The sequence below is a fragment of the Acinetobacter sp. YH12241 genome, from assembly GCF_013417535.1.
Lineage (GTDB): Bacteria > Pseudomonadota > Gammaproteobacteria > Pseudomonadales > Moraxellaceae > Acinetobacter.
On record NZ_VPDQ01000010.1, the window covers coordinates 1 to 57,671 of the forward strand.

The 57,671-nt window shown below is 43.3% G+C and carries 50 protein-coding genes and 1 pseudogene (1 of these 51 running past the window's edge); 23 read left to right on the plus strand and 28 right to left on the minus strand.

Annotation, left to right across the window (positions count from 1 at the left end; translation table 11 throughout):
- The coding region (locus tag FTV18_RS07600; RefSeq protein ID WP_075175639.1) for a transposase domain-containing protein at positions 1 to 96 on the plus strand (96 nt) is incomplete at its 5' end.
- Between the two features lie 55 nt (positions 97 to 151).
- Positions 152 to 463, plus strand: coding sequence for a hypothetical protein (locus tag FTV18_RS07605; RefSeq protein ID WP_159123600.1), 312 nt, complete (start codon positions 152 to 154; stop codon positions 461 to 463).
- 166 nt (positions 464 to 629) lie between these two features.
- On the opposite strand, the gene FTV18_RS07610 is transcribed toward FTV18_RS07605, so the two are convergent.
- From FTV18_RS07610 to FTV18_RS07630, 5 genes are all read right to left on the minus strand, one after another.
- Positions 630 to 1,304 carry a 3-oxoacid CoA-transferase subunit B gene (locus tag FTV18_RS07610; protein WP_179992558.1) on the minus strand — a complete coding sequence of 225 codons (675 nt, stop codon included), beginning with the start codon at positions 1,302 to 1,304 and terminating at the stop codon, positions 630 to 632.
- Positions 1,304 to 1,972, minus strand: coding sequence for a 3-oxoacid CoA-transferase subunit A (locus tag FTV18_RS07615; protein WP_179992559.1), 669 nt, complete (start codon positions 1,970 to 1,972; stop codon positions 1,304 to 1,306). The genes FTV18_RS07610 and FTV18_RS07615 overlap by 1 nt, the downstream gene beginning before the upstream one ends.
- Before the next feature lie 50 nt (positions 1,973 to 2,022).
- Positions 2,023 to 3,303, minus strand: coding sequence for an MFS transporter (locus tag FTV18_RS07620; protein WP_180017317.1), 1,281 nt, complete (start codon positions 3,301 to 3,303; stop codon positions 2,023 to 2,025).
- 210 nt (positions 3,304 to 3,513) lie between these two features.
- The gene (locus tag FTV18_RS07625) at positions 3,514 to 4,713 is read right to left on the minus strand and encodes an acyl-CoA dehydrogenase (protein ID WP_005235711.1); all 1,200 of its coding nucleotides are present in this window, start codon (positions 4,711 to 4,713) and stop codon (positions 3,514 to 3,516) included.
- A gap of 33 nt (positions 4,714 to 4,746) precedes the next feature.
- A complete protein-coding gene (locus tag FTV18_RS07630) occupies positions 4,747 to 5,901 on the minus strand; it encodes an acyl-CoA dehydrogenase family protein (RefSeq protein WP_034171043.1) in 1,155 nt (384 codons plus the stop codon).
- Between the two features lie 568 nt (positions 5,902 to 6,469).
- Here FTV18_RS07630 and FTV18_RS07635 point away from each other — a divergent pair.
- The gene (locus tag FTV18_RS07635; RefSeq protein WP_004785687.1) at positions 6,470 to 7,306 is read left to right on the plus strand and encodes an IclR family transcriptional regulator; all 837 of its coding nucleotides are present in this window, start codon (positions 6,470 to 6,472) and stop codon (positions 7,304 to 7,306) included.
- A 162-nt stretch (positions 7,307 to 7,468) separates the two neighbouring features.
- On the opposite strand, the gene FTV18_RS07640 is transcribed toward FTV18_RS07635, so the two are convergent.
- The 5 genes from FTV18_RS07640 to betI form a co-directional block, all read right to left on the minus strand.
- Positions 7,469 to 9,667 carry an OsmC domain/YcaO domain-containing protein gene (locus FTV18_RS07640; protein ID WP_180017319.1) on the minus strand — a complete coding sequence of 733 codons (2,199 nt, stop codon included), beginning with the start codon at positions 9,665 to 9,667 and terminating at the stop codon, positions 7,469 to 7,471.
- Between the two features lie 355 nt (positions 9,668 to 10,022).
- Positions 10,023 to 10,793, minus strand: a complete 771-nt coding sequence (locus tag FTV18_RS07645) for a hypothetical protein (RefSeq protein ID WP_180017321.1) — start codon at positions 10,791 to 10,793, stop codon at positions 10,023 to 10,025.
- Positions 10,794 to 10,920: 127 nt separating this feature from the next.
- Complete coding sequence (betA, locus tag FTV18_RS07650; RefSeq protein WP_180017323.1) at positions 10,921 to 12,576, minus strand: choline dehydrogenase; 1,656 nt, start codon at positions 12,574 to 12,576, stop codon at positions 10,921 to 10,923.
- A gap of 10 nt (positions 12,577 to 12,586) precedes the next feature.
- Positions 12,587 to 14,062, minus strand: a complete 1,476-nt coding sequence (gene betB / locus FTV18_RS07655) for a betaine-aldehyde dehydrogenase (protein ID WP_179992564.1) — start codon at positions 14,060 to 14,062, stop codon at positions 12,587 to 12,589.
- 21 nt (positions 14,063 to 14,083) lie between these two features.
- On the minus strand, positions 14,084 to 14,662 hold the full coding sequence (gene betI / locus FTV18_RS07660; RefSeq protein WP_005235723.1) for a transcriptional regulator BetI: 579 nt from the start codon (positions 14,660 to 14,662) through the stop codon (positions 14,084 to 14,086).
- A gap of 271 nt (positions 14,663 to 14,933) precedes the next feature.
- Here betI and FTV18_RS07665 point away from each other — a divergent pair, with 271 nt between their 5' ends.
- Both FTV18_RS07665 and FTV18_RS07670 read left to right on the plus strand, forming a co-directional pair.
- Complete coding sequence (locus tag FTV18_RS07665) at positions 14,934 to 16,970, plus strand: choline transporter (protein ID WP_159122945.1); 2,037 nt, start codon at positions 14,934 to 14,936, stop codon at positions 16,968 to 16,970.
- Positions 16,971 to 16,998: 28 nt separating this feature from the next.
- On the plus strand, positions 16,999 to 17,607 hold the full coding sequence (locus FTV18_RS07670; protein WP_180017325.1) for a MarC family protein: 609 nt from the start codon (positions 16,999 to 17,001) through the stop codon (positions 17,605 to 17,607).
- A 65-nt stretch (positions 17,608 to 17,672) separates the two neighbouring features.
- Here the strand turns inward: FTV18_RS07670 and FTV18_RS07675 are convergent, their stop codons facing one another.
- Positions 17,673 to 19,838, minus strand: a complete 2,166-nt coding sequence (locus FTV18_RS07675) for a TonB-dependent receptor domain-containing protein (RefSeq protein ID WP_180017327.1) — start codon at positions 19,836 to 19,838, stop codon at positions 17,673 to 17,675.
- A 485-nt stretch (positions 19,839 to 20,323) separates the two neighbouring features.
- Positions 20,324 to 20,476 carry a hypothetical protein gene (locus FTV18_RS07680; protein ID WP_180002021.1) on the minus strand — a complete coding sequence of 51 codons (153 nt, stop codon included), beginning with the start codon at positions 20,474 to 20,476 and terminating at the stop codon, positions 20,324 to 20,326.
- 393 nt (positions 20,477 to 20,869) lie between these two features.
- On the opposite strand from FTV18_RS07680, the gene FTV18_RS07685 reads away from it, so the two are divergent.
- Together FTV18_RS07685 and FTV18_RS07690 are read left to right on the plus strand one after the other, a co-directional pair.
- Entirely contained in the window at positions 20,870 to 21,448 is a 579-nt protein-coding gene (locus tag FTV18_RS07685) for an ANTAR domain-containing response regulator (protein ID WP_004785667.1), read from the plus strand.
- Positions 21,449 to 21,458: 10 nt separating this feature from the next.
- Positions 21,459 to 22,463 carry an ABC transporter substrate-binding protein gene (locus FTV18_RS07690; protein WP_180017329.1) on the plus strand — a complete coding sequence of 335 codons (1,005 nt, stop codon included), beginning with the start codon at positions 21,459 to 21,461 and terminating at the stop codon, positions 22,461 to 22,463.
- 71 nt (positions 22,464 to 22,534) lie between these two features.
- Here FTV18_RS07690 and mtlD read toward each other — a convergent pair whose 3' ends face one another.
- A complete protein-coding gene (gene mtlD, locus FTV18_RS07695) occupies positions 22,535 to 24,661 on the minus strand; it encodes a bifunctional mannitol-1-phosphate dehydrogenase/phosphatase (protein WP_180017332.1) in 2,127 nt (708 codons plus the stop codon).
- Between the two features lie 405 nt (positions 24,662 to 25,066).
- Between mtlD and FTV18_RS07700 the strand changes: the two are divergent.
- Positions 25,067 to 25,777 (plus strand): annotated as a pseudogene (locus FTV18_RS07700) (HAD family hydrolase).
- Positions 25,778 to 25,846: 69 nt separating this feature from the next.
- Here FTV18_RS07700 and FTV18_RS07705 read toward each other — a convergent pair.
- The 5 genes from FTV18_RS07705 to FTV18_RS07725 form a co-directional block, all read right to left on the minus strand.
- Positions 25,847 to 26,197 carry a hypothetical protein gene (locus tag FTV18_RS07705; protein ID WP_180017333.1) on the minus strand — a complete coding sequence of 117 codons (351 nt, stop codon included), beginning with the start codon at positions 26,195 to 26,197 and terminating at the stop codon, positions 25,847 to 25,849.
- A 251-nt stretch (positions 26,198 to 26,448) separates the two neighbouring features.
- Positions 26,449 to 27,615, minus strand: a complete 1,167-nt coding sequence (locus tag FTV18_RS07710) for an acyl-CoA desaturase (RefSeq protein WP_180017335.1) — start codon at positions 27,613 to 27,615, stop codon at positions 26,449 to 26,451.
- Positions 27,616 to 27,655: 40 nt separating this feature from the next.
- Complete coding sequence (locus tag FTV18_RS07715) at positions 27,656 to 28,678, minus strand: flavin reductase family protein (RefSeq protein ID WP_180002026.1); 1,023 nt, start codon at positions 28,676 to 28,678, stop codon at positions 27,656 to 27,658.
- A 318-nt stretch (positions 28,679 to 28,996) separates the two neighbouring features.
- The gene (locus FTV18_RS07720) at positions 28,997 to 30,634 is read right to left on the minus strand and encodes a long-chain-fatty-acid--CoA ligase (RefSeq protein WP_180017337.1); all 1,638 of its coding nucleotides are present in this window, start codon (positions 30,632 to 30,634) and stop codon (positions 28,997 to 28,999) included.
- A gap of 259 nt (positions 30,635 to 30,893) precedes the next feature.
- Positions 30,894 to 31,055: a hypothetical protein gene (locus FTV18_RS07725; protein WP_166138668.1), complete on the minus strand. Its 162-nt coding sequence runs from the start codon at positions 31,053 to 31,055 to the stop codon at positions 30,894 to 30,896.
- 189 nt (positions 31,056 to 31,244) lie between these two features.
- Between FTV18_RS07725 and FTV18_RS07730 the strand changes: the two genes are divergently transcribed.
- Positions 31,245 to 32,666: a PLP-dependent aminotransferase family protein gene (locus tag FTV18_RS07730; protein WP_180017339.1), complete on the plus strand. Its 1,422-nt coding sequence runs from the start codon at positions 31,245 to 31,247 to the stop codon at positions 32,664 to 32,666.
- A 40-nt stretch (positions 32,667 to 32,706) separates the two neighbouring features.
- Here the strand turns inward: FTV18_RS07730 and FTV18_RS07735 are convergent, their stop codons facing one another.
- From FTV18_RS07735 to FTV18_RS07745, 3 genes are all read right to left on the minus strand, one after another.
- Positions 32,707 to 34,050: a DcaP family trimeric outer membrane transporter gene (locus FTV18_RS07735; protein ID WP_180017341.1), complete on the minus strand. Its 1,344-nt coding sequence runs from the start codon at positions 34,048 to 34,050 to the stop codon at positions 32,707 to 32,709.
- Between the two features lie 112 nt (positions 34,051 to 34,162).
- On the minus strand, positions 34,163 to 35,533 hold the full coding sequence (locus FTV18_RS07740; protein ID WP_180017343.1) for an MFS transporter: 1,371 nt from the start codon (positions 35,531 to 35,533) through the stop codon (positions 34,163 to 34,165).
- A 229-nt stretch (positions 35,534 to 35,762) separates the two neighbouring features.
- Complete coding sequence (locus FTV18_RS07745) at positions 35,763 to 36,674, minus strand: LysR family transcriptional regulator (RefSeq protein ID WP_166138516.1); 912 nt, start codon at positions 36,672 to 36,674, stop codon at positions 35,763 to 35,765.
- Positions 36,675 to 36,789: 115 nt separating this feature from the next.
- Between FTV18_RS07745 and FTV18_RS07750 the strand changes: the two genes are divergently transcribed.
- The 12 genes from FTV18_RS07750 (at position 36,790) to pcaD (ending at position 48,012) form a co-directional block, all read left to right on the plus strand.
- A complete protein-coding gene (locus FTV18_RS07750; protein ID WP_180017345.1) occupies positions 36,790 to 37,899 on the plus strand; it encodes a muconate/chloromuconate family cycloisomerase in 1,110 nt (369 codons plus the stop codon).
- A 15-nt stretch (positions 37,900 to 37,914) separates the two neighbouring features.
- Positions 37,915 to 38,205, plus strand: a complete 291-nt coding sequence (gene catC / locus FTV18_RS07755; RefSeq protein WP_180002032.1) for a muconolactone Delta-isomerase — start codon at positions 37,915 to 37,917, stop codon at positions 38,203 to 38,205.
- Between the two features lie 155 nt (positions 38,206 to 38,360).
- Positions 38,361 to 39,281, plus strand: a complete 921-nt coding sequence (gene catA / locus FTV18_RS07760) for a catechol 1,2-dioxygenase (RefSeq protein ID WP_180017347.1) — start codon at positions 38,361 to 38,363, stop codon at positions 39,279 to 39,281.
- 75 nt (positions 39,282 to 39,356) lie between these two features.
- Positions 39,357 to 40,745, plus strand: a complete 1,389-nt coding sequence (gene benA / locus FTV18_RS07765) for a benzoate 1,2-dioxygenase large subunit (protein WP_180017349.1) — start codon at positions 39,357 to 39,359, stop codon at positions 40,743 to 40,745.
- A complete protein-coding gene (gene benB / locus FTV18_RS07770; RefSeq protein WP_180017351.1) occupies positions 40,742 to 41,233 on the plus strand; it encodes a benzoate 1,2-dioxygenase small subunit in 492 nt (163 codons plus the stop codon). The genes benA and benB overlap by 4 nt, the downstream gene beginning before the upstream one ends.
- 88 nt (positions 41,234 to 41,321) lie before the next feature.
- A complete protein-coding gene (benC, locus tag FTV18_RS07775) occupies positions 41,322 to 42,338 on the plus strand; it encodes a benzoate 1,2-dioxygenase electron transfer component BenC (RefSeq protein WP_180017352.1) in 1,017 nt (338 codons plus the stop codon).
- A 21-nt stretch (positions 42,339 to 42,359) separates the two neighbouring features.
- Entirely contained in the window at positions 42,360 to 43,145 is a 786-nt protein-coding gene (gene benD, locus FTV18_RS07780) for a benzoate diol dehydrogenase BenD (protein WP_180017354.1), read from the plus strand.
- A gap of 44 nt (positions 43,146 to 43,189) precedes the next feature.
- Complete coding sequence (gene benE, locus FTV18_RS07785) at positions 43,190 to 44,410, plus strand: benzoate/H(+) symporter BenE (protein ID WP_180017357.1); 1,221 nt, start codon at positions 43,190 to 43,192, stop codon at positions 44,408 to 44,410.
- A 37-nt stretch (positions 44,411 to 44,447) separates the two neighbouring features.
- Entirely contained in the window at positions 44,448 to 45,119 is a 672-nt protein-coding gene (locus FTV18_RS07790) for a 3-oxoacid CoA-transferase subunit A (RefSeq protein WP_086044785.1), read from the plus strand.
- A 21-nt stretch (positions 45,120 to 45,140) separates the two neighbouring features.
- Positions 45,141 to 45,797: a 3-oxoacid CoA-transferase subunit B gene (locus tag FTV18_RS07795; RefSeq protein WP_180017359.1), complete on the plus strand. Its 657-nt coding sequence runs from the start codon at positions 45,141 to 45,143 to the stop codon at positions 45,795 to 45,797.
- Positions 45,798 to 45,930: 133 nt separating this feature from the next.
- Positions 45,931 to 47,136 (plus strand): 3-oxoadipyl-CoA thiolase, encoded by a 1,206-nt coding sequence (gene pcaF, locus FTV18_RS07800; RefSeq protein ID WP_180017361.1) that lies wholly within the window; start codon positions 45,931 to 45,933, stop codon positions 47,134 to 47,136.
- A gap of 96 nt (positions 47,137 to 47,232) precedes the next feature.
- Positions 47,233 to 48,012, plus strand: coding sequence for a 3-oxoadipate enol-lactonase (gene pcaD, locus FTV18_RS07805; protein ID WP_180017363.1), 780 nt, complete (start codon positions 47,233 to 47,235; stop codon positions 48,010 to 48,012).
- A 58-nt stretch (positions 48,013 to 48,070) separates the two neighbouring features.
- On the opposite strand, the gene FTV18_RS07810 is transcribed toward pcaD, so the two are convergent.
- Together FTV18_RS07810 and FTV18_RS07815 are read right to left on the minus strand one after the other, a co-directional pair.
- A complete protein-coding gene (locus FTV18_RS07810; RefSeq protein ID WP_180017365.1) occupies positions 48,071 to 48,958 on the minus strand; it encodes a DMT family transporter in 888 nt (295 codons plus the stop codon).
- Positions 48,959 to 49,191: 233 nt separating this feature from the next.
- A complete protein-coding gene (locus FTV18_RS07815) occupies positions 49,192 to 49,650 on the minus strand; it encodes a GNAT family N-acetyltransferase (RefSeq protein ID WP_180017455.1) in 459 nt (152 codons plus the stop codon).
- Positions 49,651 to 50,107: 457 nt separating this feature from the next.
- On the opposite strand from FTV18_RS07815, the gene FTV18_RS07820 reads away from it, so the two are divergent.
- A complete protein-coding gene (locus FTV18_RS07820; RefSeq protein WP_180017367.1) occupies positions 50,108 to 51,196 on the plus strand; it encodes a putative zinc-binding metallopeptidase in 1,089 nt (362 codons plus the stop codon).
- 73 nt (positions 51,197 to 51,269) lie between these two features.
- On the opposite strand, the gene FTV18_RS07825 is transcribed toward FTV18_RS07820, so the two are convergent.
- The 3 genes from FTV18_RS07825 to FTV18_RS07835 all read right to left on the minus strand — a co-directional run bounded on the left by FTV18_RS07825 (position 51,270) and on the right by FTV18_RS07835 (position 55,927).
- Positions 51,270 to 52,766 carry a succinate CoA transferase gene (locus FTV18_RS07825; RefSeq protein ID WP_180017369.1) on the minus strand — a complete coding sequence of 499 codons (1,497 nt, stop codon included), beginning with the start codon at positions 52,764 to 52,766 and terminating at the stop codon, positions 51,270 to 51,272.
- Positions 52,767 to 52,891: 125 nt separating this feature from the next.
- A complete protein-coding gene (locus FTV18_RS07830; protein ID WP_180017458.1) occupies positions 52,892 to 54,067 on the minus strand; it encodes a thiolase family protein in 1,176 nt (391 codons plus the stop codon).
- Positions 54,068 to 54,145: 78 nt separating this feature from the next.
- Positions 54,146 to 55,927 carry an acyl-CoA dehydrogenase C-terminal domain-containing protein gene (locus FTV18_RS07835; RefSeq protein ID WP_180017372.1) on the minus strand — a complete coding sequence of 594 codons (1,782 nt, stop codon included), beginning with the start codon at positions 55,925 to 55,927 and terminating at the stop codon, positions 54,146 to 54,148.
- 563 nt (positions 55,928 to 56,490) lie between these two features.
- Here FTV18_RS07835 and FTV18_RS07840 point away from each other — a divergent pair.
- Positions 56,491 to 57,099, plus strand: coding sequence for a TetR/AcrR family transcriptional regulator (locus FTV18_RS07840; RefSeq protein ID WP_005235816.1), 609 nt, complete (start codon positions 56,491 to 56,493; stop codon positions 57,097 to 57,099).
- Between the two features lie 53 nt (positions 57,100 to 57,152).
- On the opposite strand, the gene FTV18_RS07845 is transcribed toward FTV18_RS07840, so the two are convergent.
- Both FTV18_RS07845 and cueR read right to left on the minus strand, forming a co-directional pair.
- Positions 57,153 to 57,350, minus strand: coding sequence for a heavy-metal-associated domain-containing protein (locus FTV18_RS07845; RefSeq protein WP_125278609.1), 198 nt, complete (start codon positions 57,348 to 57,350; stop codon positions 57,153 to 57,155).
- Positions 57,351 to 57,404: 54 nt separating this feature from the next.
- On the minus strand, positions 57,405 to 57,671 hold the 3' portion of the coding sequence (gene cueR, locus FTV18_RS07850) for a Cu(I)-responsive transcriptional regulator (protein WP_180017374.1). 168 nt of this gene lie beyond the right edge of the window; the window shows 267 of its 435 coding nt (coding positions 169-435); its start codon lies beyond the right edge, outside the window; its stop codon occupies positions 57,405 to 57,407.

Consider the following 57,671-nt stretch of genomic DNA (forward strand, 5'->3'; position numbering starts at 1 on the left):
GCCTATTTAAGTGATGTGCTGAAAAGGTTGCCGACACATAAAGTGACTCAGATTGAAGAATTGCTACCACACCGCTGGAAACCTGAACCGAATTAAAAAATAGGCATGGGGTTCAGCGGACGCTTACACTTAATCTTTTGAATAAAACCGAATGAAGATGCAATCATATTTCAAGTATTTCTGTTTTGGATTTGCAGCATTCTCTTTATTCCAAATTTATTCGGATATTGTAGATGGTAAAACAGAAATTAGTGCATATTTAGGAAATATCGGGTTATTTCTAGTATGTATTGAAATGGGCGTTCTAATGACTTATGAACAACTCACAGCTGAAGTAACGTTAAGAAATTTCTTTTCCAAAGATAAATCTCTATCTCTCTCACCAGTTGGGATCTTTGCTCATACACTAGGGAAAATTGGATGTATCTTATTAATTATTGATTTTGTAATAAGCTTTGCCTAAAAATTTCTAGCTCATTTAACATAATGGCGATTATGCAAAATTTAGTTGCAATCTAAAAATAGAAATGTCCACTTTTAGAATACGTAACTAAACGCATAAAAATACAGCGTAAAAAAAATCGCAGCCTAAGCTGCGATTTTTAACCATATTTAAATGATTTAGCTTATTATACGGATGCTTTTAACTGTGCAGCTGCACGGCCATCGAGCAACTTGCAACCTGTCTGTTGCTGAAGTTCCTCAAAACTCAAGCCATCGACCATTTCTAGCACCCAAGCCTGATTATCTTTGAGTTCAATAATACACAAATCGGTATAAATGCGGTCAACGCAGTTTTTACCGGTAATCGGATAAGTCAGCTCTTCCACAATCCGTGGTTCGCCATTTTTAGTGACATGTTCCATGCAAACATAGACACAACGAGCACCAACCGCCAGATCCATCGCCCCACCCACCGCTGGAACCGCATCCAGTGCACCGGTATGCCAGTTAGCGAGATCACCGTTCACAGCAACCTGAAAGGCGCCCATAATACAGAAATCTAAATGGCCGCCACGCATAATATCGAAGGAATCTGCAGAGTTCATAAAACTGCCGCCATCCAGCATGCTGACTAGTTCTTTACCGGCATTAATCAGATCATCATCAGCTTGATCAGGATCAGTTAAAGCGGTAAAACCCAGAACGCCATTTTCGGAATGCAGGATAATATCCTGTTCAGGCTTTAAATAACCGGCAACGCGTGTTGGTAAGCCAATGCCTAAATTCACATAAGAACCGGTCGGAATATCCTGTGCAACTTTTTCTACAATCTGTTCGCGTGTACGTTTTTGAATTGTCATTATTTGATATCTCCTACCTTCACCACATGCTGCACAAAAATACCCGGCGTTACGATAATCTCTGGATCAAGCTCGCCTAGCTCTACAATTTCATGCACTTGGGCAATTGTTGTTCTGGCTGCTTTTGCCATTAACGGGCCAAAGTTTCGGGCTGCTTTACGGTAGGTTAAATTGCCCCATTGATCAGCCTGATTGCCATAAACCAAGGCATAGTCTGCATGAATTGGATATTCCAACACATAGTCCTTGCCATTGATATGACGGGTTTCTTTGCCTTCAGCAATCTTGGTGCCGTAACCTGTGGGTGTAAAAATAGCGCCCAAGCCTGCACCCGCTGCCTGAATACGGCAAGCCAAGTTGCCTTGTGGCACCAGTTCTAACTCTACTTTTCCAGCTTTATACAGCTCTTCAAACACCTTTGAGTTATTGGCACGAGGAAATGAACAGATCATTTTTTTCACCAGTCCTGACAATAACAGGTTGGTTAGGCCACGGTCACCAGAAGCAGCATTGTTGTTGATGATGGTCAAATCTTTAGGACCAATATCAATCAGGGCTTCAATCAGTTCGATTGGCTGTCCTGCCAGACCGAAGCCACTGGTCATAATATGCGCACCATCTGGAATCTGCTTGAGTATGGTTTCGATATCCTGTGTGATTTTATTCATTTAATTGCTTCCTAGCATCTTCCTGTCTTTATAAATGTTTGATCAATTAATTAGTCAGCTTTTTGTGGGTCAAATAAACGGTTTTTAATGAAAATCGCCGGGATCAGGCCACAAATAAAATAAGCCACACTCATGATGAGTAGACCTGTACCAATTGAGCCACCTTGCGCAAAATAACCGATGGTTAAAGGTGCCAATACTGCGCCTAGACGGCCAATGTTATAAGCGCCACCTGTTGCTGTACCACGGACTTTGGTAGAGAAACTTTCAGTCATATAAGTCGCATTAATGCCATATGGAATACCGTAAAGGAATCCGAAAAACAGCATTAGCCATAAGATATTGTCCGGTGTGTTACCAAAGACAATGATAGGAATAAAGATTGCGGTGCCCATGGTACCGAAAGCAAATACTGCACGACGACCAATTTTATCCGCAATAATGCCTGCGATCACTTTGGTACACATCATGATCAGGAAGGTCCCAATCATATAGGTGGTCATTTCTTTAAATTTAATACCTAAGTCTGATTCCAGATAAGCCGGTAACCAGTTACTTACGCCGTAATAACCAAACTGTAAGAATGCGGTGCTGAACGACCAGAGGATGAACATGCGACGGCTTAAAGCATCGGCAAAGATCATTTTGAAGGTATTCTTCGGCTTTTCCTGCACTATGCCGCTGGCTTTGGCTGCCAATCTTTCTTGACGTGCCTTTAACCAGGCTTGTGGTTCTGGTACCAGGAAGAACATGCCAATCGCAAGAACAATCGGAACAATGGCAATATAGTAAAGATAACGCCAGCCTAGCTCTGGAAGCAGCCATCCTGCAAGTACAGTGGCAACGACTGAACCAAGTGTCCAACCTGTCATTAAGGCAGCAAGTACTGTAGAACGATATTTTGTTGGCACATATTCTGCCATTAGAGTATTACAGGCAATATAGAGGGCACCCAAGCCAATTGCTGACAAGAATCGCAACCACTTAAATTCTTCATAGCTTTGAGTAAAGCCTAGCCAGAAGGTTAATGAAGAGAATAAAGCGATCGCAATCACAATCACCCGAACTCGTCCAAAGCGGTCACAAGCCCAGCCACCAAAAAAGCCACCAATGGCCATACCAGCAAGTGTCCAGCTACCGAGTGCACTTGCCTGAATACTACTTAAAGAAAATTCTTGTTTGAGGCTGGTTAGACTGTAGGCTAATAGTGCAAGATCTGCACCATCTACCAATAATGCTAAAAATGAAAAGATAAAAGCCAGAATCCAGACCTTTTTCTTAGGCATATTTTCTTCTGGTAGAAGGTTTTGTTGTGAATTAAGCGTATTCATAATGTCCTTTACACTTTGCTGGCACTCCTGTGCCCTTTAGAAGTTTATGTTTCACCTAATTAATTAAATGAAACATAGAATGTTGAATTGATCTTTAATTCTGAATCTGACTAGATTTTTAAAATCTATCCCAGAACTGGATTGGCTGACTTTAATTAAAGTCAGCCAAAACAAACTAGCCAGCAATGCTGGCTAGAAGTTGATCTGCATTTAGTTGGAAAATGCAGCAATACCTGTTTGAGCACGTCCTAGAATTAAGGCGTGTACATCATGGGTACCTTCATAAGTGTTGACCACTTCCAGGTTCACCAGATGACGTGCCACACCGAATTCATCAGAAATGCCGTTACCGCCCATCATGTCTCGCGCTAAACGGGCAATATCTAAGGCTTTACCACAGTTATTACGCTTGATCAGTGAAGTACCTTCTACTGAAGCAATGCCTTCGTCTTTCATACGGCCAAAACGTAATGCTACTTGCAGACCCAACGCAATTTCAGTTTGCATGTCTGCCAGTTTTTTCTGGATCAGCTGATTCGCAGCCAATGGACGACCGAACTGTTTACGGTCCATGGTGTATTGATGCGCTGTATGCCAGCAGAATTCAGCTGCACCCATCGCACCCCAGGCAATGCCATAACGCGCACTGTTCAGACAGGTAAATGGACCTTTTAGACCACGAATTTCCGGGAACGCGTTTTCTTCTGGAACAAAAACATTGTCCATCACGATTTCACCGGTAATCGAAGCACGCAGGCCAACCTTACCGTGAATCGCTGGTGCAGAAAGCCCTTCCCAGCCTTTTTCTAGAATAAAGCCACGAATATCACCGACATTGCCTTCAGGAGACACTTCTTTTGCCCAAACCACAAAGACATCAGCAATCGGACTGTTGGTAATCCACATTTTCGCGCCCGTCAGACGGTAACCACCATCGACTTTTTTGGCACGAGTAATCATGCTGCCCGGATCAGAACCATGATCTGGTTCAGTCAGACCGAAACAACCGATATATTCACCGGTCGCCAATTTCGGCAAATATTTCTGTTTCTGTTCTTCAGAACCAAATTCATTGATTGGCACCATCACCAGAGAACTTTGCACACTGGCCATAGAACGGTAACCTGAATCCACACGTTCTACTTCACGGGCAATCAGACCATAGCTGACATAATTTAAGCCGGCACCGCCGTATTGCTCAGGAATGGTTGGACCCAACAGACCGAGTTCACCCATTTCACGGAAAATGGTTGGATCAGTTTTTTCATGACGGAACTGTTCTAGTACACGTGGCATCAGCTTGTCCTGACAGTATGCATGTGCGCTGTCACGGATCATGCGCTCTTCTTCAGTCAGTTGCTGTTCCAGTAAAAATGGATCTTGCCAGTCAAATCTAATTCTTGTGCTCATTTTAATATTTCCAATATTCTAAAAATCTGCTGCTTAAGCAGTCGCTTGTTTAATCATTTCACGTGCGATGATGATTTGCTGGATTTGAGTAGTACCTTCATACAGACGGAACAAACGCACATCACGATAGAAACGTTCAATTGAATATTCACTGATATAGCCCGCGCCACCATGAATTTGCAGACAGCGATCCGCTACACGGCCACACATTTCAGTCGCAAACATTTTCGCGCATGAAGATTCAGTGGTTACATTCTTGCCTTCGTCACGCAGACGAGCAGCATCTAGAACCATACATTTCGCCGCATAAATCTCAGCTTTAGAGTCTGCCAGCATGCCTTGGATGAGCTGGAAATTCGCAATCGGTTGACCGAACTGCTTACGTTCCACTGCATAATTTAAAGCATCTTCCAGCATACGCTCTGCCATACCTACGCTATAGCCAGCAATGTGCAGACGGCCTTTATCCAGGACACGCATTGCAGTTTTAAAGCCAATGCCTTCAACACCACCGATCAACTGATCTTTATGAACTTTACAGTTGTCAAAAATCACGTCACAAGTGTATGAACCGTGTTGACCCATTTTTTTATCAATTTTGCCCAGACTTAGGCCCGGTGTATTCGCTTCTACCAGGAATGCAGAAATGCCGCTTGCACCTTTGATATCAGGATTGGTACGCGCCATCACCGTAAATGTTGTTGCACGCGGTGCATTGGTAATAAAACGTTTGGTACCGTTTAAAATATAGTAATCGCCATCTTTAACCGCGCTGGTTTTTAAAGATGCTGCATCTGAACCTGAATCTGGCTCAGTTAAACAGAATGAACCAATGATTTCACCAGTCGCATAACGTGGCAGGTATTTCTGTTTTTGCTCTTCTGTACCGTCAATCACGATCCCGCTTGAACCGATCCCGTTATTGGTCCCGATCAAAGAACGGAATGCAGCCGATGTACGGCCTAATTCCATTGCGACCAGAATTTCCTCTTCCATGGTGATACCTAAACCGCCGTATTCCTCTGGAATGGTTAGGCCAAACAGACCCAATTCTTTCATCTGCTCGACAATACGCTCAGGAATCGCGTTGCTTTCTTCAACTTCATGTTCTAAAGGGACTAGTTCATTTTTGACAAAGTTACGAATAGTCGAAAGAAGTTGCTCAAGCATTTCCGGATCGCGAATCATAGGGATCTCCATGTTATTTAGTTCATCTGGGTAAATTCCTTTACCCTTTAATTTTAGTTTCGTAATACGAAATAAATAATCATAAAAATTCATTTTGAGCAAGAAAAATTATTAAAAATTTTATTTTTTAAGCAAAAAAGCAAATTTTTCTAGCTTTAATTAAAAATTATAGTTAGAATTTTATTTCACAATGCGAAATTTTTAGATTGTTAGTAGATTTAGAAAAGAGTTAGATGATCTGAATCAGATCATAATTGATTCTATAAAAGCGCAGCGAGATAAGAATGTTTCAATTAAATCGTGCTGATGATTCTCGTTTTGATTGGCTCCATTTTCCTGAAATTTTATCTGGCGAACTTTAAATTTTCTAAAGATACTTAAAGATCATTACAGGTCTCAAAAACCTGTAAATTCTGCATCGTTTTTAGCTGAATAGCGCTAATTGACTTAAATACAGATAAAATGAGCACTTTTTTATTTATTTTTATCATTAATAGAAGTGTTTTATTTTGTATCGTGAAATTTAATTGCTATCATATTTATTAATTTACCTTTAATTGCTCTGACCATGACAAAAAATAAAACTGGCGAAATACCTAATTTTGATGAGATCCGTTTAGATCCGATTTCACATATTCATAGAGAAAATAACCCGCAATTTATCGCGTCTATTGCACGTGGTTTAGAAATCCTCAGATGTTTTTCCGCAACGAATCAATTACTGGGCAATCAGGAAATTGCACAACTCACTAATCTGCCAAAACCGACTGTTGCCCGGATCACCAGCACGTTGGTTTCTTTAGGTTATCTAAAACAGTTACCGAATACGACCAAATACCTGTTGGACGTTGGTGTATTGGCTCTGGGTTATGCGGCGCTCAGCAATATTTCGGCACGTACACAGGCTTATCCATTTATGGAAGAAATGTCACGTTATGCGCAAGCGCCTGTCGCCATGGCAACACGTGATCGTCTGAGCATGATTTATTTGGAAGTCGTTCACACAGAGTCTACTTTGACCATGCGTCGTCCAGTTGGCTCTACCCTGCCTATTCATAGTAGTGCGATGGGTCGTGCCTGCCTGGCTGCGATGGAAGTTAAAGAACGTGAGTATCTGTTTGATGCGATCAAGAAAAGAAATGAAGATCAATGGCCAACCATAAAGCGTAATTTAGAACGTGCCATCCGTGATTATCAGGATTATGGCTATTGCTTATCTCTCGGTGATTGGGCCAAAGATGTAAACTCTGTCGCTGTGCCATTGATTCATCCTAAACATGGTATTTTGACCTTTAACTGCGGCGCGCCAACTTACCTGCTCAATCAGGAAAAACTGGAAAATGAAATCGGTCCTCGTCTGATTCATATGGTTAATAACATTTCCCTGACTTTAAATAATATTTAAGCTGTTATTTAAGATTTAAATGGGCGGCAATGATCGCCCTTTATTTTTTCTTTTTTAAATTACTTCTAAAATTTTAGAGCAATAGAAAAATAGCCCATTCTAAGATGGGCTATTTTTTTAAAGATTTAAAGACTAGCAAAGTCAGCTAATCATCTTCACTTACTACGCTGCTACAAACTTGACACGCGCTGCATGGAGTTTCTTGTAACTATCAATTAAACGTAGATGACGATCCAGACCTTCAAGCTGCATATTGGTTTCAGCTAAACCGTAGAAACGTACTGTGCCTTCTACTGAACCTAGGACTGCATCCATACGGGCATCGCCAAACATACGACGGAAGTTGTGTTCATAGTCTTCCAGTTCCATTTCATCATCCAGAATGACTTCAAGCACTACATTCATGCACTGATAGAACAGGCCACGTTCAACCGTGTTGGTATTGTATTGCAGGAACTGCTCAACCAGATCTTTAGCTTCTTCAAATTGCTGTAACGCCAGATAGATCAGCAGTTTTAGTTCCAGAATGGTTAACTGACCCCATTCGGTATTTTCGTCAAATTCAATCCCGATCAGGGTACGGATCTCGGTGTAATCATCTTCATCTGCTTCTTCCAGACGTTCAACCAGAGCTTCCAGCTGTTCATCATCCAGACGATGCAGGTTCAGGATATCTTCACGATATAACAACGCCTTGTTGGTATTGTCCCAAACCAGATCTTCCATCAGATAAATCTCAGAATAACCTGGAACTAGAATACGACAAGCGGTTGCACCTAAATGCTGATAGACCGCCATATAAACTTCGTGGCCCATCTCTTCCAGAATGGTAAACAATTCCTGCGCTTCATCGGCATTTGAGTTTTGGCCATTATTGGTAAAATCCCACTCGACAAAATCATAATCAGATTTTGCACTGAAGAAACGCCAAGACACCACACCACTTGAGTCAATAAAGTGCTCAACAAAGTTATTCGGTTCAGTGACTGCATTTGAGCTAAAGGTGGGTTTTGGCAGATCATTCAGGCCTTCAAAACTACGGCCTTGTAACAGTTCAGTCAGACTGCGCTCTAAAGCCACTTCAAAGTTTGGATGTGCACCGAATGAGGCAAAGACACCACCCGTACGCGGGTTCATCAAGGTCACGCACATCACCGGGAACTGACCGCCTAAAGAAGCATCTTTGACCAGTACTGGAAAGCCTTGCTCTTCTAAGCCTTTAATGCCTTCAACAATTTTCGGATATTTTGCCAGTACGTGTTCAGGTACATCCGGCAGTGCCAGTTCACCTTCCAGAATTTCACGCTTAACCGCACGTTCGAAAATTTCAGACAGACATTGCACTTGAGCTTCAGCCAAAGTATTGCCCGCGCTCATACCATTACTGAGGTATAGATTTTCAATCAGATTCGATGGGAAATATACAGTTTCACCATCAGACTGACGTACAAATGGCAATGAACAGATACCGCGTGCTTTATTACCTGAGTTAGTATCATAAAGATGAGTGCCTAGTAATTCATCTTCAGGATCATAAATTTCACGGGTATGTTCGTCTAAAACTTCTTCTGGCAATTCACCATTTGGACCTGGCTGGAACCATTTTTCATCCGGATAATGCACAAATTCTGCATTGGCAATATCTTCACCCCAGAACTGATCGTTATAGAAGAAGTTACAGTTCAGACGCTCGATGAATTCACCCAGTGCAGATGCCAGCGCACTTTCCTTGGTTGAACCTTTACCATTGGTAAAGCACATCGGTGACTGAGCATCACGAATATGCAGTGACCAGACATTCGGTACAATGTTACGCCAAGACGCAATTTCAATTTTCATGCCGAGGCCTGCCAGAATCGCAGACATATTGGCAATAGTTTCTTCGAGTGGTAAGTCTTTACCCGGAATACAGGTCTGGCTGTCTGAAGCCAGATTTGGCATCAACAAAGCCTGCGCATCGGCATCAATGCTTTCAACTTCTTCAATAACAAATTCAGGACCGGTTTGAATGACTTTTTTGACGGTACAACGGTCGATCGAACGCAAAATCCCCTGACGGTCTTTTTCAGAGATATCAGCCGGTAGCTCGACCTGAATTTTAAAAATCTGTTTGTAGCGGTTTTCAGGATCGACGATATTGTTTTGAGACAGACGGATATTGTCGGTTGGAATGTCACGCGCTGCACAATAAACTTTAACAAAATAAGCTGCACACAACGCAGAAGATGCCAGAAAATAATCAAATGGACCTGGCGCAGAACCATCACCTTTATAGCGAATCGGCTGATCGGCGATTACCGTGAAGTCATCGAACTTGGCTTCCTGACGAAGATTATCGAGATAATTGACCTTAATTTCCATGTGGATACCTAAATATTCTTATGTGCCACCATGGACAGATAAGATGCTAAATCTGAATATACAAGCCGAATCACGGAGGAGAATTTGACTCAAAAATAAAAATAACCCGGGTTAAACCTTCAACCAGTTAGTTTCAGGATAAGCTCGAGTAAGAATGGGCGCTATTATAGAATCATTTTATGAAATTGATAATGTTTGCTCGAATTTCCTGCAGATTTATCAAAATATCTGTTAATTAAATATTCAGAAAATCTGGCTTTAAGCCGGGAACAGACTGTTTTTATTAATACTTGCTGTTCCCGACTGGATTTTATGGACTGCGAAATGCGTCTTTTAAATCAGATCAAGATCTAACTTAAAAGTCATAGCCAATACCAAACACAGCGAGATCGCGCTGTTTATCACCAAAACGGTCGTAACCACCGAAGATATAATCACCAGACAAGGTCAATTTCGGCGCAACTTCATAACTCAATCCGGCAGTTGCATAACGGAAAGCATGCTGTTTTGTGGTATTACCTAGCTCATTACCTTCATATTTGCCTTCATCATTAAAATAACCACCTGCTGCACCGACATGCGCACCCAGCTTATCATTAATCTGATGGGTTAAATCCAAGGTATAAAAAGTATCACCTTGATTGGCATAGGCGACATCATATAAATAGGTCGATACACCCGCTGTGACGCTGGTCTTGTCATTCAGTGCACGACTTACATTCAAACCTAATTCATTTGAAGTGGTATGGCTGCCACCCGGATAATAGTAGGTCGCATCCCAAAAATTCCAGTCGTAGTTTTCACTGCTATAGGTATAGCCCACGATAAAATCATGTTCGACTTTATCGCGACGATGTGACTTCTTGCCTTCCAGTTCCGGATAGGAATAACCTAAGGTTGAGCCCCAGTAACCGACATAAAAATTACCATAAGCCAGATTCAGCGCTGCCTGTAAGGCAACGTCATCATTTTCTGGCGCATTGGTCAGACCACGGGAGATGTATTTAGAAACTACACTGATGTTTCCACTGGTTTCAATTTTTTTTGCTTCTGCATCATCTGCAAAACAATAAACACTAGAAACAGCAGCACAGCCGAAAAGGACTGTTTGTTTGAAAATTCTCATAAAATATAAATTATATTAAGCAAAGAATGGATAACACTGAAACCGACTACAGTTTTATCCAGCTTTGGGTAAAAATAAATTCCGCTATATTCCTTGATGCAACAAACAACAGGAATATAGCCATGACTTAAGCGCGTGGGGCCCGGTAGAAAGGCGCTGTAGAAGCAGGTAATGCCTGCTTGCCACGGATATGATCTGCAAGCTTTTCAGCCATCATGATCGTGGTTGCATTGAGGTTGCCTGTAATAATAAGCGGCATAATTGAAGCATCGATGACACGCAGACCTTGCATCTCATGCACACGCCCATAACCATCGACAACTGCCATATCATCCTCACCCATTTTACAGCTACAGGACGGATGATACGCTGTTTCTGCATGATTACGAACAAATTCATCAATTTCTGCATCAGTTTGCAGATTTTTGCCCGGACTAATTTCTTCACCACGATATGGATCCAGGGCTGGCTGATGCATAATTTCACGGGTAATACGGATAGCATCACGGAATTCGCGCCAATCCTGTTCGGTACTCATATAGTTGAACAGAATGCTTGGATGTTCAAACGGATCCTTGGATTTTAGGCGAACCCGACCACGAGATGGTGAACGCATGGAACCGACATGAGCCTGGAAGCCGTGTTCATGAATAGCATTGGTCCCATTATAGTTAATCGCCACTGGCAGGAAGTGATACTGGATGTTTGGCCATTCAAACTCATCCGAAGAACGGATAAAGCCACCCGCTTCAAACTGGTTACTGGCACCAATGCCTTTACCCAGGAATAACCATTCTGCGCCAATCATGGGCTGGTTATACCATTTCAATGCCGGATATAAGCTGACCGGTTTTTTGCACTTATATTGTAAGTACATTTCCAGATGGTCTTGCAGGTTTTCACCCACACCCGGCAGATCCTGAACCACTGGAATATCCAGACTTTTTAATAACTCAGCCGGACCTACACCAGAGCGTTGCAGAATTTGTGGAGATGCAATTGCACCTGCACATAGTAGAACTTCACGATCCGCAAAGACCTGAATCGGCTGCAAGGTATTTTGACCTTCAAAATATTCTACGCCAATCGCCTGATTGCGATTAAACAGAATTCGGTTGGTCATGGCATGGGTAATAATGGTGAGATTATCCCGGCCTTTGGCCATATCCAGATAACCACGTGCCGTACTGGAGCGACGACCTTGTGGTGTCACAGTACGATCCATTGGCCCGAAGCCTTCCTGTTGGTAGCCATTCAAGTCATCGGTACGTGGATAACCGGCTTGAACCCCAGCTTCGACCATGGCATGAAACAGCTCATTATTACCATTCTTAGGCGTTGCGACTGAAACCGGGCCTGAATCGCCATGATAGTCATTGCCTCCAATATCGCGGGTTTCAGCTTTTTTGTAATAGGGTAGACACTGCGCATAGTTCCAGTGTTCCAGACCTTTAAGGCTGGCCCACTGTTCCAGATCCATAGCATTACCACGGATATAGCACATGCCATTAATCAGTGAAGATCCGCCCAGACCTTTACCACGGCCGCATTCCATACGGCGATTGTTCATGTGGGGTTCTGGATCGGTCAGATAGGCCCAGTTATAACGGCGTCCTTGTAAAGGATAAGCTAAAGCAGCCGGCATCTGGGTTCTAAAATCCAGACGATAGTCCGGGCCACCTGCCTCAAGTAATAGCACCTTAGTATTTGGATCTTCAGTTAAACGCGCTGCCAGAACATTACCCGCAGAGCCCGCACCGATAATAATATAGTCGTAATTCATCAAATCCCCCTTATGCGCTAAATACAGACTGGAAAGGACTGAGTTCGACCTGAACCGATTTGGTCTGAGTGTAGTGCTGTAAGGTCACAAGCCCATTTTCACGTCCGACACCGGAATGTTTATAACCACCGACCGGCATTTCTGCTGGCGATTCACCCCAGGTATTGATCCAGCAGATACCTGCTTCGACCTGATGAATAATTCGGTGTGCACGGGCCAAGTCTGGTGTGACGACACCTGCAGCCAGACCATAATCGGTGTCATTGGCACGACGAATGGCTTCTTGCTCGGTGTCATAACTCAGGATACTCATGACAGGACCGAAGATTTCTTCACGCACAATGGTCATGTCATCGCGGCAGTCGGTAAATACGGTTGGCAGGACATAAGCCCCTTGGGCAAACTGTTCATCTTCGGCACGGCCGCCGCCACACAATAAGCGCGCCCCTTCTATCTTGCCTTTTTCGATATAGCCCAGCACTTTTTCCATATGCTCAAAGCTGGACACTGGGCCGAAATTGGTTTCAGGATCGAGAGGATCACCCATACGGATATGTTCAACACGCTGCAAAATCTTTTCTTCAAATGCTGCTTTCAATGCCAAAGGTACAAAAACACGAGTACCGTTGGTACAGACCTGACCAGAGCTATAGAAGTTGGCCATCATGGCAATATCAGCCGCTAGATCCAGATCGGCATCTTCACAGATAATCAGCGGAGACTTACCGCCCAGCTCCATAGTGACTTCTTTCAAACTAGAATTGGCAGCTTGCGCCATAACTTTTTTGCCGGTAGAAACGCCACCAGTGAATGACACTTTGGCAATATCGGGATGCGAAGTCAGATAACCACCAATTTCACCACTACCAGTCACCACATTAAATACACCATGCGGTACACCGGCTTCAGTATAAATTTCTGCCAGTTTCAACGCAGTTAAAGGTGTGACTTCACTGGCTTTGAAAATCATGGCATTGCCTGCAGCGAGTGCCGGTGCAGATTTCCATAAAGCGATCTGAATTGGATAATTCCATGCGCCAATTCCAGCGACGACACCCAAAGGTTCACGGCGGGTATAGACAAAGGAACTGCTTCTCAGCGGGATTTGCTGGCCTTCAAGAACCGGTAGAATCCCCGCATAATATTCGAGTACATCTGCACCTGTCGTAATATCAACAGTCGATGTTTCACTAAAGGCTTTACCGCTGTCCAGACTTTCTAATTTTGCCAGCTCATCGTTGCGCTCGCGTAAAATGGCGACTGCCTTGTTCAAGATGCGCGAACGTTGAATCGCGGTCATTTCTGCCCAGACTTTTTGCCCTTGTTGTGCAGATTCAACCGCACGATCGATATCATTTTTTGAACATACCTGCACTTCAGCCAGGACTTCGCCTGTTGCAGGGTTAATAGTTTGAAACGTGCTATTGGACGTTGCATCGACATATTGTCCATGGATATAAGGACGTTGCAGTTTGAATGTTGTCAATGGAATTCCCTCGCAGATTGGTTATTTGAGTTGTTGCCGGATATATTCACTACACAGTTCAATCGGCAGTTCTGGATCAATTTCGCCACTTACTAAAGCACCTCTTAGCCAGAATCCATCAATGAGTGCAGCCAGACCTTGTGCTGCCTTCTCAGCTTGATCCTTACTCAGCTTTTTCATGAATTCATATTTAAGATTGGAATGTAAGCGGTAATGGTTTATTTGCTGTAAACGATGTAAATCAGGCTGGTGCAGACTGCTGGCCCAAAAAGCCAACCACACCTTCATGGCCGCTTTATCCGTTTGTGGAGCAGTAAAATTGCCACGCACAATCGCCAGTAAGCGTTGTTCAGGGGCGTCATTCACCTGTGACTTGATTTCAGCAACAGATTTACCTAATTGCTGCAATAAGTAACGCATTGTGGCTTCAATTAACCCATTTTTACCTTGAAAATAATGACTTATGATGCCGGTTGAGACACCTGCCCTCTGAGCAATCTGACTAATTGAAGCTTCTGCAAAACCTAGCTCATTCACTGCAGCTAAGGTGGCATCGATCAGTTGCTGACGACGGATCGGTTGCATACCAACTTTTGGCATAGGACTAACCTGAATAACGGATGTAGCAATAAAAAATCATTCTGCTAAAGCAAATAGCTGAATGATGTAACAATTCATAAACGCTTTTTTAATTGAACGTTCAATTAATAAAAATTATAGTGCCAGCTCACCCTTGATGTACAGCGCAGTTTGTTTTGGATTTGCAAAAGTTTGTAATTCACGAAAACAAGGAAGCTTTAGGGCCAGCTTTTGCTTTTAAATCACACTGCACTGTAGATCATCCGGCAACAAAAACGATGGTCAGAGATTTATGCAAAAGAAAAACGAAGAGGTGCAAGATAGTCTGAATAAGGTAGTCTTTTATTGTTCGGCGACGCTTATTCTGCTGTTTTCTATCATCACGATTTTATTTAATGAACAAGCCAATCTAGTCATTATTAATATTTTAAACTGGGTCAGTAGTACCTTTAGCTGGTATTACCTGCTGGCGGCAACGCTGTATCTGGTTTTTATAGTCTTTATCGCCTGCTCACGTTATGGCGAAATCAAGCTTGGTCCCAAACATTCTAAACCCGAATTCAGCCTGCTGAGCTGGTCGGCCATGCTGTTCTCAGCCGGGATCGGGATTGACTTGATGTTCTTCTCGGTCGCTGAACCCCTGTCGCACTATATGAGTCCACCAGTCGGTGAAGCTGAAACCTTTGAAGCTGCACGCCAGTCCATGGTCTGGACCCTGTTTCACTATGGCCTGACCGGCTGGAGCATGTATGCGCTGATTGGGGTTGCGTTGGGATATTTCAGTTATCGCTATAATTTACCACTGACAATTCGCTCTGCGCTTTATCCTATATTTGGAAAAAGAATTAATGGCCCGATCGGCCATACGGTGGATACTGCTGCGGTACTCGGTACGATTTTCGGTATTGCCACAACCTGCGGTATTGGTGTGGTTCAGCTAAATTACGGTCTGCATGTCCTGTTTGGCTTGCCGGAAAATATCTGGATTCAAACTGCATTAATTGGTGTTGCAGTCATTATTACTATTATTTCCGTCACTGCGGGTGTCAATAAAGGTATTCGGGTTCTGTCTGAAATTAATATCTATGTATCAATCGGGTTGCTGCTCTTTATTCTCTTTATGGGAAATACAGAGTTTTTATTAGCGGCTCTAATTCAGAATTTTGGTGATTATCTCAGCCAGTTCCCGAAACTCTCTTTAAGCAGTTTTCCTTTTGAGCAGCCTAAAGAATGGATGAATAGCTGGACCCTGTTCTTCTGGGCATGGTGGATTGCTTGGTCGCCGTTTGTAGGTCTGTTCCTGGCACGTATTTCCCGTGGTCGTACCATTCGTGAATTTGTCACCGGGACTTTAGTTATTCCTCTGTTATTTACCCTCACGTGGTTGTCTATTTTCGGTAACAGTGCTTTATACAGCGTGATTTTTGATGGTAATACTCAGCTTGCGACAACTGTTTTAGAAAATCCGGCACATGGTTTTTATGACCTGCTGGCACAATATCCAGGTTTCACATTTCTCGCAGGTGTCGCCACCATTACAGGTTTGCTGTTCTATGTGACTTCAGCGGATTCAGGGGCATTGGTATTGGGGAACTTCACTACTAAATTCACTAATATTGAGCATGATTCACCGCGCTGGCTCAGTGTGTTCTGGGCGATTGCGATCGGTTTGCTGACTTTGGCAATGCTCATGGCGAATGGCGTGACTGCATTACAGAACACTACCATTATTATGGGGCTGCCTTTTAGTTTCGTGATTTTCTTTGTGATGGCCGGTTTGTATAAATCCTTGCGGCTTGAGGATTTCCGTCAGGCCAGTACCAGTCTGAATGCTGCACCAGTCGTCGGTAATGTTGACATCTTTAACTGGAAGAAACGTCTGAGCCGGGTGATGTTGCATCCAAGCCTTTCACAGACTCGCGCCATGCTGGATGACGTCTGCAAGCCGGCCATTGAGGCAGTTGCGACTGAGTTAACCGATAAGGGTATTCAAGTGAATATTCAGGAAAAACCGCTTGAGGAAGAACCTGAACTGTATCATCTGGATCTCACCATTCAGCTGGATGAAGAAGAAAACTTTGTCTATCAAATCTGGCCAGTACGTTATGCCACACCGAACTTTAGTTCACGGGGTAAACGGACTAAACGCTATTACTATCGTCTGGAAAGTTACCTGTTTGAAGGATCTCAGGGCAATGATCTGGTCGGTTACAGCAAGGAACAAGTTATTAACGACATTCTGGATAAATATGAACGTCATATGATGTATCTGCACATCAACCGGATCAGTCCGGGTAAACGTCCACTTTTCCCGGATCGTGAAATCTAGGATCACTCAACTACGGAAGGATTGAATGATGTCAGCAAGTTTAAATGCCTTTGCCCTGTTTTTTTCGTTACTCAATCCATTTTTGATGAGTATCTATATGCTCGGAATTATTCGTAATTCCGAAGCAAAGGTCTTCAATATGGCATTGATTCAGGGCAGCCTGATCAGCTTTATTGTTTTCATCATTTTTGCGAAAACTGGCGAAGCCTTCTTCAATGAAGTGCTACATGCTCGCTTTGAATCCTTCCAGATTTTTGGTGGTCTGATTTTTCTGGTGATTGGTTATCGCTATGTCTTTGAAGGTGCGGATACCATTGGGGTGATGCGGGGTGCGCCGAATCATCTGGCGGGTACGATTGCCATGCCTTTTATGATCGGTCCCGGCACCATTTCGGCTTCCGTGATTACCGGGATTCAGCTCAGTTTAATGCAAACCATTCTGGTGATTTTCTTTACCCTGTTTCTGACCTGTAGCTTGCTAATTCTGATGAAATACCTGCATGATCATTTACAGCATAAATATTCCAATTATATTGACCTTTATGTCGATATTGTTGGTCGTGTCGCAGCACTATTAATCGGTACAATTGCGATTGATATGATTGTGACAGGTGTCAATGGAATTTTGGAAGGCTAGTTTTATACAAGCTGACAGGATAAAAAAGCGGGTAAAATGCCCGCTTTTTTTATGAAGTGATGATTTTAAAATTTAAACGACACGCCTGCATAGGTCGAAAAGCCTTCACCCGGTGAAGATCGTGCTTCATCTTTCCCATTATCATTAAGACCTGGAATCACCACTGCTGCATATTTTTCATCGGTGATGTTCTTGAAGTTAACCCAGGCACTCCATGACTGATCTTCTGGCGCATATCCCAGATCAATACCCCAAATCTGATAATCATCACTAAAGCGGCTATTGGCATAATCATGCGCCATCTTCGATGCATATTCTGTATTTAGACCCACATAAAGACCGTTATTCAAGGCATAACTGAGCTGTGCCTGATAAAGGTGTTTTGGAATTCCCGGTAACTGGTTTTTGCCAAATAAAGGATCGTTTTTATACTGGAAATCACTCAAGGTATAAGCCTGTCGTAGGCGAAGTTCACCCTGCTGTGATGCATACAATGGTGTATCCAGACTGAGTTCTACACCTTGATGAAGGGTGGGAGTTGCATTGGATTCTACAGCAATTGGTTCAGAAGGTCGTTCCGATCCATCCTCATAGGTTTTGATCAACTCTGAGGTTAATAACTCGTTTTTAACTTTGGAATAATAGTAGCTCAGTGCCCAATCACCCCAGGCTGACTGACCCCGGCCACCCAGTTCTAAAGTATTTGCAGTTTGCGTGTCCAGATAAATAGGTTCACGTACCCGCCCTGAAGCGACACCAGTGTCAAAATAGTATGGCGAAGACCATGCCATCGCCCATGGATGTGCCGGTTCAATACTACGGCTTAAATTGGCAAACCATTGTAGTGTTTCATTTGGCTGATAAGTCAGGCCAATACGCGGGGCGAAATTCCATTCATAGCGGCTAACTTCAGGACTAGCCACAGGATAAGTCACTTCACTCTCACGGTGGGTATAGGCTGCTGCCAATCCTAGATCAAGCTTAAACTGATCATTCAACTGAGTTTCCTGATCAAATTGCAGCACATTGTCTGAACCACGATAAGTATAACGGCGTGTTACGGTATCTGCCGGATAAAGCGTGCCATCAATTGTAGTATCGCGTCGAATTGTTTCGGTTACACCACTATTCGGACGGTGCGTGGTACTTCGAAAAGCAACTTTTCCTTGATGTTCAAGACCGAATAACTGATAAGGTTTCTCATACTGAACCCGCGCACTAATATCCTCATAATCGACATTGGTACGATAACTACTTTCACGTAGATCCAATGGATAATGGTGATAAGCCAGACTACCGGTCAGTTTGGCATCATCCTGCAAGTTCCAAGTGGTAGTATTTGCCAGCCAGGTACTGCCCGGTTGAATCCGCTTGGCATCTACAGCCAGATTAAAATCATTGGCTGCTTCAGGATTATTCTTGAGCTGTTCCTGGGTAATGCGCCCTGGCGTTAAATGTTTGCTTTCACGGTAACGGGCATAAAAGCGGGTCTCAATATCTGGACTGATCTGATAACCCAGATTAAAAGCTAGACCTTTACCATCACCTTCGGCATGATCCTGAATCCCATCAAACTGTGAACCCGTTACTGTCAGATAATAATCTAACTTATCGAGTTGTCGGCCAGTACTAAACTGGTATTTCTGATAGCCATGGCTACCCGTTTCATATTTTAATTCAGAGCCATTCTGCTCTGCACCAGTCTTACTTTTATAATTAACTGTTCCACCTAAGGACAATCCGCCCTGTTTTAAACCATTGGCACCACGGTACACCTCAACATGATCAATCCACCATGGTTCAAGCAGTTCATAAGCTGTACCACCCGGTCCGGTAAAGGGAATATCATCGATCATGACATAAGTTCCGGATGCATGTGCACCAGAAGTACGGTTAATGCCAGAACCACGGATAGAAATTTTGGCTCCTTCATTGCCCGGCGATTGGGCATAAATGCCGGGCTGGAGACGGAAGACGTCAGCAATGGTTCCCAGACGCTGATGTTCGAGCTGCTGATCTGAAATAAAATTGGTTCCTCCCGAAACGCTGGCAAGTTCGGCCGCAGTCTGTTGCTGGGAATTTGTATTTTGCTCAGTGGTCACCACAATAGTTTCCAGTTGCTGAACACTATCCTGTGCTAGCGTAGTTTCAGCATAAAGATGGCCTGAAAATGCCGACAGTATCATCAGGCTAAGCGGATTTTTCTTGAGAGGGATTTTTGTCATATTCATGGCGAATTTATACAATCCTGTATAAGTGATCCTGATCTGCTTTAGGACTTGGCTTAAAAATTTAAGCTGTAGCATAAATGAAGCATGTAAAATTAAGCAGATATTTTCTGCCAAAATATCTGACTGGTGCGGCAATATTTTTAATTTTTTCTATACAAAAAATCTGTCAGTACTTTACAAGATCACAGACAGATTCATACAAGTTCTGACATCTAATTTATTAAGTATTTGTAATTTATAGATATGTATTTTTTTCTTGTAACCATCTAATTCGAGTTGGCAAAAAGTGATTTAAATTAAAAATTTTGAAGATATAAACAATATTCTGATTCATCAAGATCAGTTTAATAGACAGGTTTCTAGACCAAAATCTTAGTCATAACTAGAAAATAGAATTCTTATTTTTTGAACTATGGCTTATAGATTTCAGCCCAAAAAAGAAACCCTCCTGCTGGAGAGTTTCTTCATGTATTCTGGCTATTATTTTATTTAGAGGCATTTTCGATTACTTGTGCTTGTAATGGTACAGCTTGCTGGGTTTCAGCTGATTTTTTCTTGGTTTTCATTTCTGCCACTTTGGCCAGAGTTTTCTCGGTAAAACGTAAACCACCATCTTCTGCCATCACATTACCCGCCATCAAAAGACTGCTTATTACTAGCAGTGATGGTATAAGTTTTAATTTCATGTCTATTCCACCTTTTTATTTATAGTGGATTAAAAATAAGCAATTATTATTCCAATATTTTTATCTATATTTGATTTTTTTATTTTTCCCGATCATCTTGATGAAATTAAAATTGATCTAAGCGGTAATTTTTATATTCTTTATTGCCTTAAAACTCCTTATTTTAGTGCGATTATTTCAACAACGCCTTATTTTAGTCAGGTTAATTCGGCCTTTTAAGTTCCTCTGCACTATTTTTATGACACTTTTAACCTGATCTCCTGATTTTTTGCACCAAATTGCATGGTATGTTTTTTGCATAAGTCCTCATAGAATATTCCCCGATGTACTAGTTAAAAATCTTGCATGTCTAAATTACGAATTGCCCTGATTGATGATGATCCAGAACGCGCTGAATTTATTCAGGCTTCTTTACTTGCGCATGATTTTCATGTGGTGGCTTGTGTCATTCTGAATGACCTCAACATTGTTGATATCAAAAGCCTGCATGCCGATGTCATTCTGTTAAATATGGATCATCCTCATCGCGATATTATCGAAAGCTGCGTGAGTCAGTATGAATTACCTACGGTTCTATTTACCCAAAATTCCAACAAGGACACCATCAGAAATGCCATTGATGCCGGAGTCACGGCATATATTGTGGACGGGATTGATCCAACCAAACTGGAAAATATTCTGGAAATATCGATTGAACAATTCCAGAAACATAAAAAACTGTTACACGACCTGAAGGAAACTCAGGAAAAATTAAGTGATCGCAGGGATATTGATAAAGCCAAAGTCCTGCTGATCCAGCTACATGGACTGAGCGAAGAAGAAGCATTTGCCCTGTTGCGCAAAAATGCCATGAGTCACCGGATTACCATTGGCGATATGGCAAGGCGCTTACTTGATGCACAAAAACTGTTATCCGGCCAATAAGGAGCATTCAATGACAACATTAGAAAAAACAGAACTCAATATTGGCTATATTCCACTGCTTGATTGTGTTGCCATTCTTTGGGCGGAGCGACAAGGTTATTTTACTGAACAGGGTTTAAAGGTAAATCTGATCCGTGAAGCATCCTGGTCCAGCTTACGCGACCGTCTGGCCTATGGCTTTCTGGATGCAGCCCATTGCCTGTCTGCCATGCTTCCCGCAGCTGCTTTGGGCGCAGACCAGTTACAAGTCGCTTTGCAGACTCCATTAGTACTCAGTATCAATCAGGCATTTATCAGCTTAAGACAGGATTTGTGTTATGAACTGGGCATTCATCCTGAAGATAATGAACAGATCACGTCACAAAAGCTGGTCAGTGCCTTAAAGCAGCAACATAAAGTAGGTCTGGCTCATGTTTATAAATACTCCATTCATCATTACTGTTTAAGAGAATGGTTGGCTTTAACTGATGCGCAATATGCTAAAAATATATTGCTCAAGACCTCACCTCCCCCTTTGATGGTCAAAGGGATTGCAGCACAGATTTTTGATGGTTTTTGTGTGGGTGAGCCATGGAATATTCAGGCCAAGCTTGAAGGTTATAGCCTGATTGTTGCAGCCAGTCAGAATGTCATTCCTAAAGTGGCAGACAAAGTGCTGGCAATAACTCAGGAATGGGGCGAGTTGCATCCACTGACTGTAGAGGCCTTAGTCGCAGCTGTAAATAAAGCCCAGATGGATTTAAAGCATGCTACGGATCTTTCTGAAGTTTGGAATATGCTGGTGGATTATCAGATTATCCAGTTTGAATGTTCAGCTTCTCGACACGTTTATGACTTCCATAAGATTCAGAATATTATCCGTAACCTTGCAGGTGAAAATGTTGAGCCTCAATTCACCGATTTTATCTGGTTATTGGGGCAGATGGAAAAATGGGAAAATATTGATCTGTCCGCAGATGATCAGCGACAGATTGCCCAATCCTGTATTTATCAGCAAGAATCCACGACTGTATAAATTATAAATTTATAAACTTCCATAAAAAAAGACCCAGAATCGTTCTGGGTCTTTTTATTTACTGCTGATATTTAGCTGAGCGCTTGCTGCAAATCCAGTTGCATGAATTTTTGCAAGGATAATTTTCCAGCAATAATCTGATTGATGAATTGTGACATTTCATCATACAAGGTCTCATATAGCTGCGGTTCTAATGCCATATGTTTTAACTGGATCTGTAAATGCATCAACAGTTCCTGCTGCTCGCATTCACCCTGTTCCAGAGCATAGATATAACCCAACACTGCGCCTTTTAAAACCACATCAAATGGCAAGCTATATTTAAGCAAGGTCGATAATGACCCCATAACCCGTTCATTGTGTTTCAGCTTTCTTAAGGGTTCACGCCCTACACGTGCACATGGGTCCTGATAAGCATAGGCACAGGATTCAGTAAAACTTTGTGCCAGACGTTCCAGATCTGAAGCATGCTTAGGAATCTGGTAACAGAGACCATGCTTCACCTGCGCTAAGGCCTGCTGCATGAATTTTCTGACCGCATGATCTGACATGGCCACGCCAATGGTCTGATGACCGCGCAGGCTGGCATACCAGGCCATCATCGCATGCACACCATTCCATAAGCGGTTTTTAATCAGCTGGATATTGGCAATATCATCTACCAGAATCATTTGGCGCATTTTAGCCAATAATGGACTGTTATTTTCCACATAGATTGGCATATCCGTTTCGGCATTAAACAGAATCAGGTCCATCGACTGCAGGATATGACTTGGCTGGAAATTACGGCGCAGGTCTTCAATATACAAGCCAGCCTGATGTTCCTGCTCTGCATTCAGGGCTGTAGAATCATCCAGATCCACTACGGACAGATCTTCATCCAGCTGATACTGCTTGAACATGTTGTATTTGATGCGCAGCTGACGGTACAGTTTCTGGTCGGACAGTTTGGAGACCATACGGTTCACCACTGTGTCACAGAAATAATGCTGATCCATAATGTGCTGCGCTGTCTGTTCATCCGTAATCTGTTTCAGACGGCTCAGAATCTGCTGCATCACCAGCTGTTTGGCCCCGATTTTATTCAGGATAATTAACAGCGTCAGCGGCTGTTCCTGCTGCTCGTAGGCCAAGTATCGCGCATATAAACCCTGTGCAATTACTTCTGCTTCAGAAACCAGAGCTTCCTCAGGAACACAGACTGCCACCAGACTGGATTCAATATACATGTTCTGCATTTGCTCCAGATCATGTGCATCAATCACACTCATATTCTCAATACGCTGGTCAAAAGAGTTTTGACCATAACGAATGCAATAAGTGCCAAACGCATTTACGGCAGATTGATAGAGTGGATTACGGGTCGAGGCAATAATTTTCCGTGGACGGGTATATCCATCCCAGTGTGATAACACCTGAGCCAAATAACCACCACCAATCGCACCGAAACCGTGAATCCCGACCGTTAACTGATTCAGCGTTTGCGGAAATGCAGTCTCAAGTTCAGGCATTTCCAAAACCGGAACAAACTGGTTCAGATCTATCAGAAAATCTTCCATCGTTTCATAATAATACTGGGCTTGTGCCAGCATCGATTCATTCGGTGTTTTAATGTCTTTGAAAAGTACCGTCATACCACCTGCATCATAAGCAGATCGCAGGCCATTTTCGGAATCTTCAAACATCAGGCATTGAGCCGGACTTAAATTGATTTTTTCGGCTGCGCTGATAAAAATTTCTGGATGAGGTTTCCCCTGTTTAATCTCATCACCACACACCAGCACATCAAAAAATTTATAGACATTGGCATTGATCAGATATTCTTCCGCAATGGCACGTCGACTCGAAGTCGCCACAGCCATTTTTAGGCCCGCCTTGCGTAGGCGTTCCAACACCTGTAATAAACCTTTTTTAATTGGAACACCATAATTGCGTACATGTTCTAGTTCCAGTACATCGGCGCGCTGGCGGATCTCGGCATAAGGAACATCTTGTCCATAACGCTCTTTGGCCAGCTGCTCGGCACTACGGGCACTTAAGCCCAAACACTGCATTAAATAGTTTTCAGAAAATTCGACGCCGATCAGCTCACGTGAAGCCTGTTGCAAGGTTTGAAAGCGCAAGCGTTCAGTATCAAACATGGTTCCATCCATATCGAAAATTGCGCCGTGTACGATTTGATTTTTAAATTCTAGCATTGCTCCCCTTTTATAATTCAATGAGTTAAGAAGTGGACAATACCTTAAAGAAAATAAGAGATTAAATAAACCGATGTAAAGATATGAAATAGTTCTGACTATAAATTGATCAATAAAGACTAAATTAAATAGTTTTAGGTTTTCTTATGTAACCGTTAGGTAACAAAAAGTAACCAGCAAGTTGTTTCTTATAAAAAATAAATATTCAAATTAGGAGGTGTAGATAAATTCAAATGCTGTGCCAATTTAGTATTACGATTTTTATTATGAGTAATACTTAGAATGCTCAAAATAAGTTCATTTTAGGAATTTAATGATAAATACAGACTGGATATGCACCCAAACTGGACTTTTTATCTCTTTCTAAAAACGGGATAATGGTGGTGAAAGAAAAATGGGGGTGACATGTTTAAAGATAAAAAGCTGGTATGTTTTGACCTGGATGGAACCTTGATTGATTCAGTGGGAATCTGGAACCAGGTCGATGCTGCCCTGATTCAGGAATTGTCGGGGATCGAAATCGGTCTGGATCAGATTCAGCAACAGCGTGACCTGCAACTGAAAGCCTTTAGACATATGCCCGATCCTTATCTGGAATATTGTGGCTATTTAAAAGAGCTATATGGTTTTGAACCCAGCAAGGAAGAGGTTAAAAACCGTCGTTATCATATTTCACGGCATTTTCTGGATCATGTGATAGAACTCAAACCGCAAGCTGAGCTGCTGATTCAAGCCTTAAAACAGTAAGGGATACAATTGGCACTCACGACTACCACTAGTTTATTCAATGTGCAGCGTTATCAGGACAATAACCAGAAGATTAATCAGAAAATCAGTTTTGATGATGATTTTGCGATTATTTTGACTCGTGAAAATGTTGAGAATATCAAACCGCATCCAGAAGTGTATTTAAATGCGCTCCAGCATTTTGAAATTGAGGCTAAAGATTGCCTGATTGTTGAAGACTCTTTAATTGGGGTGGAAGCTGCCAACAATGCGGGAATTGATGTCGTTGCAATTTACGACCAGTATTCTGCGCATGAAATGGATTTGATCAAAGCCAAGGCAGATTATTTTGTAGAAGATTTTGCTGGTCTCATAAAATTGGTGAATTAAAAAAATGCCATGAATCCTTTCTGATCATGGCATTTTTCGTGTTATCTCTGAATTGATTAGATTAGAGCATTATTTGGCTTTTTTATAGACGGAGCCTGAGCCGACCAGATTGCCAGTTTTTTCGTCAATCGCGAAATCAACGACACCTGTACCTGAATTAATCTGAAGCAGACCATTATCAGCGACTGAAGCTGGCATCGGATTTTTCTTGTCGGTTTTGCCGCTTTCTTTGTCTTTAATGGTATTGGTAATGAAATAGTTTTCACCATTTTTGGAAATCACCAGGATATTTTCCAATTTTGGATTTTCCAGTGTATTTTTCCAGTTCCCCTGATAATCTGGTGCTGGAGTTTCTGGGGAATTACACGCGGTTAACAGCAATAACAGTGAGATGCCTGAAAAATATTTAAGATATTTCAAAACTGAGACCTTGAATGATAGAACGCGGCCATTATAAAAAGAACCTCCTTGAGGTAAACGCTTAGCTTGTAGGCGAAGCGTTTCAGCGGTAGTAAATCTGTCCCGCCTTCGTCATTTTTTGAAAATCATCTTCATATTTCATTCATAAATTCGTGTGAACTGACCACTTTTTAACAGATAAAAAAATCCTCAATAGACCATCCAAATCTATTGAGGAGTACCAAACTGGATAATAGAGAAACCTTAAAAAATTAATTTACAAGTTTGGATTTAAAGTAACGAAACACCGATTTAACTGCGTGAGTTTTTTCTGCAATTTGCTGATTCCATTCATTTGGTAGTGAGCATTTCGCCAGTCTGACCCATACAGTCGAGAACTGTTTCATAAAGCTGGCTTCGTTATAGTGAACCCCATACTCAGCGCATAAGGCTTTGATTTTTGGTGCAACTTCAGCATAACGGTTTGCTGGCATATCTGGGAACAGATGATGCTCAATCTGATGGCTTAAATTCCCACTCAGAATATGCAACCAGTTCGCGCCACTGAAGTTGCTCGAACCACGGATCTGACGCAGATACCATTCCGCACGGGTTTCATTGTCGGTATTGTCCATTTCAAAGGTTTCTGCATCTTCAGTGAAATGTCCATTAAAGATCACCGCAGACGCCCATAGGCTACGAATCACATTGGCAACCGCATTCCCAGTAAATACTGGAATGGCATTTGGGCCAGCAATAATCGGGAAAAATACATAATCTTTCAGAACCTGACGGCGCATTTTTTTGCGTAAAGGTGCTGCTTCTTCCCAGACCTGTTTCCAGGTTTTGGTTTTATAGGCAATTACATCTTCCAGATGCAAACGCTGTACACCCACATACCATTCAAAGAACACCATCAACTGAATGGTTAAAGGAATATTCCAGATAAAACGTAGTTCCCACGGCTGAGATTCACTGACACGGGTCAGACCATAACCGACATCATGATCCATACCGACAATATTAGTATACGTGTGGTGAATATAATTATGCGTGTATTTCCAGTCATCCCCAGTGGAAATAGTATCCCAATCATAAGTCGAACCATTCAGACTCGGATCATTCATCCAGTCGAACTGGCCGTGCATCACATTATGGCCAAGTTCCATATTTTCCACGATTTTCGAGATACCCAATAAGCCTGTTCCCGCTAACCAGACCGGTGGCAACCAGCCTGCGACCATCAGCATGCCACGGGAAGCAATCTCGCTATAACGTACAAAATTACGGATTTTATAAATATATTCTGCGTCTTTTTCGCCCAAATCTTCCATTACTTCACGGCGGATAGCATCAACCTTGGCACCGAACTCTTCAACCTGTTCCGGGCTTAGAAATTGAGATTTACTGTGTTTTTTAAAATCAATTTGCATATTCATGGGAGCACCTTCTTATTCGTTTAGTAATGGTTGAAATAGCTTATAAATTAATCACCACAGGACTGACGGCCTGTGAAATACAAAGTTTGATTGGAGTATTGCTGCCGTGGTCGATCTCACCCGTCAGCATGTTTTTAACTGAACCGCTGACTTTGGTACATGAGCAAGTATTACAAATGCCCATACGGCAACCATGCGCTGGACGAAGACCCGCCTGCTCTGCACTTTCCAGCAGATTAGATTCTGCCTGGAATTCCTGCTGCGATCTTAAAAACTGTACAGGCTGTGCTTTCACTTTTTCATCCATCGCAATCTGGAAATATTCAGAATGGAAGCTGGATTTCACCGCCAGTTTATCGGCAATTTTGAGTGCAGTTTTCATCATTCCCGCTGAACCACAGGCATAGATTTCACGCTGTTCAAAGTCTGGTACCAGCTTGTTTAGCAATTGCTGGCTCAGATGTTGCTTATGCTCGACTGTATTAAAATGATGATATTTCAGATGAGGATGCATCAACGCCAAGGTTTTGATCTCGGCATGAAATGCATCATCACGGGTGAAATAGATTAGATCAATCGGATGCTGAAACTGCACGACTGCTTTTTGCAATAAGGAATAAATTGCAGTAATGCCACTGCCTGATGCCAGAAACAGAATCGGTTTAGGAGAGTTTAATAAGGTAAATTCGCCCTGTGGCTGAGACAGCTCGACCACTGCACCTAGTTGCAATAAAGTTAGGGCACGCGACACTTTACCTTGCTGCTTGACTGCAATAATCACATCACCATTTTTTAAAATGGTCACGATAGAATAATGACGTTGATGACGTACTCCATCCAGACGCAGAGTCACCGCGATATTTTGACCGGCCTGAAATGATCCGCGGTTAAAGTTATAATTTGGACGTAACTGGATTTTGAAAAAGTCTGGGCTAACCGCCTGAATATTCACGACCGATGCTTTGACTTTTTTGAGTGCCCAGGTTGGATGGATTTTTTCACCAACAAAATCAATGAAATCTTCACGAATCCAATGCGGCTTGTAGGTTGTCATACTTGTCATTTTTATCCCCTCTATTCCGCAGACAGCATTAATGTACAACTGTCTATTTATTATGTAGTCCAGAATAAAGAATTTTGAAGCTCACACCATGTCAATGTAGGTCAAATTATGTGCTTAGAAACCATAGTTGGACTTTTTGTAAGACAATCCTAGCCAGAAAGTGCTGTTAAAACTGTATGAACTGAATAAATTGCTTTTTTGGTCTGTATATTTTTAGCAAAAACATATAAAAAAACTGACCTCTATATAAGAGATCAGTTTCTGTTTTAAATATTCGGTGAGTTAAAAAGGCAAAATTTTACCTTTTAAAGAAATAGCTTAACCTACGGCCTGTTCCAGCAAGATAGAGCCATAAAGTTCACGCAGGTCTTTTTTCAGCATCTTGCCGGTTCCACTTAACGGAATAGAATCTACAAAGATCACGCGATCCGGAATTTGCCATTTAGCGACCTTGTCCGCATAGTAATCCAGCATTTCAGCTTCACTCACATGACTCTCTGGCTTTTTAATCGCAATCAGAACGGGACGCTCATCCCATTTAGGATGCTGTGCCGCAATCACGGCAGCCATGGCAATTTCAGGATGTCCCATCGCCATATTTTCAAGATCGACTGAAGAGATCCATTCACCGCCTGACTTGATCAGATCTTTGGAACGGTCACACAGCTTCATAAATCCATCTTCATTTAAGGTAGCAATATCTCCGGTATCAAACCATCCATCTGCTGTGAGCGTAGATTCTTCCTTGCCAAAATAATGATCAATGATCCAGTGCCCTTTAATCTGCAGATTGCCTATGGTTTCACCATCTCGGGCAATTTCCTGGGTTCCTTTTTCTTCATCGGTTAAACGTAAATCAACGCCAAACGGTGGACGACCTTGAGACAAGCGAATCTGCATTTTTTCTTCATCCGCCAGATCAAGGTGTTTGGTTTTTAGCTGATTGGCACTACCAAGTGGACTGGTTTCAGTCATCCCCCAAGCATGAATGGTTTCGCAGTTAAACTGCTCTTTAAAGGTTTTCAGCATAGCCGGTGGACAGGCAGAACCACCGACCACATTCCGTTTCAGGCTTTCCAGTTTTGAACCACTTTGCTGGGCAGCCGCAATCAGCCCTTGCCAGATCGTCGGAACACCTAAAGCCACAGAGACTTTATACGTATCAATCAGATTAACCAGACTAGCTCCATCCAGGCCTGGCCCCGGCAACACCAAGGTACAACCGACCATGGCAGCGGCATATGGGGTTCCCCAGGCATTGACATGGAACATTGGTACCACCGGCAGCATGATGTCACGCGCTGCCACATTCAGGGAATCCGGCATGATAATCGCATAACTATGCAGCACTGTTGAGCGATGGCTATATAAAACCCCTTTCGGATTTCCAGTCGTACCGGAGGTATAACACAGTGAACTTGCTGTATTTTCATCCAGTTCAGGCCAGTCAAATTCTGCAGATTGCTGGGCAAGCAAATCGTCATAAAACTGAACTTCCGGAATGGCTTCACGAATCGACGAATCTTCAGCATCCAGACAGATATACTGTTCTACAGTTTTTAATAACGGTTTGACGGCTTTAATTAAAGGTGCAAAGGTTTTATCAAACAGCAGTATTCGATCGGCAGCATCATTGATAATAAATACCAGCTGTTCCGGAAATAACCGCGGGTTAATGGTATGGCAAATCAGTCCACTTCCCGAAATGGCATACCAAGATTCTAGATGTCGATGATTATTCCAGGCAATGGTTGCAACCCGGTCGCCGAGTGTCAGACCGAATTGCTGTAATACATTGGCAAAACGTTTCGAGTTTTCCCGGATTTCTCCCCAATTGGTCTTTTTAATGCTGGTATCGGTATTTTTAGAAATGATCTCGGTATCGGCATGATAACGACCGGCATGTTCAATCATGCTGCTGATCAGTAAGGGCTGGAACATCATATTTCCGAGCATGCTTCACTCCTTTATCCTTGTTGTTTGTCCATCTGCTATATCGTTGTTATTTCTGTATGATGCGCTGGCGAAAAGCCTGTATTCATTTTTATCATCAAACAGTCTGAATCTAGCAAGGAAATCTGACTTTGTGAGTGTCAAATTGTGACAAAGTCATAGAGTGGATGCAGAAAAAGTAGAAAATAAAACTGGTAATGTGTGGCATAAAAAAGCCCCAATTTAGATTGGGGCGATGATAGTGTTCAGGGAGAAGAGAATTTTAAAAGCCGCTCATCATAATTTTGTCTGCATTTACTACAAAGATAACGCCGAGGCAGAATAAACCAGTATAAAGTGCAAACCAGAGAATCATCTTCTTGAATGCTGCATCAGAAATACTGCTATCCGCATATTTTGGTGCTTTGTTGTCTTCTGAATTCATATGATCACCCATAGGTTGGTCTGGCGTTATGAGTTTTATTATCAGCAGACCTAAATCAACTGTATAGATACAATATTCATTTAAAAAAATATAACAGTTAGCCACTTATTTTTTTGATTTGTTATATTTTAATAACTTATTCATAATATAATTCTGATTATATTAGTACAGTTTAGATTTTATTTTCTTATGTTCAAATCTGAAAAGCTAGCCCAAAATATTCGCCAGATGATTGAAAATGGCGCATGGAAGGCGCATGACAAATTACCTTCATTACGGGAACAAACTGAACTGTCCGGCTATAGCCTGATGACGGTGCTTAATGCCTATCAGGTGCTTGAATCGCAAGGATTGGTCTATGCCAAAGATAAATCTGGCTACTATATTGCGGAGCGACCTCAAACCTATAACAGTAAAGAACCCGCGGTACAGATTGGCTTAAACTCCAAAGTTAAAATTAACTCTGTGGTATTTAATTATTTAAAGTCACTGCAAACTCCAAATATTGCACCTTTTGGTTCAGCTTTTCCAAATGCTGAACTGTTATATAACAGCCGGTTTATGCAGATTTTGGCGCAGCATAGCAAAAGAAAAAGCAGTTATAGCCATCAAAATCATATGCCACCGGGTAATCAGGAATTACGCCAACTAATTGCCAACCGCTATCAGTTACAAGGCATAAACTGCACTTCGGATGACATTGTCATTACTTCTGGTGCCTTGGAAGCCCTCAATCTGTCTTTACAGGCTTTGACTCAACCGGGTGATTTTATCCTGCTCCAGCAAACCATTTTTTATGGTGCCTGGCAGGCGGCTGAACGTTTAGGCCTGCAAGTCATCACAATCCCTGAACATCCACAGTTTGGTTTTGACCTGGAATCATTTGAACAAGCACTTAAACAGTACCCGATCAAAGTTTGCTGGCTGATGCTGAATGTGCATAATCCGATTGGCTTTACGGTAAATTCAGAGATCAAGCAAAGAATTGCGGAACTGTTGAATGAATATCAGGTATATCTGATTGAAGATGATGTCTATCAGGAACTCAATTACGGCGCTCATAAACCGGTTTCCGTGAAATATTTTGATCAGCATCAACGGGTATTGCACTGCTCTTCATTTTCCAAAACCTTGGGCATGGGTGCGCGGGTCGGCTGGGTTTTCGCTGGCCCATTTTCTGATGCAATCCAGCATTTACAGCTCATGAGTACTTTGACTGTTAGTCCGCTATTACAAAATGCACTGGTCGATTTTCTGTCCCATCATCATTATGAAAAGCATTTGCGCCATTTAAGACAGCAGCTGGAAAAGTATAAGCAAAAGTTTTATCAGGAACTCAAAGCGCGTTTAGATTCAGTCTGTGAAATTTATTATTATTCCAGTGGCTATTTTCTCTGGATCAAATTGCCCGAACAGCTGGATGGACAGGTTTTATATGAACAGCTGATTCAGCACAATATTGCTATTGCACCCGCTTTGCTGTTTAAACCGGAACATACCAGCCAGAATTATATTCGCCTGAACTGTTCATTTGACTGGACCTCTGAGATAGAAAATGCTGTCAATGTGCTGGCAGAGGTGATCCTGAATCATGCAAAAAGCGTGGATTAATTCATCCACGCTTTAAGTTTCTTATGTAAATCGCTAGAGCTTAGAAACTGTAAATTGCAACGGCATTCACTCGGTTATCTTCACCTTTTGTACTGCCATTTGGTGCAGCACCCAATGCTTCACGTTCACCATAAACATATTCCAGGCCAAAACTCAGCGGTTTTGTAGGGTTATAGAACACATTGGCCCAAGCCTGCCAAAGGTCTTTGTTCACTGCTGTTAGAGTCAGACCAGGAGCAGCAAGATAGCCATTATCTTGGTCGAAATTCATATAACCATACCCTACGGTACCACGCAATTTATCATTAAACTGCTGCGTTAGACCGACTGTAATCGAGTCAAATTCACTCTGTAGAAGATCACCATTAGGAGCTCGAACTACGCCAGGATTAGCGTAAGAGACAAAGCTGCTATCACCTTTGACATGATAATAATCTGCCTTAAGACTGGTGCCTGAAACAAACTCATATTTCGCACCTACACCTACACCCCATGCAGTTTTTTCATCTTCATTCACGCGTTTTTCATTCCCCATCGCACGCGCGCTGACAGAAAGATTATCCGCAAATTTATGGTTTAAGCGTGCTGTTAAGGCAGGTAAACGCTGTTTGATTCCCGTAATGGTCGCATCTTTCGGATCTTCTACTGCAAGCACCAGATTGGTCGCTGGACTCAAAGTACTGGTATGACGAATCTGAGGGGTTCGTTTAATTGAACCACCGGCATAAACCAGTGCATCTACCGTTTCAGGTATATAGTCCGGAGTTGCAAAGTTTGACCAGGTTTGACCAATTAACCAGTCAGCATAGCTGATATAGGCATGGCGAATACGCAGGTTGTCAAAACCAGCTCCACCCAGGAAATCGACCTCAACCTTACCGCTTAAGGCATTATCCCCAGCACCCACGGGCGCTTTAAAATCCATCCCTAAACGGGTGGCTGAAAGCGTAGACTTAAACTCATCACTGCGTTCACCTGTGCCTTCAAGAGGTACTGCATTAATCTGGTTATACATACGTGTCGCTGCACCGCCCTCAGCCTGATAAGAGGCATCGGCACGGATATTACCGTATAAATTAAACTCGGCCCCACTGGCAATTTTCATCACAGGTTTGCTCGTAGGAGCTACTGCTGTATTTGCAGGTGCCGGCGTTGCCGCTACAGGTGCAGTCACAGCAGCTGTCTGAGTCTGCTGCTGTTCAATCAAGGCACGTAAAGCTTGAACCTCTTGACGCAACTGCTCAATTTCCTGCTGATTGGACTGAGCTGGAGTTTGTGCCTGGGTAGACAAGCTAAGGCCCCCTAAACTTATTGCCATCATGCTCATCAGAACCGTGCGTTTTAATGTGATTGTTTGATTATTAAATAATTGTTCCGTGTTCATCCTAAACTCACTTTTTTATTATGCGTCTCGATTCTAGCAACAGATCACCACCGCTTACGATGGCGATCTCTATCATTAGAAGTGTTTTCTTTATTAATTGATATTTAATCCATTAACTTGCTTTTTCAGCGAGAGAATCAGTACGAATATCAGGTGTAGCAAGGGCTTGACCTTCTACAGACATTTTTAAGTTCACCAGGAAAATTGCCAGCGCAGCAATCAAACCGGGAATCGCAATTGCAAAGAAGTTCATTTGATGCGGTAAATTCATGGTGAGTAAAGCACCTGTCAATACCGGTCCAACGATCGCACCGATACGTCCGATTCCGGAAGCCCAACCCATGCCGGTAGAACGCACCGTTGATGGATAATATTGTGCCACGAAGGTATAAAGCAGAATTTGTGAACCAATGGTCGCTGCACCGGCCACAGCAATTAAGCTATAAAGCACGAATTGTGGACTGTTATAACCGAGCAGGATTAAAGAAGCTGCCCCGCAAAGAAACATGATGGTCAGTACTTTTTTGATATGGAAACGGTCTGCCAGATAACCCCCACCAATAGCCCCGATCATGCCGCCAATATTCAGGGCAAATAGGAAGATCATGCTGACACCCAGTGAATATCCAGCCTGGATCATCAGTTTTGGTAACCAGCTGCCTAGTGCATAAACCATTAATAGACACATGAAAAATGCCAACCAGAACATAAAGGTACTAAATGTACGGCCTTGTTGGAATAATGCTTTTAAAGGTGCTTCATCGCCTTTTTGCACTTCATTCAGAACAAACTGGGTGTCAGATCCAATTATCTGAGTTGGCGAGATTTTTCGGATAATGCTTTGCGCTTGAGCAGTCTGCTGCTTATTGGTCAGGTACATCAACGATTCTGGTAAATATTTCCAGAGTATCGGCAGGAACAGTAAAGGAGTACCCGCAAGTAAGAACATGATTTTCCAGCCAAACTGTGGCACCAGCCATGCGCCAAGTAAGGCAGATGTCATGCCGCCGATGGCATAGCCACTAAACATTAAAGCGACCAGCGTACTGCGAATCCTTTTTGGTGCGTATTCCGTCATCAGGGCAACGACGTTTGGCATCACGCCACCAATTCCGAGTCCGGCAAGAAAACGTAAAATCCCGAATTCGACAGGTGATGTTGCAAAAGCACCGATAAACGTAAAACCACTAAAGATCGCGACACAGATCATGATGGTTTTTTTACGTCCCAGTTTATCGGACAAAGTGCCAAAGCTCATGGCACCAAACATCATACCGAACAAGGCAGTGCTGGCTAACATGCCTGCCTGTACTGCACTGAGTGCCCATTCCTGCATCAGTAGCGGTAAAGCCACGCCGTAAATTACCAGGTCATAACCGTCAAAAATAATGATCAGCAAACACCAGATCAGGACGCCCCAATGAAATGGCGTGAACTTTGCTTCATCAATCAGCGTATTTATATTCACTTTATTTGTAGACATCTCCACCTCCTAATTGTGAAGTTCAATTTATGAGATTCACAATGCAGAAGATGTGCATAAATGTCCAAAACTGAATAGGCATGCTTCTATACCTATAAAGTCTGCCTTAAAGAAAAGGCTTTATTTACTATGCCTTAATGATATTCATCCAAAAAATGAAACCTTCATTCAATATTAAAATATGGATTCGCTTTATTCCCTATAAGATCCAGACAGGTATTGATCTGAATTAAAATACAGCACGATCATATTTAATCGCTTCAAGATCATAGACCTGATAGACCGCATCAAACAGATAACGAATATATTCACTTTCATCCATATTACGAATAGCCATAAAAACCGGACTGACCGCAAATTCATCTAATAAAGGGATAAAGTTTAAATGTGCCAGACGAATATTCTGGGCACTTTCCGGCACAATACAGACGCCCTCTCCGGCAGCCACAAAACCAAGCGCCAGTTGCAATTCACTGACTGCACGGATATTTTTCGGTTCCAGCCCATACTCGGAAAATATACCGCGCACCTGGGTAGAAAAATTAGCCTTACCATTATTCGGGTATAAAAAGAGTGGCTGATCCACCAGTTCAGTCAGGTTCACGCCATCTCGATGGGAAAGAAAATGGCTGGAATGTGCTGCGACCATCAGCCTTTCTTCACGCAGTAACACCCGTTTCACTGCCGGATCTGAAATTCTTAAACGTCCAAAACCGACATCAATCCGCCCTTCTTTAAGTGCCTGAATCTGCTCTGAAGTATTCATTTCAACCATCTCAATTTTGAGCTGGGGATGTTGCTGCTTAAATAGAAACACAATACGCGATAGCAAACCGAACAATAACGAGCCAACAAAACCAATGCTAATGGTGCGATCCGCGATACCAATCCGCTTGGTCATCGATTTGATTTCTTCCGCATTAGACAAAAGTTTAACCGCATGTTGATAGAAGAATTGACCTGCTTCTGTGGTCTTAAGCGGTCGGCTACCTCTTTCAAAGAGCTGAATATCCAGTTCCTGTTCCAGATTTTGTATCTGTCTGCTTAAAGGTGGTTGAGCAATAAACAGTTTTTCTGCCGCCTTGGTAAAACTTTGTTCTTCGACGACTGCGACGAAGTAACGCAAATGCCTGAGTTCCATATTCATGCATACCTTTAAAGTATAAAAAAATGCTAAATCGATCTTAGACCAATCAAAATTATTCTTTTAAGGTATATCAAGTCAAAACATTAAAGCAAGAATGTGAAGCGTAATTATGTATAAGTCAGTTGAAACCTTGCTGGTTCAAATACCGACGATCCGTCCTCACAAGATGGCTGTCGCAACCATGCAAACCCAGACACTGGTCCTGGTCAAAATCACCACCGAAGACGGCTATGTGGGTTGGGGCGAAGCCACCACTATTGGCGGTTTAGGCTACGGTGAAGAAAGCCCAGAAAGTGTCAAAGTGAATATTGAGACTTACTTTGCACCGCTTCTGAAAACATTATCAGGTTTGAATGTTGCACAGACATTACAAGCCATCAAAAAAAATATTAATGGTAACCGCTTTGCCAAATGTGCCATTCAAACCGCACTGCTGGATATTCAGGCACAACGTCTGAATCTGCCACTGAGTGAAATTCTAGGTGGACGTTTACGTGACAGCGTACCAGTGCTCTGGGTACTGGCATCTGGCAATACCGAGAAAGACATTGCTGAAGCCCAGACAATGATTGCGGCCAAACGCCACAATATTTTCAAACTGAAAATTGGTTCACGTCCAGTGGAACAGGATGTTGAACACGTGCTTGCCATTAAACAGGCATTGGGCAAAGACATTTCGATCCGTGTGGATGTGAACCGTGCCTGGTCAGAGCTGGACGCGATTAAAGGCATTCAGTTACTCCAGGACGGCGGCATTGACCTGATTGAACAGCCATGTGCCATTGACAATCTGGATGCAATGCGACGTCTGACCCAGCGTTTTGATATCGCCATCATGGCGGATGAATCCTTGATGGGTCCGCAGTCTGCCTATCAGATCGCACGTCAGCATGGCTCATCAGTTTTTGCAGTCAAAGTGGCGCAATCTGGTGGCCTGATTGAAGGTTGTGAAGTTGCAAAAGTGGCACAGCTGGCAGGTATCGATCTGTATGGCGGCACCATGCTTGAAGGTCCGGTGGGCACGATCGCCTCTGCCCATGCCTTCTCGACTTTTGAAAGTCTCGCTTATGGCACCGAACTGTTTGGTCCACTGCTGTTAACTGATGAAATTTTAAGAACCCCACTCCAGTATCAAAACTTTGAACTTGAGATTCCGAAAGGACCAGGTCTGGGTATTGAGTTGGATGAAAACAAAATTGACAACTTGCGTCGTCAATAATTCCAGGAGAACCCCATGCTTTTCCAAGTACGAATGGACGTCAATATTCCAAAAGATATGCCCGTTGAACAGGCCAATGAAATTAAGGCAGTTGAAAAAGCTTATTCACAGGATCTGCAACGCCAGGGTAAGTGGCGTCATATCTGGCGTATCACCGGACAGTATTCAAACATCAGTATTTTTGATGTTGAAAGCAATGAAGAGTTGCACAACCTGCTACAAGGCTTGCCGCTCTACCCGTATATGAACATCAAAGTTATGGCATTGAACCGCCATCCATCATCGATTCGGGATGATGACAAGTAATGAATAAATTCGGGAATGGAAATGAAAGAGTTTTCTTCCCCTCTTACACCTGAGGGTAATCCAAAAGGACTTGTGGTCAGCAAGATTTAGCCAGCCAAACGAATGCTAAAACATGCGCCACTAAAATATGAAAGACATACTTTAGGAGCAATAGTATGAACCGCCAAGAAATTGATGCACTGGTTAAAAAAATGAATGTCGATACAGCGACAGGACCAGTTGATGAGCGTGTACAACAAGTTGTTGTACGTTTATTAGGTGATCTTTTCCAGGCTATTGAAGATCTTGATATTTCTCAGACTGAACTCTGGAAAGGTCTGGAATACTTTACTGATGCAGGTCAAGCCAATGAATTAGGCTTACTGGCTGCAGGTCTGGGTCTGGAACATTACTTAGACTTACGCGCGGATGAAGCAGATGCCAAAGCAGGCATTACTGGCGGTACACCACGTACCATCGAAGGCCCGCTGTATGTTGCAGGTGCTCCTGAGTCCGTTGGTTTTGCGCGTATGGATGACGGTTCTGAAGAGGGCAAAATTCCAACCCTGATTATTGAAGGCACAGTGACCGATACTGACGGCAACATCATTGAAGGTGCAAAAGTTGAAGTCTGGCATGCCAACAGCCTGGGCAACTACTCTTTCTTTGACAAGTCGCAATCTGACTTTAACCTGCGCCGTTCTATCTTTACCAATCAAGACGGTAAATATGTTGCCCTGACTACCATGCCGGTCGGTTATGGCTGTCCACCTGAAGGTACTACCCAGTTCGTACTGGACAAATTAGGTCGTCACGGTAACCGCCCATCTCATGTGCATTACTTCGTATCTGCACCGGGTTACCGAAAGTTAACCACACAGTTCAATATCGAAGGCGATCAATACCTGTGGGATGACTTTGCCTTCGCCACACGTGATGGTCTGGTCGCAACTGCTGTTGATGTGACCGATGAAGCTGAAATCGCACGCCGTGGTTTAAATGGTCCATTCAAACATATCCAGTTCAATATTGAACTGGTGAAAGACCAGGTTGCTGCACCAAGCACTGAAGTAGAACGTCGTCGCGCAAGCGCTTAATTCAAAATGGAATCGGGATGTCAGTCTGAGCAACATCCCGATGACTTCCCCTCCTTGGAAAGTCGGAGACTGGACATGCCTCGTATTCCTGTAATTAACACCAGCCATTTAGACCGTATTGATGAATTACTGGTCGATGATTTTGAATCTGGTGAATTTAAACTGCACCGTTCCGTATTTACTGATCAAGCCCTGTTTGATCTGGAAATGAAATACATCTTTGAAGGAAACTGGGTTTATCTGGCCCATGAGAGCCAGATTCCCAATAACAACGATTACTACACAACCCATATTGGCCGTCAGCCAATCATCATTGCACGTAACCGCAATGGCGAACTGAATGCCATGATCAATGCCTGCTCTCACCGCGGTGCACAACTGTGCCGTTATAAGCGTGGCAATAAAGCAACCTATACCTGCCCATTCCATGGCTGGACATTCAATAACTCGGGCAAGCTGTTAAAAGTGAAAGATCCGGCTGATGCAGGCTATTCAGATTGCTTTAACCAGGACGGTTCTCATGACCTGAAAAAAGTAGCTCGTTTTGAAAATTACAAAGGCTTCTTGTTTGGCAGCCTGAATCCGGATGTTCCTTCTCTGGAAGAATACCTGGGTGAAGCCACCAAGATCATCGACATGATCGTGGGTCAGTCTGAGCAAGGTCTGGAAGTTTTACGTGGTTCATCGACTTATACCTATGAAGGTAACTGGAAGCTGACTGCAGAAAACGGTGCCGATGGTTATCACGTCTCTGCCGTGCACTGGAACTATGCTGCAACGACTCAGCAACGTAAGGAAAAAGAAGCTGGCGATAATATTCGTGCCATGAGCGCAGGTTCATGGGGCAAACAAGGCGGTGGTTCTTACGGCTTTGAACATGGTCACATGCTGCTTTGGACACAATGGGCCAACCCGGAAGACCGTCCAAACTTTGCTAAGAAAGATGAATATACCGAGCGTTATGGCGAAGCCATGGCGAAATGGATGATCGAACGTTCACGTAACTTGTGTATCTATCCAAACGTTTACTTCATGGATCAGTTCGGCTCACAAATCCGTGTTCTGCGTCCAATCTCTGTCGATAAGACTGAAGTGACGATTTACTGTATCGGTCCTGTCGGTGAAGAGCCGGAAGCACGCACTCGCCGTATCCGTCAGTATGAAGATTTCTTTAATGCTTCTGGTATGGCTACCCCAGACGATCTGGAAGAATTCCGAGCTTGTCAGGCCGGTTATGCTGGGATCGCGCTGGAATGGAATGATATGTGCCGTGGTTCTAAGCACTGGATTCAAGGGCCAGATGATGCAGCCAATGAAATTGGCCTGAAACCAAAACTGTCTGGTACTAAAACAGAAGATGAAGGCCTGTACCTGGCTCAGCACCAGTACTGGTTAGAGCTGATCAAAAAAGGCATTGCGACTGAAAAAGAAATTGCTGCAAGCACTGAAGGAGAAACCGCATGAGCGACATCACTTTAGAAAATATTGCACAGTTCCTGTATCAGGAAGCCCGCTTTTTAGATGATGAGCAATGGGATGACTGGTTACAGTGCTACGCCCCTACTGCTTCTTTCTGGATGCCTGCTTGGGATGATGATGACTGTCTGACTGAAGATCCACAGTCTGAAATCTCACTGATTTACTACCCAGACCGTCAGGGTCTTGAAGACCGTGTGTTCCGGATCAAGACAGAACGTTCATCTGCCACCATGCCGGATACCCGTACTAGTCACAACATCTGCAATATTGAAATTGTGGAACGTGATGGCGACAAGGTCACTGTGCGCTTTAACTGGAATACCCTGAGTTTCCGCTACAAAACCAGTTACAGCTACTTTGGTATGTCTCGTTATGTAATCAATTTTTCAGGCGAAAAACCACAGATTTTAAGCAAATACGTGGTACTGAAAAACGATTACATCAACCAGGTTATCGACATTTATCACCTCTAAGACTGTCTCGACAGCAAGGTCAAACCTTTCAGCCAGGGAAATATGGCTGAAAGGCTAAGTTTCAAAGATTTATATAGGATATTCAGCCATGTCAAACCACAATGTTGCACTCCAATTTGAAGATGGCGTTACACGTTTTATTAGTGTTGCCCAAGGCGAAACCTTGTCCGATGCAGCTTACCGTCAAAAGATCAATATCCCTCTAGATTGCCGTGACGGTGCATGTGGAACGTGCCGCGCTTTTTGTGAATCAGGTGCGTATGACATGCCTGAAGAAATGTACATTGAAGATGCACTGACACCAGAAGAAGCCGCAGAAGGTTTTATCCTGGCTTGCCAATGTAAACCGACTTCGGATGCCGTGTTCCAAATTCAGGCCTCCTCTGATGTCTGTAAAACCGAGATTCATGCATTTCAAGGTACGTTGGCCCGTGTAGAAAACCTGTCTGATTCCACCATTACTTTTGATATTCAACTCGATGATGGTCAACCAGATATCCATTTTCTGGCCGGACAATATGTCAATGTTAGTATTCCAGGCACCACTGAAACCCGTTCTTACTCATTCAGCTCTAAACCGGGTAACCGTTTAACTGGTTTTGTAGTACGTAATGTCCCTAACGGCAAAATGTCGAGCTTCCTCAGCGCTGACGCAAAAGCCGGTGACAAAATGACCTTTACCGGTCCATTCGGCAGCTTCTATCTGCGTAATGTGACCCGGCCGGTATTGATGCTGGCAGGTGGTACCGGGATTGCCCCGTTCCTGTCTATGCTGCAAGTTCTGGAAGAAAAAGGTTCGGAACATCCAGTACGTCTGGTATTTGGTGTGACCAATGACTTTGACCTGGTCGCAATCGAAAAGCTGAATGAACTTCAGGACAAATTCCCATGGTTCGAATATCGCACAGTGGTCGCAAATCCAGAATCTACACATGAGCGTAAAGGTTATGTGACCGGTCATATCGAAAACGAATGGCTGAATGCTGGAGATGTCGACATCTACCTGTGTGGTCCGGTGCCAATGGTTGAAGCGGTTCGCAGCTGGCTGGATGCTGAAGGTGTCAAACCTGCCAGCTTCCTGTTTGAAAAATTCTCTGCCAACTAAGTTTAGAAGCCGGAGAACCTCATGAACTGTAACCCAAGATTTGAAAATAAAGTCGTGATCGTGACTGGTGCTGCGCAAGGCATCGGTCGCGGTGTCGCGATTCAGGTGGCGAGCGAAGGCGCTCAAGTCATCATGGCCGATCTTTCTCCCTATGTAGAAGAAGTATTGGCAGAGATTGAAGCCACAGGTGGCGATGCCATTACTGTAAAAGCCGATCTGGAAACTTATGCCGGTGCTCAATCTGTCGTTGAAAAAGCCTTAGATACCTATGGTCGTGTCGATGTACTGATCAATAACGTGGGTGGTGCCATCTGGATGAAACCTTTTGAAGAATTCTCTGAAGAGGAAATTATCAAGGAAGTGAACCGTTCGCTGTTTCCAACGCTGTGGTGCTGCCGTGCAGTTTTACCAGAAATGATTAAAAATCAGAAGGGTACCATTGTAAACGTATCGTCAATTGCAACCCGTGGCATTAACCGGGTGCCTTATTCGGCTTCTAAAGGTGGAGTTAACGGCTTGACTGCTGCTCTTGCCTTTGAACATGCCAAAGATGGTATCCGCGTGAATGCTGTGGCAACAGGTGGTACCGAAGCACCGCCACGCAAGATTCCACGCAATGCCAAACCGCTGAGCGAACAGGAAGAACAATGGATGCAGGATGTGGTCGACCAGACCAAGGATCGCAGCCATATGAAACGCTATGGCACGATCCAGGAACAGGTCAATGCCATTCTGTTTCTGGCTTCAGATGAAGCATCATATATGACTGGAACTATAGTTCCAGTTGGTGGCGGCGATCAGGGTTAAACCTGATTGCATACAGGCTCATTGACCGCAAGGAGGCAACCGCAATGACACACCTGTTTCAAACCCTGAAGGATGACTGGTCGATTTCAGCCACGGTGGCAGGATTTTTAGCCGTGCTGATTTCCTATTCCGGTCCCCTGATTATTTTTTTCCAGGCGGCCCAGCAGGCACAAGTTTCGCCTGCCATGATGATTTCATGGATCTGGGGAATTTCTATTGGTGCGGCGCTCGCAGGTATCTTTTTATCGATTAAATACAAAATACCTGTTGTCACCGCCTGGTCTGCGCCCGGAACGGCACTATTGGTCACGCTGTTTCCCGATATTTCGCTCAATGAAGCGGTTGCGGCCTATATCACCTCTGCTGTGGTGATTTTTCTCATTGGGATTACCGGTTATTTCGACAAATTGCTGTCCTGGATTCCCCAGGAAGTCGCTGCCGGAATGATGGCCGGAATTTTACTGCAGTTTGGTTTAGGACTGTTCACCGCGACCGATACCATGCCCTATATCGTCTTTGGCATGCTGGCGGTGTTTTTGCTGGCCAAGCGTTTCAGTCCACGTTATGCCATGGTCTGGGTGCTGGTTGCCGGTGTGATTTTAAGCATGCTGCTGGGCAAGATTAATCCGGTCACGGCAGATTTCAGTCTGGCAATTCCGCAATTTATTGCACCGGAATGGACTTGGAGTTCCACCCTGAATCTGGCCCTCCCGCTTATTCTGGTCAGTCTGTCGGGCCAGTTCTTACCAGGAATGGCCATTATCAAGATCAGTGGATATGACATGCCTGCCAAGCCAATTATCAGTGCAACCAGTATTGCCTCGCTCGCAGTAGCCTGTGTGGGGGGGATTACTATTGTATTGGCCTCTATTACGGCCGCATTGTGTTTAAGCAAAGACGCGCACGAGCTGAAAGAAAAGCGTTATATCGCGGGTGTGGCGAACGGGCTTTTTTATATTTTAGGCGGCCTGTTTGCCGGCAGCATTGTATTGCTGTTTAGCCTGATGCCGAAGGAATTAATTGCAGCTTTGGCAGGACTGGCCTTACTCGGAGCAATTGCCACTAACATCTCTATGGCGATGGGCAAAGAGTCGCAACGTGATGCCGCACTGATCACCTTTTTAGCAACTGCTTCCGGCATGCATTTCTTGGGGCTGAGTTCAGTCTTTTGGGGGATTTGTATTGGCCTGGTAGCACATTTTCTGCTGTCACAGAAAGACCGTAATGCTGTTCCGGTTGCAACATCAGATTCAAAACGAATTTAAAGACATCCATTAGTTTAGGGTATGTAAGGACCAGATTATGATAGATAAAAGTTCATTATCATTGAAAGAAGCACTCTCCCAGATCAAGGATGGTTCTACCATTATGATCGGCGGATTTGGGACAGCGGGTCAGCCTGCTGAACTGATTGATGGTCTGATCGAATTGGGAATCAAGGATCTTATTATTGTCAATAATAATGCTGGTAATGGCGACTATGGTCTGGCGAAACTGCTTAAAGCGGGCGCTGTGCGTAAAATTATCTGCTCTTTCCCGCGTCAGTCTGATTCCTGGGTATTTGACGAACTCTATCGTGCAGGCAAGATCGAACTGGAACTGGTGCCGCAAGGTAATCTGGCTTGCCGTATTCAGGCAGCAGGTATGGGCTTAGGTCCAATCTATACCCCAACCGGTTTTGGTACCTTGCTGGCTGAAGGCAAACCAACCTTGAACTATGAAGGCAAAGATTTTGTCCTGGAAAATCCGATTAAAGCTGACTTTGCTTTAATTAAGGCCCATCAGGGCGACCGTTGGGGCAATCTGGTCTACCGTAAATCTGCCCGTAACTTTGGCCCGATTATGGCGATGGCAGCTGATGTAACCATTGCACAGGTTTCTGAGGTGGTTGAACTGGGTGCACTGGATCCAGAGCACATCATTACCCCAGGAATTTTTGTTCAACACGTTGTTCAAGTTAAACCTGCACAGTAATCACGGATAAGGAGAAGATTCATGAGCTATAACAAACTGACCCGTGACCAGATCGCTGAACGTGTGGCACAAGACATTCCTGATGGTGCTTATGTGAACCTCGGTATTGGTTTACCAACCAAGATTTCAAGCTACCTGCCAAGCGACAAAGACGTATTCCTGCACTCTGAAAATGGCCTGCTGGCTTTCGGTCCTCCTCCTGCTGAAGAAGACCGCGATCCTGAGCTGATTAATGCCGGTAAAGAATTCGTGACCATGCTGACTGGCGGTGCTTTTTTCCATCATGGGGATTCTTTTGCGATGATGCGCGGCGGACACTTAGATATCGCAGTTTTGGGTGCTTTCCAAGTCGCTGAAAATGGTGATCTGGCCAACTGGCATACCGGTGCACCCGATGCAATTCCTGCAGTCGGTGGCGCGATGGATCTGGCCGTCGGCGCCAAGAAAGTCTTTATCACTACTGATCACGTCACTAAAAAAGGCGAACCTAAGATTGTGGCTGAACTGACTTATCCTGCGACTGGCCTGAAATGTGTGGACCGCATCTATACTGACCTGTGTGTAATTGATGTCACTCCTGAAGGCATGAAAGTCATTGAAAAAGTCGAAGGTCTGTCATTTGAAGAATTGCAGGCATTAACTGGTGCCAAACTGATTGATGCGACTCAATCAAATTAAGGGGAAGTCCCTCCTTTATTAAAGGAGGGATTTAGGGAGGATTTGAGGATTAAAACTACTTCATTAAATCCCTCCCAACCTCCCTTTAAAAAGGGAGGAGTTTTCTTCTTTTAAATATGTGAGCAAATACACAATGAAAAACGCATATATCATCGATGCCATTCGTACCCCATTCGGCCGTTATGCCGGTGGCCTCGCGCCTGTCCGTGCAGATGATTTAGGTGCGCTGCCAATTAAAGCTTTGATGGAACGTAACCCATCGGTAAACTGGGAACAGGTCGATGACGTGATTTATGGCTGTGCCAATCAGGCCGGTGAAGACAATCGTAACGTCGGTCGTATGTCTTCACTACTTGCAGGTCTGCCTTATCAGGTGCCGGCAACGACCGTGAACCGTCTGCGTGGTTCATCGATGGATGCAGTCGCGATGGCAGCACGTGCGATTAAAGCCGGTGAAGCCCATCTGATTATTGCCGGTGGTGTAGAAAGCATGTCGCGTGCCCCATTCGTGATGGGCAAGTCAGAAACAGCGTATGGCCGTAGCCAGAAGATTGAAGACACCACCATGGGCTGGCGTTTTATCAATCCGAAACTGAAAGAAATGTACGGCGTAGAAACCATGCCGGAAACTGCTGAAAACGTGGCAGAACAGTTCAATATTAATCGTGAAGATCAAGACAAGTTTGCCCTGACCAGCCAGCAACGTACAGCAGCAGCACAAGCCAAAGGTTTCTTTGCCAAGGAAATCATTCCTGTGATGATTCCGCAGCGTAAAGGCGATCCGATCGTTGTCGATACTGATGAACATCCGCGTGCCTCTACCACAGCAGAAGCTCTGGCGAAACTGAAGCCTGTGGTGAAAGCAGAGGGGACTGTAACGGCGGGTAATGCTTCTGGCATTAACGATGGTGCAGCGGCATTATTAATTGCATCTGATGAAGCTGTTGCTGAATATGGCCTAAAAGCACGTGCAAAGATTATTGGTTCAACGGTTGTCGGTGTTGAACCACGTATTATGGGCTTTGGCCCGGCACCAGCGATTAAAAAGCTACTGGCCCAGACCGGCTTGACGCTAGACCAGATGGATGTCATTGAGCTGAATGAAGCCTTTGCTGCACAGGCACTGGCCGTGACCCGTGACCTAGGTCTTCCGGATGATGCTGCCCATGTAAACCCGAATGGAGGTGCGATTGCCATTGGCCATCCACTCGGTGCTTCCGGTGCCCGTCTGGTGACTACTGCCTTGAACCAATTGGAACAGACTGATGGCAAATATGCCCTTTGCTCTATGTGTATCGGTGTGGGTCAAGGTATCGCGCTGATTATTGAACGTGTTTAAAAATCCCTCCTAACTTCCCTTTCTTGAACAAGGCTTAAGCAGTGCTTATGCCTTGTTCAGGGAGGAACTTTTAGAAGGAAATAAAAGGAATAACAAATGCCAACATTTACATCAAATGATGCCCAGATCAATTACCAGACTTTTGGGGATGCTAGCAAACCTGCATTGGTATTTTCCAATTCACTGGGTACCAAATACAGCATGTGGCAGCCACAGATTGAGCATTTCCAGCAGGATTATTACGTAATCTGCTATGACACCCGTGGGCATGGTGGTTCGGAAGCACCACAAGGCCCATATAGCCTGGAACAGCTGGGTCAGGATGTCGTGAATCTACTGGATCATTTGAACATTGCAAAAGCAGCATTCTGTGGTATTTCTATGGGTGGCTTAACCGGTCAATGGTTGGCGATTCATAAGCCAGAACGTTTTAGCCACGTGATTGTCTGCAATACTGCAGCCAAAATTGGACAGGAACAGGCATGGCAAGACCGTGCTGCGCTTGTCCGTGAGCAAGGTCTTGCTCCAATTGCTGCAACTGCGGCATCACGCTGGTTTACCGATCCCTTTATCCAGAGCAACCCGGCAGTCGTTGCAGAACTTTCAAACGACCTCGGAGCTGGCAGCCCAGAAGGCTATGCAAACTGCTGTGAAGCTCTGGCTAAGGCGGATGTCCGCGAACAACTTAGCAGCATTCAAATCCCTGTGCTGATTATTGCGGGTCAGCAGGATCCGGTGACGACTGTTGCAGATGGACAGTTTATGCAGCAACGTATTGCGAATAGCCAGTTGTTTGAAATCAATGCTTCGCATATTTCCAATATTGAACAACCGGAAGCCTTTAATCAGGCCGTACAAACTTTTCTTGCTGCTTAAATTTATTCTTATAAAAAAGCCACGATATATCGTGGCTTTTCTTTTATTCGTGTATTCGTTAAGCCCAGATCACCAGCATCGCTGCAATCACCACCAGTACCAAGCCCCAATGCTCGGCACGCGCCAGTTTTTCTTTAAAGAAATAAGCGGAAATCAGCAGACTGAACAGGATTTCGATTTGTCCCAAGGTTTTCACGATTGGCACGCTCATCATACTCATGGCGGTAAACCAGCCGAGGGATGCTATAAAGCTGCAGAAGCTGACTTTAAAGGTTAGACCTAAACGTTGCCACATGGCAACTAAGGTTTTTCGACTAAACAGGCTCAGGTAAATCAGCATACTGATGCACTGGAAACCAATCACCGAAATTAGTACCCATGAAGCGCGATGTACGGTTGGCAACATTGGTAGTTCCAGACTGGCTTCACGTACCAAGAGTGAAGTAATAGCAAAGCTCAAACCGCTGCCGATTCCGATGGCTAAAGTCTTGGTGGATAGACCGGTGAGCTGATTGCCTTTACTCAGCAGGAATACCGCATAACCACCGATCAGCACCCCGATCCATGCCAGTACAGAAAGATGATCTGACAGGAAAATCACTCCAATAATGGCAGCCAGAATCGCTTCACTTTTTGCCAGTCCAACGCCAATCGCATAATTTTTCTGTTTAAACAGCTGCACCATCAAGGCAGTTGCCAGAATCTGGCTGATACCCGCAATCAGGACATAGATCCAGTACTTAGGGGTAAAATGCACCACACTTTCAACTGGCTTGAAGTGATATAAAGCTGCAATGTAAAGCCCGGCCAGCGGCAAGCCAAACAGGAAACGTGCCAGTGTCACGCCCCAAATATCGACAGTGGTACTGAGCTGCTTTTGAAAGGCATTTCGCCAGGCCTGCATAAATGCAGCCATTAAAGTAAAGAAAATCCAGCTGATTGCCATACCCTGATCATTAATACCGTAAAAGTGAATTAATTCTATGCCTTAGTACAATCTATGACTAATTAAAAATGAGATAATGGCTAATAGCTAAAAGTTTAATTTTCTAATTTAAAAATAATTAAAATTTATCAAATTGACAGGGATAAAATTGATTTCTCAGATTCCAACTATGCTAATAAATAAGAAAATAACTCCTGATCTTTGATTAACTTATAATAAACGGCTCTTCTATTTTAAGAGACCGAAGATGTTTCATCAGAATAAACTTTTTCCATTGGAATAAAGCGAATGCCATGTTCCTGAGTAAGTTCACCCGTCTCAACAAAACCAAATTTTTTATAAATATTGAAGCCATATAAACTGGATTTGACTGTAATCTTTTGATGCCCTTGATTACGGATTTGTTCTTCTAAAAAACTCCACATTTGTCGTCCATATCCCTGACCCTGATAAGCTGGATCCAGAAAAAAGTGCATGAAGTGTGCAGGTTCCACATAGGCCACCACGCCCACAATTTTTTGATTAATTTCTCCAACAAAATAATGAATATCAGCTCGGTCAAAAATGGTCTGAAGAATTTCAGGTTGAAAACGCTTGTGTCCCTCTTCACTAGAAATCAAGACATCAACAAAGGAGGCAATGACGTTCGCAATTGCTAGTGTGTCCTGAACAGTGGCTTTTCTTATCTTCATCATATTTTAATACCCCAAAAGCAGAACTAAAAAATTAAAAATAATTTATTTTTCAGCATTATGTATGTTTTAAAATTGAGCAAAATATATACCAATTAGGTCTTTTGAAAAACGCGATTCAATCGATTTTTTTCAATAACTTTTGATCTCTAATTTTTTTATAGTTTGCATTATTCAGTTTTTTTAAATTGATACTCTCGTTTTTATTTAAGAAAAAAATACATAAGTCAGTTCATCGGTTTTTTTATTTCTGTCAGCTTTTCGTCTATAAACAGTCACTAAACCATAATTTAATGAATAATCGATCACATGCATTTTACAATTAATCAACATAGTGTTTTTTAAGAAATTTTTATGATGAATTTTTAAACAGGATAAAATTCCGCAATGCAATCTGAATATAAATTATAGAGTTTCAGTAATTCATTGTAATTCATTCATTTTGCAGGGAGTATCGATGAAGTATTTTGAATGTCCAGTTTGCGAACAGCAGATCTTTTTCGCCAAATTCGTATGTGATCACTGCCTTTCTCCTATCGGCTATATCGCATCCGAAAAAGAAATGACGACATTTAAAAAGCTGAATGCTCAGGAGTGGGTTCCCGTTGCCGAGAAGTATCAATATTCCCGTTATAAACCTTGTTATAACTATACCCATCATCAGGTATGTAACTGGATGATCCCTGCAGATGATGAGGAAGATTTTTGCGAATCCTGCCAGCTGACTCATGTAATTCCAAATCTGGAAAATGCCGAAAACATGATTTACTGGTATCGGCTGGAGGAAGCCAAACGCCGTTTTCTGTATCTGACCCAACGTATGAACATTATGCCTCGTCCAAAACATTCGGATGATGATCCATTGGGTTTGCGTTTTGATTTTCTTCTTCCTGAAAAAGACAAGCCAGTACTTACCGGCCATGCCAATGGGGTGATTACCTTAAATGCCTTTGAGGCCGATGTGGTTTATCGTGAAACCACCCGGGTCAATATGGGTGAAAATTACAGGACATTATTAGGGCATTTTCGTCATGAAAGTGGGCATTTTTATTTTAATGTCATCCAGCATCTACATCCGGAATTACTCGATGAACTTCGCCATTATTTTGGAGATGAGCGGCAAAATTATAGTGAAGCACTAGAGAGGCACTATAATCAAGGTGCGCCTATCAACTGGCATGAAAAATATATTAGTCCCTATGCCACTGCACACCCGTGGGAAGATTGGGCTGAAACCTGGTCACATTATCTGCATATCATGGAAACACTGGAAACTGCATTTTATGCCGGTCTACGCGTGGAAGGTAATGGCCGAAATCTAGCCAGTATGGACTTTAAAGAATGCCCGATTGGTGGACAGGATTTTGAACATATCCTGGAAAACTGGGTCACCCTGACTTTTAATTTGAATGCCTTAAACCGCAGTATGGGTCTGGAAGATGCTTACCCCTTTAAGCTGACTGAAGCTGTGAAAGATAAACTGCGTTTCATTCATCGGCATATCTTGGATAAAGTCTTTAATAACCCACGTCTGATTCAGAACTAAAATATTTATCTAGTACAATAAATAAAGCCCGTGATTCACAGGCTTTATTTTGGGCTTATTTTAAGAAAGAGAACTAAGCAATTTTCATTGAACCGGTTTCTTCAAACTGGGCATGCCAGGACAAAGCTTCATTTAACAAATGCGGTGTTTGCCCACCATGCGCACAGGCGCGCTCAAAGTAATCATTCAGACTTTTACGATAATCGGGATGAGCACAAATATCGATAATCTTGCGGGCACGTTCACGTGGTGCCAATCCGCGCAGATCGGCCAAACCTTGCTCTGTTACCAGAATATCCACGTCATGGTCAGTATGATCTGTATGGCTCACCAGTGGAACCACAGACGAAATCGCACCACCTTTGGCATAGGATTTAGTCACAAAAATCGCAATATGTGCATGACGGGTAAAATCACCTGAGCCGCCAATACCATTCATCATCTTGGTGCCAGCGACATGGGTTGAATTCACATTCCCGTAAATATCAAACTCCAGTGCGGTATTGATTGCAATTATACCCAGACGGCGAATCAGCTCAGGGTTGTTGGAAAGTTCTTGCGGGCGTAAGACAATTTTATCTTTGTACTGATCAAAATTCTTCATCACCCGTGCCGCACATTCATCGCTCAGGGTCATGGAACAACCAGAAGCAAAGGTCATTTTTCCTGAATCGATAAGCTGGAAAGTACAGTCTTGCAGGACTTCAGAATACATTTCAAGATTATTGAAATTAGAATGTTCAAAACCTGCAAATACGGCATTTGCCACGGAACCTACTCCGGACTGCAGCGGCCCCAGATTTTCAGGTAATCGTCCTGCGGCGACTTCATTTTCAAAGAATTGAATTAAGTGGCTGGCAATCGCCAGTGTTTCTTCATCCGGCTCATCCATTGCGAAAGAAGTATCCGGAATCTCATTAATGACAATCGCAGCAATTTTTTCAGGTGCAACATGGATTCCGATTGTACCTATCTTGTCACTGGCTTGCGTCAAAGGAATCGGGCCACGGTTTGGACGGGTTTTAGGCAAATAAATATCATGTACGCCTTCTAGCACCGGATTAACTGTTGTATCAATTTCAACAATGACCCGATCTGCCATTTCGATGAAATTCGCCGAGTTTCCACAAGAACCTGTGGGAATAATCTGACCATCTTCAGTAATGGCAGTGGCAGCAATAATCGCGACATTAATCGCCGGCAGGTTTTTATGACGGATATTGTCTGCCAGTTCAGAAAGATGCTGATCGATATACATCACTTCACCATTATTGATGGCCTGACGTAAAGAAGGATCAGCCTGATAAGGATAACGGCGGGTTATAACGTTAGCTTCATTCAGTTTCCCATCAATCCGGTTCCCCAGACTTGCACCTGTCGCCAAGTTAATACGGATCGGATGCTGCCGGGCATATTCAGCCAATGCCAAAGGCACAGTTTTCGCTTCACCGGCGCCGCCAAAACCGCTCAAACCAATTACATCACCATCTTGAATCAATTGTAGTGCTTTTTCTACAGGAACTACTTTATCTTGTAATGCGAGCAAACGAATACGCTCTAAACCGTTCATAAAAATTCTCAAAAATTAAAAATAAAGAGACACCTGCTCCTGGCGTACCAGAAGCATTGTGGTCTAATTCAAAAAATATTTAAGTTTGCTACTTTGAGCATATGATCATGCAATTATGAAAAGACTTAAATTAGTTCTACTGCAATCGCTGTTGCTTCCCCACCGCCAATACATAGTGCTGCAATGCCTTTCTTGCCACCAGTACGCTTTAAGGCATGAATCAGGGTCACAATGATACGGGAACCTGAAGAGCCCAGTGGATGACCTAAAGCACAGGCACCACCATTAATATTCACTTTGGCAGGATCCAGTTCAAAGGCATCAATCGCAGCCATGGTTACCATCGCGAAAGCTTCATTAATTTCCCATAGATCCACATCAGCTGCATTCCAGCCAGTTTTCTTCAGTACCTTGTCAATTGCGCCCACCGGTGCAATCGTGAATTCTGATGGATGTTGTGAATGGCTGGCATAAGCCAGAATATTCGCTAGAGGTTTCAGGTTACGCTGTGCTGCAATCTCGCTCGATGTTACGACCAGTGCTGAAGCACCATCGGAAATTGAACTGGCATTTGCCGCAGTAATCGTACCGTCTTTTTTAAATGCCGGACGTAAAGATGGAATTTTGTCTGCTTTGGCATTCAGTGGCTGTTCATCCTGTTCTACCACGACATCGCCTTTACGGCTACTCACAGTGACCGGTACGATTTCATCTTTAAAGAAGCCCTGCTGAACGGCGGTCACGGCTTTATTTAAGGAACCAATTGCATAGTCATCCTGTTGTTCACGAGTATAGCCTTTCTTGTCCGCCATTTCTTGTGCCAAGATGCCCATCGACAGACCTGTTTCAGCATCTTCCAGACCTTCCTGGAACATATGATCGGTCACTTTCCCGTGGCCCATACGGAAACCGGCACGAGCTTTATCCATTAAGTACGGTGCATTCGACATGGATTCCATACCACCTGCAACCACAATCTCTGCTGAACCTGCCTTGATCGCATCTGCAGCTTGCATCACCGCTTTCATGCCTGAACCACAAATTTTATTGATCGTGGTCGCACCGGTTGAATCTGGCAGACCAGCCTGACGCATGGCCTGACGTGCCGGCCCCTGTTTTAAACCGGCTGGCAATACGCACCCCATGATCACTTCATCAATATCATTGGCTGCCAGACCTGCACGTGCCACCGCTTCCTTGATCACTACAGCACCCAAATCTGGTGCGGTACAGCTTGAAAGTGAGCCTTGAAAACCGCCCATCGCGGTACGTACAGCTTCTACAATTACAATCATTCTAATCTCATCCTTTAACATCATTGTTATCAACACTGCAAAGTGATAGCTCTACAGTGTTCGTCCTTCGCAATATTTGCGGGTTTAGGCTTGTGCAGTGAAATATTCTTCTGGCAATTGCATCACCAGCTCTGCACCTGCCTGAATGCGTTGAATTCTCGCACTTAAATCCGGAAGTACTTTAGCAATATAGTAATTAGCCAGTACCAGTTTATTCTGGAAATAGCTTTCTTCTTTGGTAGCCGCCGCTTTACTGATACGCGCATACATATAGACGAAGCTCAACAAACCTACAGCGTGCAGATAATCAACAGCAATCGAGTTGGCGAAATCAGGATTCTGCTGAGACTGCTCAACAATAAAATTGGTGATGTCTTCAAGTTGCTGGCAGGTTTCTAATGTCGCCGTTTTAATCGTCAATGAATCATCTAAACTTTGGGCAAATTCACGGATCTCTGCGATATATTCCGCGATATAAGCCCCATTACATTTGGTGGTTTTACGCCCAATCAGGTCAATCGCCTGCACGCCATTGGTGCCTTCATAAATCTGTGAAATGCGCAGGTCACGAATACACTGTTCCATGCCCCATTCACGGATATAGCCATGACCACCAAAGCACATTTGTGCTTCCAGTGCAGAATCCAAGGCCTTGTCGGTCAAATAAGCTTTGGCGATTGGCGTTAACAGCGCCACACGGTCAGTCGCTTTACGCACCGCTTCAGGATCGGTTGAGTATTTGGTGATATCCAGCTGTTGACCTACATACACCGCGAAAGCACGTGAAGCTTCATTATTGGCACGTACATTCAGCAACATACGGCGTACATCGCCATGGACCAGAATTGAATCGGCTGGTTTTTCTGGAGATTTTGCACCAGTTGATGCACGGCCCTGTAAACGGTCCGTCGCATATTGTGCGGCATTCTGATAAGCAAATTCTGCCGCGCCAATGCCTTGAATCCCCATCGACAAACGTTCGTAGTTCATCATCACGAACATGCCCGCCAGACCTTCATTTTCATTGCCCACCATATAGCCTTTAGCACCATCAAAGTTCATGACGCAGGTTGCTGAGCCTTTGATGCCCATCTTATGTTCGATCGAACCGGCAGCCACTGCATTGCGCTCACCGAGTGAACCATCGGCATTAACCAGGAATTTAGGGACAATAAACAGGGAAATACCGCGTGAACCTGCTGGCGCGTTTGGGGTTTTGGCCAGTACCAGGTGAATGATATTTTCACTCAGATCATGCTCGCCGCTGGTAATAAAAATTTTGGTGCCGGTAATATTGTATGAACCATCTTCATTCGGTTCAGCTTTAGTCTTGATAATGCCAAGATCTGTGCCGGAATGTGGTTCAGTCAGGCACATGGTGCCCGACCATTCACCCGTATAGAATTTTGGTAAATAAGTTTCTTTTTGTTCCTGTGAGGCGCGGTCATTGATGGCCATACCTGCACCCACCGTTAATAGCGGATAAAGCATAAAAGATGGATTGGTGCTCCAGATCATTTCATCCGCTAGAACCGTGAGCATCTTCGGCATGTTTTGTCCGCCCCATTCTTCAGGAGCACCCAAGCCTACCCAGCCACCTTCGGCAAACTGTCTGAACGCTTCTTTAAAACCTTTGGGTGTCGTCACCACACCATTGTTAAACTGAGCACCACCCTCTTCATCTGCAGGACGATTCAGATCAAGAATGACATTTTTTGAAAATTTTGCCATTTCTTCCAGAACCGCATTTGCAGTCGCCATATCGAGATGTGCAAGATTTTCGTTACCTTGCCAAAATTGTTCAGCATGAAATACATCATTTAAAATAAATTCCATGTCTTTCAGCGGCGCATTATAAATCGGCATTTTCAACTTCCTAAAATGGTGATACTCAATCCTGTTACTGAGTATTTTTTCATTATGGATTCGAGAAAATATTTTGAGGCTTTTTGCTCGAATCCATGCATGTCATTCAAAAATCATCATATCGAATTAATCTGGCGATGAATTCATTGACATAAATTAGCGATATAAAATTTAAAATCAAAAACTTTATACCTCTGGTATTTACTGAATCATTAAAACTTAAATCCATTGATGAATGAAAAATTTAAGCTGTTAAAATGACTCTGGCTTCACTTCGCTAAACCTTGTCTGGTCTGGGTTTAAAACGAAAATATGATTCAGCTTTATGCCCTAAAACCATAAATCAAATATATTGAAAATGGAATTTTATTTAGCAAAGTTGATCTCAAGGGTTCAATTTTCTTGACAATATTTTTAGCGCAGCTGTATATGACTTTTTTCTACAAGAAATGTTGAATAAATATACAAATTTAGATAAATATCACGACCTTAGTTTTATAGCTATACATGTGAAAATAGCATATTCTTAGTAGGTTCCTTTTCGAAAATGATGAGTCAAGAAGATGACGACTGTAAGACAGCAGAACTTCCTTCTTCGTAAAGAGAAGATCCTGAGCATGGCGGAAAGTCTACTGCTTGATAATAATCAGGACATCACCTTGAGTGAACTTGCTGAAGAACTGGACATCGCCAAAGGAACCATCTACAAGCATTTTAAAAGCAAGAACCAGTTATATTTAGAACTCATCATTCTGAATGAAAAAAGAATTCTGGCAATTTCCGATAAATATAATAACGATATTAAAAATTATGTTTCGCAATATATGCTTTATCACATGCTCAATTCAAACCGGACTATTTTGCTGCATGTTATTGAAGAGCGTTTAACCAATAATGAAAAAAACCTGAAAGAGTTATTTCAGGAACTCTACCGTATTCGTGAAGAACGGATTATCCGCATTAAAGATATGACCCATGATTATCTGGTGTCTTTAGACAGTGCCATGTCAATCCGGGATTATTTATCTTATATCTGGACAGTCACTTATGGCGCTTCATTATTATTAAATTCGACCAGTTATCAAAAAGCGATTGGTTCACGTGAACGCCTGATTAAGCTATATATTAATCAGGCATTGATGACGCCAGATAAAATATCTGCAGTTTCATAAAAAATGCCTAATCATGATTAGGCATTTTAAAATTATTTTTTAAATGGCAAATATCAAGCCATAGTTTCAGGCGGAAAGCCATCTTCAGTTAATGCCGCGATAATCTCAGATTCGCTTGCACTCGATTCAACTTCTACCATTTTGCTGACTACATCAACATTGACTTTAGCATTTTCATCCAGCTCCTGAATGGTTGCAGTCACACTACGCGCACAACCACCACAAGTCATATTTTCAATACGGAATTTCATCTTGATCTCCCTTTGATCAGTTTAAATTTGGGTTAAGCGAATTTTAATTCAAGCCTATTGATCTGCTTTGATAGCCGTATGGGCAGTTTTCCCATGTGACACACCCTGCTCAATCTGTTTCAGAATCTGACAGTCAGACTGCTCATCTCCAGCACACTGCGCAACCGATTGCTGCAAAATTTTCATCATGTTTTGCATGTCCGAAATTTTCTGTTGCAGTAACTCGATATGCTTTTGCGCCAACTGTTTGACATCACTGCTGTGTCTGGCATCGTTCTGCCACAGGCCGAGCAATTCTTTCATCTGTTCGGAAGAAAATCC

Coding starts and splice junctions, on each gene's coding strand:
- mtlD (WP_180017332.1), bottom strand. CDS start 24,661: ATGCTAGAATTTAAAAATCAAATCGTACACGGCGCAATTTTCGATATG.
- FTV18_RS07630 (WP_034171043.1), bottom strand. CDS start 5,901: ATGATTCGCGATCCGGAAATGCTTGAGCAACTTCTTTCGACTATTCGT.
- FTV18_RS07795 (WP_180017359.1), top strand. CDS start 45,141: ATGAGCTATAACAAACTGACCCGTGACCAGATCGCTGAACGTGTGGCA.
- FTV18_RS07605 (WP_159123600.1), top strand. CDS start 152: ATGAAGATGCAATCATATTTCAAGTATTTCTGTTTTGGATTTGCAGCA.
- catA (WP_180017347.1), top strand. CDS start 38,361: ATGAACCGCCAAGAAATTGATGCACTGGTTAAAAAAATGAATGTCGAT.
- benC (WP_180017352.1), top strand. CDS start 41,322: ATGTCAAACCACAATGTTGCACTCCAATTTGAAGATGGCGTTACACGT.
- benB (WP_180017351.1), top strand. CDS start 40,742: ATGAGCGACATCACTTTAGAAAATATTGCACAGTTCCTGTATCAGGAA.
- FTV18_RS07840 (WP_005235816.1), top strand. CDS start 56,491: ATGACGACTGTAAGACAGCAGAACTTCCTTCTTCGTAAAGAGAAGATC.
- FTV18_RS07635 (WP_004785687.1), top strand. CDS start 6,470: ATGACAAAAAATAAAACTGGCGAAATACCTAATTTTGATGAGATCCGT.
- FTV18_RS07835 (WP_180017372.1), bottom strand. CDS start 55,927: ATGCCGATTTATAATGCGCCGCTGAAAGACATGGAATTTATTTTAAAT.
- FTV18_RS07680 (WP_180002021.1), bottom strand. CDS start 20,476: ATGGCGGGTAATGTGATGGCAGAAGATGGTGGTTTACGTTTTACCGAG.
- benE (WP_180017357.1), top strand. CDS start 43,190: ATGACACACCTGTTTCAAACCCTGAAGGATGACTGGTCGATTTCAGCC.
- betI (WP_005235723.1), bottom strand. CDS start 14,662: ATGCCAAAAGTTGGTATGCAACCGATCCGTCGTCAGCAACTGATCGAT.
- FTV18_RS07790 (WP_086044785.1), top strand. CDS start 44,448: ATGATAGATAAAAGTTCATTATCATTGAAAGAAGCACTCTCCCAGATC.
- catC (WP_180002032.1), top strand. CDS start 37,915: ATGCTTTTCCAAGTACGAATGGACGTCAATATTCCAAAAGATATGCCC.
- betA (WP_180017323.1), bottom strand. CDS start 12,576: ATGAATTACGACTATATTATTATCGGTGCGGGCTCTGCGGGTAATGTT.
- FTV18_RS07820 (WP_180017367.1), top strand. CDS start 50,108: ATGAAGTATTTTGAATGTCCAGTTTGCGAACAGCAGATCTTTTTCGCC.
- FTV18_RS07815 (WP_180017455.1), bottom strand. CDS start 49,650: ATGAAGATAAGAAAAGCCACTGTTCAGGACACACTAGCAATTGCGAAC.
- FTV18_RS07675 (WP_180017327.1), bottom strand. CDS start 19,838: ATGAATATGACAAAAATCCCTCTCAAGAAAAATCCGCTTAGCCTGATG.
- benD (WP_180017354.1), top strand. CDS start 42,360: ATGAACTGTAACCCAAGATTTGAAAATAAAGTCGTGATCGTGACTGGT.
- benA (WP_180017349.1), top strand. CDS start 39,357: ATGCCTCGTATTCCTGTAATTAACACCAGCCATTTAGACCGTATTGAT.
- FTV18_RS07750 (WP_180017345.1), top strand. CDS start 36,790: ATGTATAAGTCAGTTGAAACCTTGCTGGTTCAAATACCGACGATCCGT.
- FTV18_RS07665 (WP_159122945.1), top strand. CDS start 14,934: ATGCAAAAGAAAAACGAAGAGGTGCAAGATAGTCTGAATAAGGTAGTC.
- pcaD (WP_180017363.1), top strand. CDS start 47,233: ATGCCAACATTTACATCAAATGATGCCCAGATCAATTACCAGACTTTT.
- FTV18_RS07745 (WP_166138516.1), bottom strand. CDS start 36,674: ATGGAACTCAGGCATTTGCGTTACTTCGTCGCAGTCGTCGAAGAACAA.
- FTV18_RS07735 (WP_180017341.1), bottom strand. CDS start 34,050: ATGAACACGGAACAATTATTTAATAATCAAACAATCACATTAAAACGC.
- FTV18_RS07685 (WP_004785667.1), top strand. CDS start 20,870: ATGTCTAAATTACGAATTGCCCTGATTGATGATGATCCAGAACGCGCT.
- FTV18_RS07720 (WP_180017337.1), bottom strand. CDS start 30,634: ATGCTCGGAAATATGATGTTCCAGCCCTTACTGATCAGCAGCATGATT.
- FTV18_RS07620 (WP_180017317.1), bottom strand. CDS start 3,303: ATGAATACGCTTAATTCACAACAAAACCTTCTACCAGAAGAAAATATG.
- FTV18_RS07670 (WP_180017325.1), top strand. CDS start 16,999: ATGTCAGCAAGTTTAAATGCCTTTGCCCTGTTTTTTTCGTTACTCAAT.
- FTV18_RS07725 (WP_166138668.1), bottom strand. CDS start 31,055: ATGAATTCAGAAGACAACAAAGCACCAAAATATGCGGATAGCAGTATT.
- FTV18_RS07640 (WP_180017319.1), bottom strand. CDS start 9,667: ATGGAAATTAAGGTCAATTATCTCGATAATCTTCGTCAGGAAGCCAAG.
- FTV18_RS07615 (WP_179992559.1), bottom strand. CDS start 1,972: ATGAATAAAATCACACAGGATATCGAAACCATACTCAAGCAGATTCCA.
- FTV18_RS07730 (WP_180017339.1), top strand. CDS start 31,245: ATGTTCAAATCTGAAAAGCTAGCCCAAAATATTCGCCAGATGATTGAA.
- FTV18_RS07690 (WP_180017329.1), top strand. CDS start 21,459: ATGACAACATTAGAAAAAACAGAACTCAATATTGGCTATATTCCACTG.
- FTV18_RS07625 (WP_005235711.1), bottom strand. CDS start 4,713: ATGAGCACAAGAATTAGATTTGACTGGCAAGATCCATTTTTACTGGAA.
- FTV18_RS07710 (WP_180017335.1), bottom strand. CDS start 27,615: ATGAATATGCAAATTGATTTTAAAAAACACAGTAAATCTCAATTTCTA.
- pcaF (WP_180017361.1), top strand. CDS start 45,931: ATGAAAAACGCATATATCATCGATGCCATTCGTACCCCATTCGGCCGT.
- FTV18_RS07825 (WP_180017369.1), bottom strand. CDS start 52,766: ATGAACGGTTTAGAGCGTATTCGTTTGCTCGCATTACAAGATAAAGTA.
- FTV18_RS07810 (WP_180017365.1), bottom strand. CDS start 48,958: ATGGCAATCAGCTGGATTTTCTTTACTTTAATGGCTGCATTTATGCAG.
- FTV18_RS07740 (WP_180017343.1), bottom strand. CDS start 35,533: ATGTCTACAAATAAAGTGAATATAAATACGCTGATTGATGAAGCAAAG.
- FTV18_RS07645 (WP_180017321.1), bottom strand. CDS start 10,793: ATGAGAATTTTCAAACAAACAGTCCTTTTCGGCTGTGCTGCTGTTTCT.
- FTV18_RS07845 (WP_125278609.1), bottom strand. CDS start 57,350: ATGAAATTCCGTATTGAAAATATGACTTGTGGTGGTTGTGCGCGTAGT.
- FTV18_RS07715 (WP_180002026.1), bottom strand. CDS start 28,678: ATGACAAGTATGACAACCTACAAGCCGCATTGGATTCGTGAAGATTTC.
- FTV18_RS07610 (WP_179992558.1), bottom strand. CDS start 1,304: ATGACAATTCAAAAACGTACACGCGAACAGATTGTAGAAAAAGTTGCA.